Origin of the sequence: Nostoc sp., from assembly GCF_036916575.1 — a bacterium.
In the GTDB taxonomy this organism is placed as follows: Bacteria; Cyanobacteriota; Cyanobacteriia; order Cyanobacteriales; family Nostocaceae; genus Nostoc.
Genome location: NZ_JBALGC010000106.1, coordinates 57,321 through 112,918, shown reverse-complemented (window position 1 = coordinate 112,918; position 55,598 = coordinate 57,321). Strand labels below are relative to the sequence as shown.

General features: G+C 42.0%; 66 protein-coding genes and 5 pseudogenes (2 of these 71 cut by a window edge). 34 read left to right on the top strand and 37 right to left on the bottom strand.

The window, feature by feature from the left end; translation table 11 throughout:
- The 3 genes from tuf to V7L29_RS23380 all read left to right on the top strand — a co-directional run.
- Positions 1-146, top strand: partial view of an elongation factor Tu gene (gene tuf / locus V7L29_RS23390; protein ID WP_334693319.1) — the final stretch only. The gene continues 1,084 nt to the left of window position 1, outside the view; the window shows 146 of its 1,230 coding nt (coding positions 1,085-1,230); its start codon lies off the left edge, out of view; it ends in the stop codon at positions 144-146.
- Positions 147-325: 179 nt separating this feature from the next.
- Positions 326-643, top strand: coding sequence for a 30S ribosomal protein S10 (gene rpsJ / locus V7L29_RS23385; protein ID WP_008232935.1), 318 nt, complete (start codon positions 326-328; stop codon positions 641-643).
- Positions 644-1,070: 427 nt separating this feature from the next.
- Complete coding sequence (locus V7L29_RS23380; RefSeq protein ID WP_334736952.1) at positions 1,071-1,718, top strand: LON peptidase substrate-binding domain-containing protein; 648 nt, start codon at positions 1,071-1,073, stop codon at positions 1,716-1,718.
- Positions 1,719-1,817: 99 nt separating this feature from the next.
- Here V7L29_RS23380 and pheA read toward each other — a convergent pair whose 3' ends face one another.
- The gene (gene pheA, locus V7L29_RS23375) at positions 1,818-2,693 is read right to left on the bottom strand and encodes a prephenate dehydratase (protein ID WP_334736951.1); all 876 of its coding nucleotides are present in this window, start codon (positions 2,691-2,693) and stop codon (positions 1,818-1,820) included.
- A 207-nt stretch (positions 2,694-2,900) separates the two neighbouring features.
- Here pheA and V7L29_RS23370 point away from each other — a divergent pair, with 207 nt between their 5' ends.
- The gene (locus tag V7L29_RS23370) at positions 2,901-3,287 is read left to right on the top strand and encodes a VOC family protein (RefSeq protein ID WP_334736950.1); all 387 of its coding nucleotides are present in this window, start codon (positions 2,901-2,903) and stop codon (positions 3,285-3,287) included.
- 72 nt (positions 3,288-3,359) lie between these two features.
- Positions 3,360-3,947, top strand: coding sequence for a DUF1997 domain-containing protein (locus V7L29_RS23365; RefSeq protein WP_334693323.1), 588 nt, complete (start codon positions 3,360-3,362; stop codon positions 3,945-3,947).
- An 8-nt stretch (positions 3,948-3,955) separates the two neighbouring features.
- On the opposite strand, the gene V7L29_RS23360 is transcribed toward V7L29_RS23365, so the two are convergent.
- The 4 genes from V7L29_RS23360 to V7L29_RS23345 all read right to left on the bottom strand — a co-directional run bounded on the left by V7L29_RS23360 (position 3,956) and on the right by V7L29_RS23345 (position 10,876).
- Entirely contained in the window at positions 3,956-4,612 is a 657-nt protein-coding gene (locus tag V7L29_RS23360) for a ribonuclease HII (protein ID WP_334693324.1), read from the bottom strand.
- A gap of 8 nt (positions 4,613-4,620) precedes the next feature.
- Positions 4,621-6,732 (bottom strand): Rne/Rng family ribonuclease, encoded by a 2,112-nt coding sequence (locus V7L29_RS23355; RefSeq protein ID WP_334736949.1) that lies wholly within the window; start codon positions 6,730-6,732, stop codon positions 4,621-4,623.
- Positions 6,733-7,650: 918 nt separating this feature from the next.
- Positions 7,651-10,398 carry a TIGR03960 family B12-binding radical SAM protein gene (locus V7L29_RS23350; protein WP_334736948.1) on the bottom strand — a complete coding sequence of 916 codons (2,748 nt, stop codon included), beginning with the start codon at positions 10,396-10,398 and terminating at the stop codon, positions 7,651-7,653.
- 148 nt (positions 10,399-10,546) lie between these two features.
- The gene (locus V7L29_RS23345; protein ID WP_334693327.1) at positions 10,547-10,876 is read right to left on the bottom strand and encodes an STAS domain-containing protein; all 330 of its coding nucleotides are present in this window, start codon (positions 10,874-10,876) and stop codon (positions 10,547-10,549) included.
- A 472-nt stretch (positions 10,877-11,348) separates the two neighbouring features.
- On the opposite strand from V7L29_RS23345, the gene V7L29_RS23340 reads away from it, so the two are divergent.
- The gene (locus V7L29_RS23340; RefSeq protein ID WP_334736947.1) at positions 11,349-11,552 is read left to right on the top strand and encodes a hypothetical protein; all 204 of its coding nucleotides are present in this window, start codon (positions 11,349-11,351) and stop codon (positions 11,550-11,552) included.
- Positions 11,553-11,948: 396 nt separating this feature from the next.
- Here the strand turns inward: V7L29_RS23340 and V7L29_RS23335 are convergent, their stop codons facing one another.
- Entirely contained in the window at positions 11,949-12,314 is a 366-nt protein-coding gene (locus V7L29_RS23335; protein WP_334736986.1) for a hypothetical protein, read from the bottom strand.
- Positions 12,315-12,614: 300 nt separating this feature from the next.
- On the opposite strand from V7L29_RS23335, the gene clpS reads away from it, so the two are divergent.
- The 5 genes from clpS (at position 12,615) to V7L29_RS23310 (ending at position 15,542) form a co-directional block, all read left to right on the top strand.
- Positions 12,615-12,896 (top strand): ATP-dependent Clp protease adapter ClpS, encoded by a 282-nt coding sequence (gene clpS, locus V7L29_RS23330; RefSeq protein ID WP_334693329.1) that lies wholly within the window; start codon positions 12,615-12,617, stop codon positions 12,894-12,896.
- A gap of 49 nt (positions 12,897-12,945) precedes the next feature.
- On the top strand, positions 12,946-13,779 hold the full coding sequence (locus tag V7L29_RS23325) for a CPBP family intramembrane glutamic endopeptidase (RefSeq protein ID WP_334736946.1): 834 nt from the start codon (positions 12,946-12,948) through the stop codon (positions 13,777-13,779).
- Positions 13,776-14,720, top strand: a complete 945-nt coding sequence (locus V7L29_RS23320) for a pentapeptide repeat-containing protein (RefSeq protein WP_334736945.1) — start codon at positions 13,776-13,778, stop codon at positions 14,718-14,720. The genes V7L29_RS23325 and V7L29_RS23320 overlap by 4 nt, the downstream gene beginning before the upstream one ends.
- A 310-nt stretch (positions 14,721-15,030) precedes the next feature.
- Entirely contained in the window at positions 15,031-15,231 is a 201-nt protein-coding gene (locus tag V7L29_RS23315; RefSeq protein ID WP_334693332.1) for a hypothetical protein, read from the top strand.
- Entirely contained in the window at positions 15,228-15,542 is a 315-nt protein-coding gene (locus tag V7L29_RS23310) for a hypothetical protein (RefSeq protein WP_334736944.1), read from the top strand. Before V7L29_RS23315 ends, V7L29_RS23310 begins: the two co-directional genes overlap by 4 nt.
- 26 nt (positions 15,543-15,568) lie before the next feature.
- On the opposite strand, the gene V7L29_RS23305 is transcribed toward V7L29_RS23310, so the two are convergent.
- Both V7L29_RS23305 and V7L29_RS23300 read right to left on the bottom strand, forming a co-directional pair.
- Positions 15,569-16,141 (bottom strand): IS630 family transposase, encoded by a 573-nt coding sequence (locus tag V7L29_RS23305; protein WP_334736943.1) that lies wholly within the window; start codon positions 16,139-16,141, stop codon positions 15,569-15,571.
- A complete protein-coding gene (locus V7L29_RS23300; protein ID WP_334736942.1) occupies positions 16,129-16,419 on the bottom strand; it encodes a helix-turn-helix domain-containing protein in 291 nt (96 codons plus the stop codon). Before V7L29_RS23300 ends, V7L29_RS23305 begins: the two co-directional genes overlap by 13 nt.
- Before the next feature lie 202 nt (positions 16,420-16,621).
- Between V7L29_RS23300 and V7L29_RS23295 the strand changes: the two genes are divergently transcribed.
- Positions 16,622-16,861, top strand: coding sequence for an antitoxin (locus tag V7L29_RS23295; protein WP_334693334.1), 240 nt, complete (start codon positions 16,622-16,624; stop codon positions 16,859-16,861).
- A 9-nt stretch (positions 16,862-16,870) separates the two neighbouring features.
- Positions 16,871-17,140, top strand: a complete 270-nt coding sequence (locus V7L29_RS23290) for a PIN domain-containing protein (protein ID WP_334693335.1) — start codon at positions 16,871-16,873, stop codon at positions 17,138-17,140.
- 197 nt (positions 17,141-17,337) lie between these two features.
- Here V7L29_RS23290 and V7L29_RS23285 read toward each other — a convergent pair whose 3' ends face one another.
- The 3 genes from V7L29_RS23285 to V7L29_RS23275 all read right to left on the bottom strand — a co-directional run bounded on the left by V7L29_RS23285 (position 17,338) and on the right by V7L29_RS23275 (position 21,062).
- Positions 17,338-17,976, bottom strand: coding sequence for a pentapeptide repeat-containing protein (locus V7L29_RS23285; protein ID WP_334736941.1), 639 nt, complete (start codon positions 17,974-17,976; stop codon positions 17,338-17,340).
- Entirely contained in the window at positions 17,973-19,370 is a 1,398-nt protein-coding gene (locus V7L29_RS23280) for a DICT sensory domain-containing protein (RefSeq protein WP_334736940.1), read from the bottom strand. Before V7L29_RS23280 ends, V7L29_RS23285 begins: the two co-directional genes overlap by 4 nt.
- Before the next feature lie 102 nt (positions 19,371-19,472).
- Positions 19,473-21,062 (bottom strand): photosystem II high light acclimation radical SAM protein, encoded by a 1,590-nt coding sequence (locus V7L29_RS23275; RefSeq protein WP_334736939.1) that lies wholly within the window; start codon positions 21,060-21,062, stop codon positions 19,473-19,475.
- Between the two features lie 593 nt (positions 21,063-21,655).
- Between V7L29_RS23275 and V7L29_RS23270 the strand changes: the two genes are divergently transcribed.
- From V7L29_RS23270 to V7L29_RS23255, 4 genes are all read left to right on the top strand, one after another.
- Entirely contained in the window at positions 21,656-22,051 is a 396-nt protein-coding gene (locus V7L29_RS23270; RefSeq protein ID WP_334691960.1) for a DUF1830 domain-containing protein, read from the top strand.
- 170 nt (positions 22,052-22,221) lie between these two features.
- Positions 22,222-22,683, top strand: coding sequence for a DUF4079 domain-containing protein (locus tag V7L29_RS23265; protein ID WP_334736938.1), 462 nt, complete (start codon positions 22,222-22,224; stop codon positions 22,681-22,683).
- Between the two features lie 98 nt (positions 22,684-22,781).
- The gene (locus V7L29_RS23260) at positions 22,782-23,348 is read left to right on the top strand and encodes a hypothetical protein (protein WP_334736937.1); all 567 of its coding nucleotides are present in this window, start codon (positions 22,782-22,784) and stop codon (positions 23,346-23,348) included.
- 103 nt (positions 23,349-23,451) lie between these two features.
- Positions 23,452-24,231, top strand: a complete 780-nt coding sequence (locus tag V7L29_RS23255) for an ABC transporter ATP-binding protein (RefSeq protein WP_334691957.1) — start codon at positions 23,452-23,454, stop codon at positions 24,229-24,231.
- A 95-nt stretch (positions 24,232-24,326) separates the two neighbouring features.
- Here the strand turns inward: V7L29_RS23255 and V7L29_RS23250 are convergent, their stop codons facing one another.
- Entirely contained in the window at positions 24,327-25,100 is a 774-nt protein-coding gene (locus V7L29_RS23250) for a response regulator transcription factor (RefSeq protein ID WP_334691956.1), read from the bottom strand.
- A 584-nt stretch (positions 25,101-25,684) separates the two neighbouring features.
- On the opposite strand from V7L29_RS23250, the gene V7L29_RS23245 reads away from it, so the two are divergent.
- A complete protein-coding gene (locus V7L29_RS23245) occupies positions 25,685-25,933 on the top strand; it encodes a DUF6761 family protein (RefSeq protein ID WP_334691955.1) in 249 nt (82 codons plus the stop codon).
- 350 nt (positions 25,934-26,283) lie between these two features.
- On the opposite strand, the gene grxD is transcribed toward V7L29_RS23245, so the two are convergent.
- From grxD to V7L29_RS23210, 7 genes and pseudogenes are all read right to left on the bottom strand, one after another.
- A complete protein-coding gene (grxD, locus tag V7L29_RS23240) occupies positions 26,284-26,607 on the bottom strand; it encodes a Grx4 family monothiol glutaredoxin (protein ID WP_298918833.1) in 324 nt (107 codons plus the stop codon).
- 84 nt (positions 26,608-26,691) lie between these two features.
- Positions 26,692-26,949, bottom strand: coding sequence for a BolA family protein (locus V7L29_RS23235; protein WP_094346138.1), 258 nt, complete (start codon positions 26,947-26,949; stop codon positions 26,692-26,694).
- A 242-nt stretch (positions 26,950-27,191) separates the two neighbouring features.
- Positions 27,192-27,800, bottom strand: a complete 609-nt coding sequence (locus tag V7L29_RS23230; protein WP_334691953.1) for a hypothetical protein — start codon at positions 27,798-27,800, stop codon at positions 27,192-27,194.
- Between the two features lie 747 nt (positions 27,801-28,547).
- Positions 28,548-29,306 carry a lysophospholipid acyltransferase family protein gene (locus V7L29_RS23225; protein WP_334691162.1) on the bottom strand — a complete coding sequence of 253 codons (759 nt, stop codon included), beginning with the start codon at positions 29,304-29,306 and terminating at the stop codon, positions 28,548-28,550.
- Between the two features lie 112 nt (positions 29,307-29,418).
- Positions 29,419-29,904 (bottom strand): tRNA adenosine(34) deaminase TadA, encoded by a 486-nt coding sequence (tadA, locus tag V7L29_RS23220; RefSeq protein WP_334691161.1) that lies wholly within the window; start codon positions 29,902-29,904, stop codon positions 29,419-29,421.
- 276 nt (positions 29,905-30,180) lie between these two features.
- On the bottom strand, positions 30,181-30,495 hold the full coding sequence (gene grxC, locus V7L29_RS23215) for a glutaredoxin 3 (protein WP_334736936.1): 315 nt from the start codon (positions 30,493-30,495) through the stop codon (positions 30,181-30,183).
- 56 nt (positions 30,496-30,551) lie between these two features.
- Positions 30,552-30,875: pseudogene (locus V7L29_RS23210) on the bottom strand (DUF981 family protein); the annotation flags it as partial.
- Between the two features lie 207 nt (positions 30,876-31,082).
- Between V7L29_RS23210 and V7L29_RS23205 the strand changes: the two are divergent.
- Positions 31,083-31,313 (top strand): hypothetical protein, encoded by a 231-nt coding sequence (locus V7L29_RS23205; RefSeq protein ID WP_334736935.1) that lies wholly within the window; start codon positions 31,083-31,085, stop codon positions 31,311-31,313.
- A gap of 121 nt (positions 31,314-31,434) precedes the next feature.
- Here the strand turns inward: V7L29_RS23205 and V7L29_RS23200 are convergent, their stop codons facing one another.
- Both V7L29_RS23200 and V7L29_RS35590 read right to left on the bottom strand, forming a co-directional pair.
- A complete protein-coding gene (locus tag V7L29_RS23200) occupies positions 31,435-31,725 on the bottom strand; it encodes a hypothetical protein (RefSeq protein WP_334736934.1) in 291 nt (96 codons plus the stop codon).
- Positions 31,726-31,752: 27 nt separating this feature from the next.
- Positions 31,753-32,037, bottom strand: coding sequence for a DUF981 family protein (locus V7L29_RS35590; RefSeq protein ID WP_442944243.1), 285 nt, complete (start codon positions 32,035-32,037; stop codon positions 31,753-31,755).
- A 521-nt stretch (positions 32,038-32,558) separates the two neighbouring features.
- Between V7L29_RS35590 and V7L29_RS23190 the strand changes: the two genes are divergently transcribed.
- Positions 32,559-32,789, top strand: coding sequence for a hypothetical protein (locus V7L29_RS23190; protein WP_334736933.1), 231 nt, complete (start codon positions 32,559-32,561; stop codon positions 32,787-32,789).
- Positions 32,790-33,219: 430 nt separating this feature from the next.
- Here the strand turns inward: V7L29_RS23190 and V7L29_RS23185 are convergent, their stop codons facing one another.
- The gene (locus V7L29_RS23185; protein ID WP_334736932.1) at positions 33,220-33,531 is read right to left on the bottom strand and encodes a transposase; all 312 of its coding nucleotides are present in this window, start codon (positions 33,529-33,531) and stop codon (positions 33,220-33,222) included.
- 611 nt (positions 33,532-34,142) lie between these two features.
- Between V7L29_RS23185 and glpX the strand changes: the two genes are divergently transcribed.
- The 4 genes from glpX to V7L29_RS23165 all read left to right on the top strand — a co-directional run bounded on the left by glpX (position 34,143) and on the right by V7L29_RS23165 (position 38,153).
- A complete protein-coding gene (gene glpX, locus V7L29_RS23180) occupies positions 34,143-35,180 on the top strand; it encodes a class II fructose-bisphosphatase (protein WP_334691156.1) in 1,038 nt (345 codons plus the stop codon).
- 240 nt (positions 35,181-35,420) lie between these two features.
- Positions 35,421-36,707: a glutamyl-tRNA reductase gene (locus V7L29_RS23175; RefSeq protein ID WP_334691155.1), complete on the top strand. Its 1,287-nt coding sequence runs from the start codon at positions 35,421-35,423 to the stop codon at positions 36,705-36,707.
- 101 nt (positions 36,708-36,808) lie between these two features.
- Positions 36,809-37,369, top strand: a complete 561-nt coding sequence (locus tag V7L29_RS23170; protein WP_334691154.1) for a DUF2087 domain-containing protein — start codon at positions 36,809-36,811, stop codon at positions 37,367-37,369.
- Between the two features lie 220 nt (positions 37,370-37,589).
- Positions 37,590-38,153 (top strand): DUF3455 domain-containing protein, encoded by a 564-nt coding sequence (locus tag V7L29_RS23165; protein WP_334691153.1) that lies wholly within the window; start codon positions 37,590-37,592, stop codon positions 38,151-38,153.
- On the opposite strand, the pseudogene V7L29_RS23160 reads toward V7L29_RS23165, so the two are convergent.
- Positions 38,122-38,361, bottom strand: a pseudogene (locus tag V7L29_RS23160) (hypothetical protein); the annotation flags it as partial. The gene V7L29_RS23165 and the pseudogene V7L29_RS23160 sit on opposite strands and share 32 nt — an antisense overlap.
- 325 nt (positions 38,362-38,686) lie before the next feature.
- Between V7L29_RS23160 and V7L29_RS23155 the strand changes: the two are divergent.
- Positions 38,687-39,277 (top strand): Uma2 family endonuclease, encoded by a 591-nt coding sequence (locus V7L29_RS23155; protein WP_334691152.1) that lies wholly within the window; start codon positions 38,687-38,689, stop codon positions 39,275-39,277.
- 140 nt (positions 39,278-39,417) lie between these two features.
- Here V7L29_RS23155 and V7L29_RS23150 read toward each other — a convergent pair.
- From V7L29_RS23150 to V7L29_RS23130, 5 genes and pseudogenes are all read right to left on the bottom strand, one after another.
- Positions 39,418-39,672, bottom strand: a pseudogene (locus V7L29_RS23150) (ABC transporter ATP-binding protein); the annotation flags it as partial.
- A gap of 29 nt (positions 39,673-39,701) precedes the next feature.
- Positions 39,702-40,277 (bottom strand): Uma2 family endonuclease, encoded by a 576-nt coding sequence (locus V7L29_RS23145; RefSeq protein WP_334691151.1) that lies wholly within the window; start codon positions 40,275-40,277, stop codon positions 39,702-39,704.
- A 61-nt stretch (positions 40,278-40,338) separates the two neighbouring features.
- Entirely contained in the window at positions 40,339-40,902 is a 564-nt protein-coding gene (locus V7L29_RS23140; RefSeq protein WP_334691150.1) for a YfbM family protein, read from the bottom strand.
- Between the two features lie 132 nt (positions 40,903-41,034).
- Positions 41,035-41,817: an ABC transporter ATP-binding protein gene (locus V7L29_RS23135; RefSeq protein WP_334691149.1), complete on the bottom strand. Its 783-nt coding sequence runs from the start codon at positions 41,815-41,817 to the stop codon at positions 41,035-41,037.
- Positions 41,807-42,940: a branched-chain amino acid ABC transporter permease gene (locus tag V7L29_RS23130; RefSeq protein WP_334691148.1), complete on the bottom strand. Its 1,134-nt coding sequence runs from the start codon at positions 42,938-42,940 to the stop codon at positions 41,807-41,809. Before V7L29_RS23130 ends, V7L29_RS23135 begins: the two co-directional genes overlap by 11 nt.
- Before the next feature lie 235 nt (positions 42,941-43,175).
- Here V7L29_RS23130 and V7L29_RS23125 point away from each other — a divergent pair, with 235 nt between their 5' ends.
- The 5 genes and pseudogenes from V7L29_RS23125 (at position 43,176) to V7L29_RS23105 (ending at position 46,457) form a co-directional block, all read left to right on the top strand.
- A complete protein-coding gene (locus V7L29_RS23125) occupies positions 43,176-43,373 on the top strand; it encodes a hypothetical protein (protein ID WP_334691147.1) in 198 nt (65 codons plus the stop codon).
- Positions 43,374-43,434: 61 nt separating this feature from the next.
- A complete protein-coding gene (locus tag V7L29_RS23120; protein WP_334691146.1) occupies positions 43,435-43,692 on the top strand; it encodes a cytotoxic translational repressor of toxin-antitoxin stability system in 258 nt (85 codons plus the stop codon).
- Positions 43,693-43,803: 111 nt separating this feature from the next.
- Positions 43,804-45,390, top strand: coding sequence for a glucose-6-phosphate isomerase (locus V7L29_RS23115; protein WP_334736931.1), 1,587 nt, complete (start codon positions 43,804-43,806; stop codon positions 45,388-45,390).
- A gap of 391 nt (positions 45,391-45,781) precedes the next feature.
- Positions 45,782-46,098 (top strand): annotated as a pseudogene (locus V7L29_RS23110) (hypothetical protein).
- A gap of 23 nt (positions 46,099-46,121) precedes the next feature.
- Positions 46,122-46,457 carry an aspartyl protease gene (locus V7L29_RS23105; RefSeq protein ID WP_334691144.1) on the top strand — a complete coding sequence of 112 codons (336 nt, stop codon included), beginning with the start codon at positions 46,122-46,124 and terminating at the stop codon, positions 46,455-46,457.
- Between the two features lie 133 nt (positions 46,458-46,590).
- Here the strand turns inward: V7L29_RS23105 and V7L29_RS23100 are convergent, their stop codons facing one another.
- From V7L29_RS23100 to V7L29_RS23090, 3 genes and pseudogenes are all read right to left on the bottom strand, one after another.
- On the bottom strand, positions 46,591-47,436 hold the full coding sequence (locus tag V7L29_RS23100) for a reverse transcriptase domain-containing protein (RefSeq protein WP_334736930.1): 846 nt from the start codon (positions 47,434-47,436) through the stop codon (positions 46,591-46,593).
- A gap of 600 nt (positions 47,437-48,036) precedes the next feature.
- Positions 48,037-49,104, bottom strand: coding sequence for an RNA-binding domain-containing protein (locus V7L29_RS23095; RefSeq protein WP_334736929.1), 1,068 nt, complete (start codon positions 49,102-49,104; stop codon positions 48,037-48,039).
- Between the two features lie 84 nt (positions 49,105-49,188).
- Positions 49,189-49,493: pseudogene (locus V7L29_RS23090) on the bottom strand (hypothetical protein); the annotation flags it as partial.
- Positions 49,494-49,831: 338 nt separating this feature from the next.
- On the opposite strand from V7L29_RS23090, the gene V7L29_RS23085 reads away from it, so the two are divergent.
- A complete protein-coding gene (locus V7L29_RS23085; RefSeq protein WP_334691141.1) occupies positions 49,832-50,329 on the top strand; it encodes a hypothetical protein in 498 nt (165 codons plus the stop codon).
- A gap of 94 nt (positions 50,330-50,423) precedes the next feature.
- Entirely contained in the window at positions 50,424-50,813 is a 390-nt protein-coding gene (locus tag V7L29_RS23080; protein ID WP_334691140.1) for a translation initiation factor, read from the top strand.
- A 114-nt stretch (positions 50,814-50,927) separates the two neighbouring features.
- Here the strand turns inward: V7L29_RS23080 and V7L29_RS23075 are convergent, their stop codons facing one another.
- The 5 genes from V7L29_RS23075 to V7L29_RS23055 all read right to left on the bottom strand — a co-directional run bounded on the left by V7L29_RS23075 (position 50,928) and on the right by V7L29_RS23055 (position 53,563).
- Positions 50,928-51,143: an NAD(P)H-quinone oxidoreductase subunit O gene (locus tag V7L29_RS23075; protein ID WP_334691139.1), complete on the bottom strand. Its 216-nt coding sequence runs from the start codon at positions 51,141-51,143 to the stop codon at positions 50,928-50,930.
- 78 nt (positions 51,144-51,221) lie between these two features.
- Complete coding sequence (locus V7L29_RS23070; RefSeq protein ID WP_334736928.1) at positions 51,222-52,097, bottom strand: DNA-formamidopyrimidine glycosylase; 876 nt, start codon at positions 52,095-52,097, stop codon at positions 51,222-51,224.
- A 253-nt stretch (positions 52,098-52,350) separates the two neighbouring features.
- On the bottom strand, positions 52,351-52,566 hold the full coding sequence (locus tag V7L29_RS23065) for a photosystem I reaction center subunit IV (protein ID WP_334691137.1): 216 nt from the start codon (positions 52,564-52,566) through the stop codon (positions 52,351-52,353).
- 120 nt (positions 52,567-52,686) lie between these two features.
- On the bottom strand, positions 52,687-52,842 hold the full coding sequence (locus V7L29_RS23060) for a hypothetical protein (RefSeq protein ID WP_334736927.1): 156 nt from the start codon (positions 52,840-52,842) through the stop codon (positions 52,687-52,689).
- A gap of 136 nt (positions 52,843-52,978) precedes the next feature.
- On the bottom strand, positions 52,979-53,563 hold the full coding sequence (locus V7L29_RS23055) for a PAP/fibrillin family protein (RefSeq protein ID WP_334736926.1): 585 nt from the start codon (positions 53,561-53,563) through the stop codon (positions 52,979-52,981).
- Positions 53,564-53,805: 242 nt separating this feature from the next.
- On the opposite strand from V7L29_RS23055, the gene V7L29_RS23050 reads away from it, so the two are divergent.
- The gene (locus V7L29_RS23050) at positions 53,806-54,042 is read left to right on the top strand and encodes a DUF3134 domain-containing protein (protein WP_334736925.1); all 237 of its coding nucleotides are present in this window, start codon (positions 53,806-53,808) and stop codon (positions 54,040-54,042) included.
- A 79-nt stretch (positions 54,043-54,121) separates the two neighbouring features.
- Entirely contained in the window at positions 54,122-55,213 is a 1,092-nt protein-coding gene (gene mraY / locus V7L29_RS23045; RefSeq protein WP_334691134.1) for a phospho-N-acetylmuramoyl-pentapeptide-transferase, read from the top strand.
- Positions 55,214-55,406: 193 nt separating this feature from the next.
- Here the strand turns inward: mraY and V7L29_RS23040 are convergent, their stop codons facing one another.
- Positions 55,407-55,598: the end of a diguanylate cyclase gene (locus V7L29_RS23040; RefSeq protein ID WP_334736924.1), read on the bottom strand. 1,560 nt of this gene lie beyond the right edge of the window; 192 of the gene's 1,752 nt are visible here — the last part of the coding sequence; its start codon lies off the right edge, out of view; its stop codon occupies positions 55,407-55,409.

Sequence of the window (55,598 nt, the reverse complement as noted above, 5' to 3'; positions counted from 1 at the left end):
AAGCCGAAATGGTGATGCCAGGTGATCGCATCAAAATGACAGTAGAATTGATCAACGCGATCGCTATTGAACAAGGAATGCGCTTCGCTATCCGCGAAGGTGGTCGCACCATCGGTGCTGGTGTCGTCTCTAAAATTCTCAAGTAGCACCTTTTTGCTCATAACAAAGGAGTAGGGATGGTATAATGCCTCTCTGCTCCTTTCTCTTCCCTCTATAAATAAGGTAATAGGTTACAGGAGACAGGTGATAGTTTTCTGTAACCTATAACTTGTAACCTTTACTTTGTAACTACTCCCCTAATTACGCAGAACCTGGACAATTAAAGATGGCAACTCTACAGCAGCAGAAGATTAGAATTCGCTTACAGGCTTTTGACCGACGCCTATTAGATACATCTTGCGAGAAGATTGTAGACACCGCTAACCGCACCAACGCTACAGCCATAGGCCCAATTCCTTTACCAACAAAACGCCGAATCTATTGTGTGCTGCGATCGCCTCACGTAGATAAAGATTCACGGGAACACTTTGAAACCCGTACTCATCGCCGGATTATTGATATTTACCAGCCCTCTTCTAAGACTATTGATGCTCTAATGAAATTGGATCTACCATCAGGTGTAGATATCGAAGTTAAACTTTGATTAGTCATTAGTACTCAGGCAAAGGACAAAGCGCAAAGTCGAGCCAGTCCGTTGGTGGGGTTCCCCCACTTAAAGGAACTGGCGTTGAGCGGAGGTTTCCAACGCTCTCTACGAGACGCTGCGCGAACGCGGACTCGTTGACGTAGCCTCTCGTAGAGAAGAGGCTGCGCTATCCGTTGGCGCAGCCTGCCGTACTCCTAGGTCGAAGCAAGCTACGCGTATCGTCTCTTAGAGAAGGCATCAGAACTTTGTAAGAGAGGCCATAGGACAAATGACAAATGACATTAGTATGAATATTTAGATAGCCCTGAAGAAATATATCTCAGGGCTTTTATTTAGCTACGAAACAAATGATAGAATGTAGACAAAGTACGGGAAAAGCAGAGAAAAACAAATTTTAAAGATTTAAGTTTATACCAAGGTAACAATGACATCATCTTCTAAAATTGCAGTTCGCGAACTACCGCTGTTCCTGTTACCCGAAGTAGTTCTGTTTCCTACCAGGCCATTGCCTCTGCACATCTTTGAATTTCGCTATCGAATCATGATGAACACGATTTTGGAGAGCGATCGTAGATTCGGTGTTTTGATGGTCGATCCTGTTAAAGGTACAATTGCAAACACTGGTTGCTGTGCGGAAATCGTTCATCACCAGCGGCTGCCAGATGATCGAATCAAGATGTTGACTTTAGGGCAGCAAAGATTTCGTGTATTAGAGTATGTTCGTGAAAAGCCATACCGCGTTGGTTTAGTTGAATGGATTGAAGACCAACCACCGACTAAAGATTTGCGACCTTTGTCTTCTGAGGTAGAACAACTACTGCGAGATGTTGTACGTCTATCAGCTAAATTAACCGAACAAAATATCGAACTGCCAGAAGATTTGCCTGACCTACCAACAGAACTATCTTATTGGGTAGCCAGTAATCTTTACGGTGTCGCCGCAGAGCAGCAATTATTGTTAGAAATGCAAGATACTGCAACTCGTCTAGAGCGAGAAGCAGAAATTTTAACTTCTACTCGCAATCATTTGGCGGCTCGCGCTGTTCTCAAAGACACGTTTAATCAAAAGTGATGAGTGAGGAGTTAAGAAGAAATAACAAAAAATAAAAGATTGACAACTTATAATTTCTAGTCATTAATTGATAATTGATAACTGATAACTCCTAACTTCTTAAGTGAGGGTGCTGATGGGCAAAACATTGTAAGCACCAAGAATTTTTAAAATTTCTGTGTGGATAGTTAATTCTGCTAAAGCAGATTGCATTTGTGCTTCCTTAGCATCTGCTTCTAAATCCATGAAAAACAAGTATTCGCCTAGCGACCGCTTCGTCGGACGAGATTCAATCCGGCTGAGATTAATTCCTAACTGAGCAAATATTTGCAAAGGTTTGACCAATGCTCCGGGTGTGTTGGCAGGCATACTAAAAGCCAGCGATGTGTGACTGGCATTTGTTGTTGATGTCTGGTATCTAGCGTCCGCCTCACCCTGACTTACTACCCAAAAACGAGTAAAGTTTTCTGGATAGTCATTGATGTTACTGGCAAGTATGGGCAGGTTGTAGAGTTGAGCTGCTCTACTAGAAGCGATCGCTGCCGTTGTTGTGTCTTGATCCAATCCCTGTAGCGCTTCGGTTGTGGAATTGCTGGGAATAATCTGTACAGTCGGAAGAAACCGCTCTAACCATCCCTGGCATTGTCCCAAAGCATTCGGGTAAGAGTAAACAGTTTTAATCCTATCTAAGCTAGACGCGCAAGAAATTAACATATGAGCAATGGGTAATACCAAAGCCAACTGAATTTGCAAACTGTCCAACTGCCATAGTGTATCCAGTGTTGTAGTCACACTCCCTTCAATAGAATTTTCCACTGGCACAACAGCCAAGTGAGCTTGACCATCAGCAACGGCGTGCAGTGATTGAGAGATGGTGGGATAAGAGCTTAATATAGCTTCAATTTCCGTACTTTTACTCAACCAGTTGACATAAAAAACAGCTGCTTGTTCTGTGTAAGTGCCGGGAGGCCCTAAATATGCAATCAATATAGTCATGTGTTTATAAATATATCTGTTCAATTTATAGATTATATAGTGAGTAAACCCAGCCTTTCTTTATTGACCGAGATATTCAATTATGTATTAGTTTTTTAGGTAGTGTAATTATACAGTTTATACCTGTACAACAGTGTGGATGGTTGACTAGGTAGAGCAAATGTACTAGCTTAATTTCAGTCGTTGTTTTAGTGAGAAATTAAGATTATGAAGTTCTCCTACACAATTCTTTATGTAAAGGATGTTGCCCAATCGGTCGCTTTTTATGAAAAGGCGTTTGGACTCAAACAGCAGTTTATTCACGAGAGCAAACAATACGCCGAGATGCAAACGGGTGGAACAACTCTCGCTTTCGCCTCAAATGAATTTGCAAAATCTAACCTCCCGCAAGGATTCCAAGAAAACAGTCTGTTAAATCTACCTGCTGGTATTGAGGTTGGTTTTGTAACAGACGATATAGCAGCAGCTTTGTCGCGTGCCATAGAAGCTGGTGCTGTGGTTGTTGTAGATGCCAAAGTTAAGCCTTGGGGACAAACAGTGGCTTATGTCCGTGATTTGGATGGAATTCTTGTTGAAATTGCTAGTCCAATGTAATCTAAATTAAAAAAAATAAACATAATAAATTAATTAATAATAGAAGTATCAAACAATTACTTCCTTCTATTCATGGCTACCAAGTTTACTGCCTCCCAATCAGTGGAAATTGCTGTTCCAGAGCAGCCTATTCCTATTCAGCACTACTTGCGTCAGCCTCAACGTCTGGTTAAGGCTTTGGTTGACAATAGCCGGATTCAGCAGCTTTCTGAGGAGGTATTTCGCTTGAAAATGCGTCCGCTGACTTTTATGTCACTGAGTATTCAACCTACTGTAGACATGAGAGTCTGGGCAGAATCAAATGGAATAATTTATTTGCGATCGCTAGGCTGTGAAATCCTGGGTTTCGAGTATATTAACCAGCGCTTTGCTCTCAATTTAAAAGGGTATTTGTCTCCCAAAGAGTTTAGCACTGGCACTTGTCTTGAAGGAAGAGCTGATTTAGAAGTGCTGGTGGATTTACCTTTGCCATTTTCATTCACTCCTAAGCCGATTTTAGAAGCTACTGGCAATGGTTTGCTCAAAAGCGTGCTGTTGTCGGTCAAGCAACGGTTATTAAATCAACTTTTGGCGGATTATCGCTATTGGGTGATATCACAAACTAAAGATAGAGGACTTGACGGTGACAGTATTGAATTGCCAATCCTGAATGCTGAGTAATTATTTAATCACTCAACACTTATACGTTTGATTTGGCAAGGACGAAAAGACTGACGATGCAAAGGCGAGGGCCCGTATTGTTGCAAAGCAAGCTTATGCCGCTGGCTACCATAACCCTTGTTACACTCCAGGTTATACATAGGGTATTTTAATGCTAGACGCAATACCAGGTCATCACGCCAAACCTTAGCGACAATACTAGCAGAGGCAATAACCAGCGATCGCTCGTCCCCTTTGACTATTGTTTGTTGCGGCAGTAGCAAGTCTTTGATTGACTGATTGCCATCAACCAAGCAGAGTGTAGGCTGTACCTTTAACTTCAGCACAGCCCGCTTCATTGCTAACAACGTTGCTTGCAAAATATTTATCTTGTCAATTTCAGCAGTAGAAGCAAACCCAATTTTCCAATCTAAAGCCAGCCCACAAATTTGCTGCGCTAGCTGAGTTCTACGAGAGCTAGACAACTTTTTACTGTCTTTAATTTTAGCTGCCATCAGTATTGGCAAAGCATGATCTGGTAGGATCACTGCTGCCGCCACCACAGGGCCAAATAGAGCACCTCGCCCTACTTCATCCACACCTGCAACCAACCCTGGAATCCCTGACAAGGTAGAAAACTCCAGCCAACTGGATTTTTCCAAGGGTGCTGGCGACGTTTCTACCATAAGGCAAATTAATTATCCTCGATCGCTGAGGAACGACGGCGACGGCGACGGCTGGCAGTGGCGGCGCTGTTCGCATCACTTTCATCTGCGATCTCGTTGGCGGCTGAGGCTTTCGCAGACAAGCGCCCGGAAGGGTTCGCAGTCAGATGCGATGGTTCAGTTGTCTCTTCTATCAAAGATTTTTGTTCTGGCTCAATAACTTTTGGTGTCGCTATCTTGCTTGCGCTTATTTCAGATGTTGCTTTTTGGGCAATAGTTGATTCTGAGGTTGATTCAGTTGGGGTCATTGGCAGTTGACCAGGCTGAATCACATTAATAATCACAGACTTGGTATTTTTAACCTCTTGCTCTAACTTTACCAAGGGAGATATTCCCATCAAGGCAAACATATCCTGTTCCTGGAGGCTCATTTCTACAGTTCTAATCTCCGGTGGTTCTACCACTGGTTTAACTGGTTCTGCCTTGATAACTTTAGTGCGCTCTACTCTTTCACTCCAACCTGGCTTACCAAGGGTTGGTGAGGGGAGCTCTGGTGTAATTCCTAGTTCTGGTTCCACATCAAGGTCTAAGTCTGGCTCGTTAACAAAAGCTAGTGGATTGGCAACAACTCGAACTTCATCTTTCCCGTTTAACCCATTGATGCCAATTCGACTGCGGCGAGTGCGGGTACGACGCTTATTATCATTAAGTTCTTGATAACTAGGATGATTGATCAGATTTAGGTTACTCAATTCCAAGTCACTATCAAATGCTTCCCCAAATCCATCATAGGTTTCTCGTGGTTCCGGGATGCGGGCAGATGGCTGACGTGGTTCTCGGTGAGGCAGGGATACAAAACGCTCACGCTCTGGTGTCTCTGCTGGTATTGGCAATCGGTTTTCGATTTCTCCAGGTAGACGCACGGTATGTCCTAAACCACCACAGGTGGGGCAAGTTTCACCAAACAATTCGTAAATGTTTTGACCCTGACGCTTGCGGGTCAGTTCTACTAAACCCAGTTCGGTGAGTTGGGCAATCTGGGGACGAGCTTTGTCTGCTTTGAGTGCTTTATTAAAGTGTTCGAGAACTTGCAATTGGTCACGTCGCGATTCCATATCAATAAAATCAACAACGATCACTCCGGCGATATTCCGCAGACGCAACTGGCGAGCAATTTCTGTTGCAGCTTCGCAGTTTGTCCACAAAACTGTTTCTCTAGCTGTTGCCGATCGCGTGAAGGAACCTGAGTTAACATCAATTACGGTTAATGCCTCCGTCGGCTCGATGATGATGTAGCCTCCAGAAGGTAGGTCTACTCTCGGTTTTAGGGCTTCTCGAATCGCGGCACTGATGCGGAAGTACTCTAAAATTGGAGAGCGATCGCGATGATGGTCTATTAACAATCCCTGCGGTGTTTGACCTCCACTCCAATTCTGCAAGTACTGCTTCACGCGCTTCAAACCAGTACTGGAATCCACGACAATCCGATTTACATCCGCGCCGTACATATCCCGCAATACGCGCTGGATAAAGTCATCGTCCCGGTTGAGCAGTGCTGGAGCACGGGTGGAATGCGCTTCCTGCTGAATAGCCTCCCATTGCTTTTGCAGAATCTCCAAATCTTCCATAATCGCTTCTTCTGGTTTGCCTTCGGCTTCGGTACGCACAAGCAAACCCATTCCCGCCGGTTTGACCAAAATCGCCAGCGCCCGCAAGCGATTGCGCTCACTTTCACTTTTAATCCGTCGGGATAAATTTACACCCCTACCATAGGGCATCAGTACTACATAGCGTCCGGGTAAGGTTATATTACCCGTAAGCCTGGGCCCTTTTGTCCCCGTTGGCTCTTTCATTACTTGCACCAAAACTTTCTGCTGTGGTGCTAGTAGTTCTGTAATTGCCGCTGCGGTACGTTTTAGCTTCAATGGCCCTAAGTCGGTGACGTGAATAAAACCGTTGCGCTCTGGGTCACCAATATTGACAAAAGCTGCATCTATCCCAGGCAATACGTTTTCTACTACTCCTAAGTAGATATCACCTATTTGGTGATGACCCGTAGCAACAACGAGTTCCTGTATTTGATCTTCAGAAAAAACCGCAGCAATTTGGTGCTGCTCCGCGATGATAATTTGTTTTGGCATTCAATTTCCTCAAAAACTGGCAGCACCAATAGGTCTGGAGGTTTGTGTTTTCCTTTGTTGTTCCTACAACCCTTAAAAGGCGCTACTGCTAATAAAAATCGCAAACCTGAGCTTCTAAGTTAAATAGCTATTGGTGCTCTTAAGAGCGTTTCCACGGCTGATTATTCCAGAACGGCTGCATATTGTTTAAGCAATTAAATCAACCGTCAGTGGTTGATTCGTGATGCAATACTCTCAATCAAGAGAGTTCTGAGTTGAAAGTTCTCAATCCTGAGTGAGCATTTTAACTCAGGACGCTTTCTTTGAGAGTAACCTACTGAAGTCGTTAACAAAAAGAAACTATTTCTATTTTCCATTCCCCGGATTTATCCTTAGGGTTATACTCAGCAACGCCAGTTGCTACCCTACCTTGAGCCGCTCTAGCCTTAGGTAAGCCGCGTTTTTTGCGTCTCGTGAACGTCTACAAGTTGGCTAACCGAGGGCAGTTGCTACCCTTCTCCTGAGGGAGACGCTACGCGTAGCTTGCTTAAGAGCAGGGGTACGGGAACGCCAAAGGCGAACAACTCTAGAAGAGTAATGCACTAGCTCTTGGGCATTACTGTGGATTAGACATTCAGCAGTTGTTTAAAAAGCATGGATTTAGAGAAGCTAACCGAGCCTGCTGTTAGTTACTGATTCACAAGGTAGCTATAGAGAGAGTGCGTTCTTTAATCTGCCTTTTGTTTATCTGGGATAAAATCTTAGAAGTTGCACTCTAATATGTATGCTTTCGCACCCTAAATATCAGGGTAGTGAACCAGCTAATTCAATGCAGCGCCAGAAAATTTCTCTTCATCCCATTCTAACGCAACCTTGCTAAAAATCAATTCCTACGATATGCCATGTTAGGACAACTACTAACAAGCTGCCCTACAGGGATTATACCCCTAAAATTAGCCGATTGCGGTGGATATGCAGGAGTTGAAATTCTACACTAGCCACTGCCTCTAGCATATACAGGATTTGTTCTGGACGCAACAGCAAACCGTCCTGGCGATAGCTACCTAGATAACGGATCACAGATGATATAGATTCTGCAATGCTTTTGTGGGTTTCTACTAATTCCAGTTCAAATAAGCGATCGCGCAGATTTATTAACTGGCTCTTGCCTGACTTAGTTGTTTGGTCATACCAAAGCTCCTCTTTCGCCTTGATTGTATCAATCCAGTCTTGCCATTGTATAGGTGTTGCTTCTTTAAGTACTGCTACATTAATCAAATACTCTGCGGACTCCAGCAGTTGGGTCGCTGCCTTAGCTTTTAGATCTATCTGCTCTACATTATATATAGGTATGTCTGTGGGCATTTCACGAGCCAACTGTTCTCGAAAAGTATCAACTGCCATTGGCACAGTTAACTCAAAATCCGCAATTTCACCGCTGCTAGTAGCCCCTAAAGCCAAAGCAGTTGCTAGAGAAATTCGCGGCATTGGATGAAACCCACCAGTGAAAGCGATCGGCAAGCCTGCTCGCCGCACAACTCGGTCAAACAAACGGATTAAATCCAGATGGCTCATCAAAGCCATATTACCCTGTTTCCCAAACCAAACTCGCAGTCTTTGTGCCTTAGTTGTGTTAGGGACAAACTCCCCAGCGAATTTTGGGATGCATGGTGGTTCAATCACGACGTTATGCCCAAAGTCGGTGCCACAGACACCACAGTGAGAACAACCTTCAAAAGAGCAGTCAGGTACAATTGCGGCTTCTAGGGCGCGTTGCAAGTCTTCTTTGAGCCACTTTTTGTCAATTCCGGTATCAATATGATCCCAAGGGAGGGGAATATCGAAGGAGTGGGGAGTAGAGACGCGATTAATCGCGTCTGTGCTGGGGAGAGACGCGATTAATCGCGTCTGTACAGGAGTTAGGAATTGGGTATTTTCCGCATCTGCCAATCTCTTCTGCTCTTGTATATGAAACAAATTCCATTCGCCATTTTCTATTTGGCGGTATTTCCAATCTAAATCGGCTTGGGCGATCGCAGACCCCCAAGCACTAAAAGCCTGATCTAAATTTTCATACCAGGAATCCATACCTGCACCCAATTCCCAGGCACGGCGCACTACCTTACCCAAACTGCGATCGCCTCGTCCAACAAAATCTTCCATTGCCGAAATGCGGACATCGGTAAAATTTACCTTCACTCCCTTTATCCGGCGGAATTCTTGCCGCAGCAGGTTTTGTTTACGCTTAAATTCAGCTGTAGAAACTGAGTGCCACTGGAATGGTGTATGGGGCTTGGGCGTAAAGTTAGAAATTGTCAGGTTAAAGTTTAGGGGTTTTCTGCCCTTGCCCCGACATTCTTGCTGTAGCCAGCTTACTGTTTCCGCAATACCCAAAACGTCAGCATCCGTCTCACCTGGCAAGCCAATCATAAAATACAACTTTATTTTATCCCAGCCTTGCTCCCAAGCGGTTTTCACCCCCCGCAATAATTCTTCATTTGTCAAACCCTTATTTACGATATCTCGCATCCGCTGAGTTCCAGCTTCTGGAGCAAAAGTCAGTCCACCTTGCCGCGTACCTCCAAGGATGTTGGCAATATTTTCATCAAATCTGTCTACACGTTGGCTTGGTAGAGTCAGAGAAATGTTTTCATTTTTTAAGCGATTTTTGATTTCCATCCCCACTGCTGGTAAGGACAAATAATCAGAACAACTCAGAGATAGTAGGGAAAACTCATTGTAACCAGTGGCCCGCATACCTTGTTCAATCGCTTCTACCACCTTATCCGGTTTTACATCCCGTGCTGGTCGAGTCAGCATTCCTGGTTGACAGAAGCGACAGCCACGAGTGCAACCCCGCCGAATCTCAATGGTCAAGCGGTCATGCACCGTTTCTACGTAGGGAACTAACCCAATGGAATATGCTGGTATGGGAGTTGCAACCCTTCGCAGAATTCGTTTTGGCACGTCTGAGCGACGAGGATGAACTGAGCCATCCTCTGCCATGTCGTAAAACTGAGGAACATATACTCCTGGTATCTGTGCCAAATCTAGTAACAGATGTTCCCTACTTAAGAGTGCTTGTTTGCCTTCTTCCAACACCAAACCAATTTCTGGCAGCAGTTCTTCTCCATCTCCAAGGGCGATAAAGTCGAAGAAGTCGGCATAAGGCTCAGGATTCGATGTCGCTGTTTGCCCACCAGCAAAAATCAACGGAAACTGGGACTGGGTATCGGTAAATTCTCCCCTGCCCCCCTGCCCCCCTGCCCCTCTGCTCCCCTGCCTCTCTCGCCACGTCAAGGGAATTCCAGCCAAATCCAACATTTCTAGAATATTAGTTGCACCCAGTTCGTAACTGAGGCTAAAGCCTAAAATGTCGAATTCTGTGAGCGATCGCTTTGATTCTACCGCAAACAATGGCGTATTAGTTTCGCGTAGTTTGGCTGCCAGGTCTTGTCCTGGTAAGTAGGCGCGATCGCACAATTGACGCGGTTGGGCATTCAAGATGTTATAGAGGATGATGTGCCCTAAATTGGATGCACCGACTTCATATACTTCTGGGTAGGTTAAGACCCAGCGTATTGCTGCCGTATTCCAAGGTTTGTGTACAGCTAAACGCTCGTTACCCAGGTAACGCGCGGGTTTTAAAATATCCGATGTTATTAATTTTTCAACTGCAACAGCCACTATGCTATATTCTAGCTACCTTAAATTACAGCTACTCAACCCCAACCTTAGCATTGAATTAGGTCTTCTAACATAGTTTCTCGTTGCAACTTACAACTCCTTTACATAAAGTCCACTTCTTACCCAAACTTTGTGCTTTTACATAAAGTTATGTTGCAGTCAACTCGGCCTCATCCTTCAATATTTCAAACACTCGATCAAGTTGTGTTAGTTCAAAAATAATTCTAATTGACGGAGCAACAGCGCAAAGTCGGAAACCCCGTTCTAAACTAAGAGCCAGCTTGTGTGTAGATAACAATGCCATTAACCCCGCGCTATCTAACGATTCTACTCCTGCTAGGTCTACTACCAAGATGGAAATACCATTTTGTGCCAATGCTGTGGTCATATCTCGTTCAAATTCCAAGGCGTTTGCAGCATTCAAACAGCCTTGGGGGCGAATAACTGCAATCTTGGGATAATTAAGCACTGCTTGCATAGTTACATCCTATTGAGAATTGTTGAAGCGTCAAGCTAAGGGATATTTGAACATAAACTCTTTTTTATTGCATCGACCATATGTCTTAAGTCTCTTTGCTAAATCTTTATTGCTTTAGTATCTCTGTTTGAAGATTGTCATAATTCCAGTTGAAAATGTGTTTATGTATACTTTTTTTTTATTCCAATTCAAAAACAATCAACATAGACAGCCCTAGAACAGACAAATCATCAGTAACTATGCTGAGAGAACTTGCTTAGTCTATAACTAAAGCTTAATTTACCTAAGTCTTAACGGTAAGTTAAATCTTCCACTTTAGCGTTGCTGATGGCATACAACAGAGTCATTGCGAATTATCTATTTAACTAACTTAATAGTGATATAGATCACTATTAAGTTAGTATTTGGCTCACTCTTTATACCTAGATATATCTGGGATAATTTAGTATGATATACACTTGGGTTATTACTTATGAGAACTCAGTACGCTATTCGTAAATTGGTAGAAAAAGCTCTTGACATTAAAAAACTAACTCCTGAGATAGAAAATGAAATCAATTCAGAACTGACGGAATTGGGTTACATTTCTGACGTTGATTACGAAGCCCTAGAATTATTAATGGCAGAGATGGATGCTGGTAGAATTCAGTTGGTTCCTAGTTTAGGATATTCCTAATTGCTTAGGCATAGAGGTTTGTTGTTTATATCAAGTGAATTTGATTAAGACTGAAGCAATAAAACTTTAAAATAGGTAAAACAAGTTTTAGTAAAGGCAGAGCTTCTAGATTGACCCTAGCAATCAAGTTACTTGAAAAGTCAATTAATGCAAGGATAATGGAAAAATAGAATAATTCTCGCGTTCTAATTCGGGAGCAACTCTACTAGACGCGCAAGGGACAAACATGCATTAAATAATCGAACGCAAGTCTGATTCAATTCCATTTTCTAAAATTTAAACATCGTAAATTTAGTAAGTTAGTTTTGTTGTTGGTAATACTGTAACGCATGAAAGATGCTGGTATTCGCTATTGCCTATACCTAAAGCTGTGGACTGAGGATGCGGGGAGAAAGACTAATGCCCAATCCCCAATCCCTGTTGATATGCTTGCCACAGTTGGTGAATAAACTGATTGAGTTGCTGCTTGGCTGCTGAGTCAAGTTCAGTTTTTGGTTCTTTTGCTAAAACTTGGCTCAACAAGCTAATTACTTCTGTGTCTAATGCTGGTCGAAATAAATTGGCAGGCCAAAGCAGGTCAGAGGCATCTCGCAAATCGGTAATTAGCGGCGATTCTTGAATCAAAGTAACCATTAATAAAGGACGCACCCAGCACAATTGGCGGGAAACTACAAATTGAATGACTTCTGCATACAGATTCCTGTCGCCATGCTCTAAAGACACAATTTGTCCTGGTTGAAGAAAATCTAGGCTAATGTCCATCATTATCCAGTTTGAGCAGGGGCAAGGATTATCTGGCAACTTCTTTAATCTTAAAAGTGAAAATGCGCTACGTTTAAAGAAAGCTTCTGTAAGATTAGGGTAGCACTCTTATGGCAGCGATGTCTTAGACATCTACTTCACTTGTGGCTACGCAAAACTAATACGACCAATCCCTAGCAGCAAAGGGTTTTCCTAGCATAGTATCTGAGCAGAAATACTATAGAATAGGTAAACGACTGTTGAGCGATCGCAAGACAGAAATTTTGTTGTAGTGAATTAACGAGAAAAGAGCAAAGAGCCGTGTCAGTTGAAACTATTGAAAAGCGTTCTACATCCCGCAAGCTCGCGCCTCGGTATCGCGTTTTGCTCCATAACGACGACTACAACCCTATGGAGCATGTTGTGCAGGCACTAATAGCGACTGTGCCAAGCCTTACCCAACCCCAGGCTGTTAGCATCATGATGGAAGCCCATACTAACGGGCTTGCTTTAGTCATTACTTGTGCTCAGGAACACGCTGAGTTCTATTGCGAAACGTTGAAAAGTCACGGTTTAAGTAGCACGATTGAACCTGACGAATAGTCATTGGTCATTGGTCATTCGTGATTGGTGATTAGTGACTTGCATTGGTATGAAAAAAAACCTTGTCCGTCTAGCTGAACGCCCTGCCCCTATCAGGCTGGGTGCTTTTATTGTGACTTTATTGCTGCTATGGTTGCCCTTAGCTGCACCAATATACTTACTAGTGCATGATTCAAACTTAGAAAGTATATTGACATTGGTATCGTTATATGCAGTATTTATTTTTCTCCTGAGACTATGGAGTAAATATGTCTACCAGCAGCCCCAAATTCTGCGGCATTATGGCTTAGAAATCACGCGGCAAAACGGTGTGGATTTACTGCGTGGCTTGGCTATGGGGATAATTAATATTCTGATACTTTTTGGGGTAGAAAGTTTTTTGGGTTGGTTGGTATGGCAACAACCCAAAGTTTTCTTGCTGAAAGTAATTTTAGAGGGTTTAGTTGTTGGTTTAGGTATTGGTTTTGCTGAGGAATTGTTATTCCGGGGCTGGTTGCTAGATGAATTACAACGAGATTACAGTCCACGTGTGGCACTGTGGACAGATGCAACTGCGTTTGCTACATTGCACTTTATTAAACCCTTGGAGGCAATTATTCATACACTGCCGCAATTTCCAGCTTTAGTACTGCTGGGGTTAACGCAGGTATGGGGAAAGCGTTGGCGGAGGGGACGCTTGGGTTTTCCAATTGGTTTGCATGGTGGTTTAGTTTGGGGTTACTACATTATTAATGTAGGTAAATTAGTGAAATATTCTGGTCAGGTTCCTGATTGGGTAACTGGTGTGAATAATAATCCCCTGCAAGGAGTGATGGGGGTGTTGTTGATGAGTGTACTAGCTTTGTGGATAAGAGGGCGAACTGAGCGCTCGCGTCATATATGAAAATAAAAATATTAATCGTATCAGCTTTATTACTTACTTTTCTTTCTAGTTGTAAAGATTGTCAGGCTAAAAAAACTTCAAATCCTGCTCATGTGAAGCAGTTGCTAGCAATTAAAAAATGCCCCAAGTGTGATTTAGGTGGTGCTGATTTAACAAATGCTGATTTAGCTGGAGCAGATTTAAGAGAAGCTGAACTGAGTAATGCGAAATTAGACAGAGCCAATCTACAAGGGGCTGATTTAACTAAAGCTGAACTAAGATGGCGAGATGATGTTGGCGACAAAGGGAAAATGGGTATATCAGAAATTGGTGATGATTACTGTAATGTTAATTATGAGGCTTCATTAAAAAGAGCTAATTTGAAGGGAGCTAAACTTATTCAAACTGACTTATCAGGTTTGGATTTAAGCGAAGCCAATCTGAGTGATGCTGATTTGACTAATGCAAAACTAAACTCGGCAAAACTCAATAAAGTAAATTTAGAAGAAGCTAATTTAAATAGTGCTTCCTTAGAATCAGCAGAACTATATGATACTAATTTAAAAAAGGCAAATTTACAGGGTGCAAATTTAAGTTTTAGTAGGTTGGGTGATGCAAATCTCAAAGAAGCTAACCTTATAAATACCAATTTAGATCACAGTTCACTTTTAGGTGCAAACTTGCAAGAAACACAGTTGATAAATGCCAATTTGCAAGGAGCTCAACTGAGCGGTTATCTTATAGATACTAATTTAAGTGGAGCTAACCTGAGCAGTGCTTCTTTAACAAGTCTTAATTTACAGAAGGTTATCTACGATTCTCATACTAATTGGCGTAGAGCCTCTTATAACGAGCTTACACAGTTCCCTAATAGATTTAATTCTCTAAAGAAGCAAATGGAATTTGAGAAGCTATTTATTGATAAAGTAAATCTCAAGGAGAAGAATCAGGTTAAACACTAATAGTAAAATCTTAAACCAGGATGTGGTAGGCATTGCCCACCCTACAAATACTAGCTTTTTGAATACGAGAGTAAACTGAGCGATCGCCCTTCTGATAAAATAAGCACTGGCTTATTACACACTCACCATTCGTGGAACCCACAGAAGAGCAATACTTGGTAATAAATGCCCTAGAAGCTCTAAATTTACTTGTTTGAAGATTATATGATGAAGACACAGGGTATTGGCATATTCAAACTCCTAGCACTGTTTTACCCTTGGCAACGATATTACCAAACGGCGAAGTAGTGACCTTCGGATGGGAATAAAAATGATGACGCAATCTAACACCATATCTAACACCATTAAACAGCAACAAGCGCAAAGAATATTAAAACTATTTGCGATCGCCCGTCAGCGATATTTAGATGCAGGAGGAAATCCTCGACGCACCCCAAAGGGACTCAAAGGAAATGATTATACGATGGCGAACACGATATTTTCTTCTCGCATTGTTCACCTGAGACATTGAAAGATAGCGATCGCTTGTACGAGGTTGCATTGGATCTGGCTTCTAAAAAATGTGGTCATCCTATAAGTAGAGAATATCTGATTGTACACACTAAAATTCGTGCTGTTCATGGAGGCGGGGTATCAGCAAGGATTCAGTGGTTCTTATGTTCTCAAGAGCATTCTCCAACGGTTTCTTTTTCAATTCGCAAACTAGAGATGCGAACAGCATGGGAACGGGTACGGCAATTACAGGTAATGATCATCGAACTAGATGCTGAAAATGGTCGAGTTGTTCTAGAGAATTGTGGAAGGTCTGATATTGTAAAGTAATACACTGCGGCGAAATATAGCGTTTCTCAGTTGGGTGCAATATAGTAACAGCAGTGGGTGAACCATCCAATAATGTCTTTTTTAGTTACTGCATTGAGGGCATTTGTGATGGCCTCGTCTAAGTGTTGATATGTTCTAGCAGCTTGCGAACGTAAAAACTCTTTTACCTTCGACCAACAATTCTCGATTGGTGAAAAATCAGGAGAATAAGGTGATAAATATACCAATCTGGCTCCAACTGCTTCGATAGCTTCTCGGATACCTGTTACTTTATGAGAACTGAAGTTATCCATGACAACACAAGCGCCTGGCCAAAGATTTGGGACCAAAACTTGATTCACATAGGTAACAAAAGCAGATGCATTAGTACCGCCAGTAAAAGTCATGGCGGCAATGATGCCTTCAGTTGACATCGCTCCAATCATCGTCACATTTTTCCCTCGACCATCAGGACAATTACCATAAGCACGACTACCTTGAGGCGAACGAGCGAAGCGTCTGGTCATAGCAATATTTATTCCAGCCTCATCGATAAATATTAAATCTGTTAAGTTTACTTCTCCAATGATTGTCCAATACTCTGCCCTCAGTTTTTGCACCCGTTCTGTATACTTTTCGCTCGCATGTAATGTTTTTTTTTGCGTGTCAGATTCAGCTTTTGAGTAATTCTGCCCATTGAGGAACGACTTATCTTTACTTGAGTCTGTTGTTCTAAGCGATCGCACAATTCCACTAAAGTAGCATCATTATTCGACTCTACTAATAACCTTACCAATGCCAGTTGCTCATTATTGAGCTTTGGTATTTGACCTCCACCGTGAGGCTTTGGCTCAACTGTCCCACTGCTACGATATCGTCTGAGTAAACTTTGCAACATTACTCAAGCTGACACTAAATCTTATTGCCAATTGTCGTTGAGAGCCTTCTTTATTGTTATGTGCGTTGATCACTTTTTGGCGCAGATCACAGGAGTAAGGTTTCATTCCATAGGTATTTTGACGTTAATATACTCCATCATCCCATACTGTATTTCACTCAAGCAGGAACCGCTATAATTATAATTTTAAGGAGATTGCTTGATGCCAAACTCATGCCATGTTTACCTCTTACGGGATGGACAACATCAAGTCCTAACCATTCCTCATGAATTTGCTCTATCCAGCACAGAAGTTTTGTTACGCAAAGAAGGTAATCGATTAATCATCGAACCCATTTCTTCCGGTTCTCTACTTTCACTGCTTGCCACTTTGGAAGACATTACAGAAAACTTTCCTAACATAGATGAAGGGTTACTGCCACTTGATGATATTGTGCTTTAATCCTGTCCAATGACCTATCAATACCTACTAGACACCAACATCATTTCAGATTTGGTCAGAGATCCTCAAGGTTTGGTGTTTCAGCGACTCGCAGCCGTAGAGGAAAACTGCATTTGTACCAGCATTATTGTGGTGTGTGAATTGCGATTTGGTGCAGCTAAAAGCGGCTCTCTCCGTCTTCTTCAGCAACTAGAAAGCATTCTTGAAGTGTTACCTATTTTGTCGCTATCGCCTCCCGTGGATCAGCACTATGCGGTAATTCGTACACACCTAGAGTAAACAGGAAGACCCATCGGCCCAAATGACTTACTGATTGCTGCCCATACCCTAGCCCTTAACCTGACGCTTGTTACAGCAAATGTCCGCGAATTTGAGCGCGTACCTGGTTTAAGTGTAGAAAATTGGCTACTTTGAGGGCATACATTGGGGTGGTCTAGTATATTATTTATTGCAGTTTGCATAACATTAACCCATATTCAAAACGCACCCTCCACAACTGTACCCACCAAACACGCCTTATTCAAATTAACGCCGTTCAAATTTGCACCTTCTAACTCTGCACACAACAAATTCGCTCCCGTTAAATTCGCCCCCGCCAAATTCGCCCCCCGCAAGTCAGCTTCTTCAAGATTTGCTTCACTCAACAACGTCCCTTGCAAATCAGCGCGACTCAAATCTGCACCCTTGAGATTTGCCCCAGTCAGGTTTGCACCGCGCAAGTCAGCACCGCGCAAGTCCACACCTTGTAAGTTCACGTTCATCAAATTGGCACCACTCAAGAAAGCACCCGCCAATGACACATCACTGAGTCTCGCTCCCATCAAGTTAGCACCACGCAAATTACTACCCCGCAAGTCAGCACCTGTTAAATCTGCTTGCATCAGATTTGCTCCCATCAAACTCGCTCGCAAGTCAGTTTGTTGAAGGTTTGCTCCCATCAAATTCGCCCCCTCCAAATGCCCACCTTCGAGTTTGGAAACAGCGAAATTAGTGCCGACAAGGGTAGCGCCAGCAAGATTAATCCGGCTTAAATCCAGTCGGGAGAGTTCCTCGTCTTCTAAATTTGCCCCTGGAAGTTGTTTGAGTTTTCCTAATCTAATGGCTTCAATATTCATGTAAAGTAACTACCAATCTCCTCACTTATCTTGCTGTGGCTATCCCATTGGGAATCAAGTATCCAGATGCCGGCGCTGACTTTGGGTGTCATCAAGGGTAAGTCGAGTCCTTGTTGCAAACCCATAACTAATAAAGCTAGGGTATCTACAAGTTTAGGGTCAAAGCGGGTAGATTGTTGCTGTCTGCACTCATCTAAAGCTTGAGTAAGTATCTGTTCCCGGCTTTGATTTAACGATTTTCGCTGATTGAGTCGCCACTGAAAGTCTGCCAATAATGCCAAAATTCTCGACTCTAGGGGTATTTCATCTCCAGCTAAACCTGCTGGTTCCCCTGTGCCATTCCACCACTCGGTTTGGTGAGTGATAATTTGGGCAACTGCTCGTAGTCGTGGCATGGTTCGCAGTACTTGCGCCCCCGGTACTAAGGGACAAGTTAAGGGAGAACTGGGGGCATCTTCTTGGTAGCGTGTGGATATACCGCCAGTGAGAACGCTTTCGGCTTTTTGTAATGGATCTATGCGATGCAACAAACTCGCCAGCCGCAATCTTTTAATCTGCCATGCGGGAAGATCCAAAAGCTGGGCGATCGCCTCGGCAAGTACCACTACTTCCGCAGCTGCCATTTGATTGTTGACATCTGCCATATCCATCAGTTGCGCCATTCGCAAAAAGGCTTGGATTTCGTTAGAAACCAAATTGCGATCTAGGGTTTGTTGCTGAAGGGCTGTGGGGATGGATAAATTATCTTGCCCAGTTTGGAGGTAATCTACTACACGGGAGACAACTGCACCTAAATTTTCGGATCTCGCCATTGACGGTACAATTTGTTGTTTATCGGCTGTGAGTTTTTCTGCCAATTCTGGGTTGTATTTTCTGATGTGAGCGATCGCTATTTCTGCTGTCTCTTGCACTAACTCTGGCTCAAATGTCCACAAACCATAGAATTTTCGCTCTAAGTCTGATGTCGGCACTCCAGCGCTGCCATAATCAAGCTCTGATAATTCTTGACAAATTACCATTGCTGTGTATTTAGGCGATAAAATAATTAAGTGCCACTCCTGCGCTACTGGATCGATTGGATCTAATGCCACTAAGTCTACATTGGGTAAAAGGCTTGTGGGATGTTCAGCGAAGCCAGATTCAGCGGCAGCCATGATGGCAATTTGGCAGCTGCGCTGGGCGATGTCTGCATATCGCCCAGCTTCTTGTAGATACCATTTACCCTGTTGGAAGGCTGTGATAACTAGCGGTGTACCGTCGTCGGTTAAGATATGGTCTTCTAGAGCGTGGCACAGGGCAACTAAGGTATTTTTGTAGTAAACACCGAATCGAATTGGCCTGGTGGTGTAGCGATGGGCTGTTTCTAGCTGTTGTAGGATTGAACCTTCTAACATGGGATTGAGTGAAAATAACCGCAGAGGGGGAGTGAGTAGAGCAGGAGAGCAGGCGAGAGATAAGAAGATGAAATTTGCTCTTGTCTGATTCTGCAAATTTTATCAAACAGCTGCTAACTGTTTATCTTTTATCTCTATTGGTGCAGAAAGTGCTGCTTCTAAGTCGGCACAACCCAGTTTTTCTTCTAAAATTTTCATGACTTCGCGTCCGAAATCGTTGGGGTTTTGTTGCCAAGCTTGCAAGCAGACTTCTCCAAAGAATGAACCAAGGGGTTCGGGATTCCAAAGGAGTTTTTTGGCTGTCCACGGCATCAAACTCATTGGATCATACCCTGGTTTGAGGATGCCTTCTTTGAAAGCGTATTCTTCTAAATGGGTATGGGGTTGTAGTCCAATAAAGAAGATGGCTGGTTCGACTTTATCAGCACTAAAAATCCGTTCTAGTTCGCGGTGGTAGGCGATAGTTTGGCGGATGGTTTCGGGACGTTCGTCAATGACATTAAAGGAGTAATTGACGGAAACTAAGTCCTTGAAACCAGCTGCTTTTAAATCACGGCAGTTTTGCAAGACGGTTCGCAGATTGTACCCCATCCGCATTTTCCGCACAAGTTCTTGAGAACCACTGGTAATCCCAATTTCAAAGTAGTTCATCCCGGTTTTCACCATCAAGTCGCACAACTCTGGTGTCAAATTGTCGGCTCTAATGTAAGCTGCCCAGTGGATGTCTGTCATACCAGAATCGACAATTTTTTGCAAGAGTTCTATGGCATCGTCGATAAATTTTCTCGCTGGGATAAATTGGGCATCGGTAAACCAGAAGTTGCGAATGCCGCAATTATATAATTGTCGCATCTCAGCAACTACTTCATCTGCTGGGTTGATCCGTACTTGTTTGCCTTCGACAACAGTGTAGACGCAATAACAACAGTTGTGAGGACAACCACGTTTAGTTTGTACCCCTATATAAAAATCTTGCTCTTGCAGGTAAAAGTTAAATTCCGGCCAGATGCTTTCGATATAGTCGTAGTTACAAGCTGTTTTTTCGAGTGGGGTGGGTTGTTCGTGAATTAACCGTTTTCGTGGTTGAGTTTCTCCTGCAACGTAACAGCGTTCATCTCGAAAATCTCTGCCACTTAAAAGTTTTTCCAGCAGGGTTTCCCCTTCACCCACAGAAATAATTGTCCCTTGGGGTAAGCTTTTACCCAATTGTTCGTAAAATACGCTGACTGCACCACCACCTACAATTACACGAGCATCAGAATGATATTTTTGGGCACGTTTTAAACCGCGTTTGATTAAGCCTTGATTTCGCCACAACTCTACATAATAAGCGATGAAGATTCGCAAACCGCCCAATCCCCCGCGTAGTTTCAATAGAGGATTCTTAGCGTAGTAAAATTCAAAAGCGTTTTGCAACGGGTTGCCACCACGTCCCCCAACTGGGGCATAAATTTGAATATCCCGCCAAGAAAATACTAGCAGTGTCGGTTTAAATTCATCGATACAGCGATCCAAGGCAAAAGTGTAATCTAAAGGTGGCACTGTTCCCAAATCAAAAATGCGCTGTTCAATATTAGGAAACTGTTTGTGGACGTGATCGCTCAAGTAGACAACCCCAATGGGAAAGATAGGGTTACAAGGAAGGCGAACGTAAAGAATTCGATTTTCCATCATGGGTGTTTTGACTTCCATCTTGCCAATCTTTGGGGAAAGCGAGATAAATTCCAGTTTTAAGGCGTGTTTTTGTTTTGACTGCTCTTAATCTCTTACAATCTTGCTTGACATTGAAGCCGATTGTTGATATATAGGAAACTTTTGTTCACAGATGTAAAAATCAATAAAATTACTTTGCATACCAAATGCATGGCATTTTATCAAGAGAGGCTTTATGAAGACATTTTTCATATAGCTTTACGATAACATTGAGTTTATTCATTAAGCGATGATCCCAGGGTTTTAATCGTGGGATAGATGAAACATAAAAATACACTCCTGAACTAGCCTCAAGCTAAGGGGATCTTCGCTATACCTACCTGATAATTATCTGCCCTAAAGAAGTTAAAGCTTTTTTGCCAGAGATTAAAAAATCAAAGATATTCACATAGTGTAAAATTGTAGAGAAAGCATAAATATTTACAAAATTTTTATAAACTACGATATATCTTTAGATAGAAATAATCTAGAAAGAGTTCAGTTGGTAGTCGGAGCTACAACAACTGGGGATCAGGCAATGCTAGGCTTGACTAGTGTAATGTCAAATTGTGGCGTAAAGCTTCTTAGCAGTTATGGCTCAAATATTAGATCCTCTACCACCTAAGCAATCGGGAAAAATTCTCTGCTGCTACATTAATGCCACGAGCAAAATACAGGTAGCCCGCATCTCCAATATTCCCAACTGGTACTTTGAAAGGGTTGTTTTCCCTGGACAGCGTTTAGTGTTTGAAACTCCGCGAAAAGGTCAACTGGAGATTCATACAGGGATGATGGCAAGTGCAATTTTATCCGATAAGATTCCGTGTGATCGCTTGATGCTCGACGAACCCAGCACTGATGAGTTTGATCCAGACTCATCAGATGGAAAAGACCCTTTTAATACCAAACCAATGTTGCAGCTACTTAATACAAAAACTGAAGATACTAGAAAACCTTTACAAGTGGGTAGTTTCGCTTCTGTTGATTAAAAAAAATAATTTGGCTCAATTTGAGGGTTGCTGAATTCAGCAGCCCTTTTTATTTATCATTTATGGGGCATAGGGCATAAAGTATTGTTATTCTTCCCCTGCTCAAGAACTGCTCAAGAACTGCTCCCCTACTCCTCCATCTCCCTCACTCTCCATCTACAATCATTCTTATGAATCTGCCTTCATTTCTTTGGTTGTGGAAAATAGCCGCCTGGTCGATGGGGTTGTCCCTGCTGGCATATCTGATGTTAGCAGTTACCGGCGTATGGATGTTTCAGGCGAGAACGTCGCAGCAATTCCCTTTTATTATCCCATTTCTGGGCGGAAATAGGGAGGTGCGATCGCTCCACTATACAATGGGCATCAGCATGGTAAGTTTAGTGCTACTATTGCTGGCAATCGGTATTATTGGCACTTTCGGTCACTTTGGTTCCTTAGGTCACTCGTCACACTTAGTTGCTGGATTGATAGTGGTAGCATTAGTTTTACTGTCTGCTTTCAGTGCCACGCAAATCAGTACCAGACGACCTTGGGCTAGACCCTTACACATCGGCGTAAATATAATTTTGTTTGTAGGATTTGCCTGGGTATCCCTTACTGGTTGGATTGTAGTGCAAAAGTATTTACCATGAAGGATAATTTGCCCTTTGAAAGTGAGATAGCTTATGTGCAACAGTCCAGCTAAGACATAGACCTACCCTACAATGAAGAAAAGCATTGTAATTGAGCCGTGACAGCAAACTCAGCCAATATTTCAGCTTCTGTTTTTCGTCTGTCTCCTTTGATTCGGATAACGCTGTTGAGTTTATACATAGCACTCACAGTTCCATTACCCTTCTTATCGCAGGTAACAGCTGCACCCGTACCCCCAGAATTATTGTGGATAGGGATTAGCATCGGCTTAGTTGCCTTGTACGCGGTATTGACTGAACAAGTAATGGTAGATGACCAGGGAATTCAGGTTACTTACCCCGCTTGGGTGCCTCGCTTTTTTCGTAAAGGCTGGTTTTTACCTTGGTCAGAGGTGAAAGAGTTAAAACCCCGCACCACTGGTCAAGGAGGGCTGGTTTATTATTTTCTCAGCCAGGATGAGAAAGCTTATTTACTACCAATGCGTGTAGCCGGGTTTGCCCGTTTTGTGCAAGTTGTGCAAGCAAAGACAGGCATTGATACTACAGATATTCGCCCTTTAGCACAGCCGTGGATGTACTTGATTTTACTGGGATTCACGCTTCTGCTACTATTGGTCGATGGCTGGGCGATCGCCACAGCCTTTACTACTGGACAATTAACTTAGAACTGGGCATTGGGCTTGGGGGATTGGGCATTGATCAAGAATCAATAGTTCTTCTTTTCCCCACCTCCCATGCCTCCCCTGCTCTCCCCACTCCCCACTCACCTTGGATAATGTCATAGCAAAAGCCACTCTTAGGCTAGAGCAAGTTAATCTGTTTACAAAGCTGAAAACCCAACTTCCCGGTAATCAGCAGGGATACCCCATATTACAGGATATTTCTTTGGAGGTATTTCAGGGCGATCGCATTGCTATTTTGGGGCCAGTTGGTGCTGGTAAAACTTCGTTATTACGCCTCCTTAACCGCCTAATTGAACCCACTAGTGGCAAAATCTATCTAGAAAATCAAGAATATCGCCAAATTCCTGTCATCCAGCTACGCCAGATGCTTGTACTTGTATTGCAAGAATCAAAACTGTTGGGAATGACAGTTCAGCAAGCCTTGGCTTATCCTTTAGTTTTGCGTGGTTTGTCCAAACAGATAATTCAGCAACGAGTCAGTCAATGGACAGAACAACTGCACATTCCCAATGAATGGTTAGGGCGAACAGAGGTACAACTTTCTGCTGGACAACGACAACTAATAGCGATCGCTCGTGCCTTAGTCATCCAGCCTAAAATATTATTATTAGACGAGCCAACCTCTGCCCTAGATGCTGGTACAGCTTCTCATCTAATGCAAGTCTTAACCCAGTTGAGTCAAACTCATCAAACCACGATTCTGATGGTAAATCACCAACTGGAACTAGCCCAGATGTTTTGCACTCGGTTATTACACTTACAACAAGGTCATTTATTCGCAAATCAAAGAGTCTCTGAGATAAACTGGGTTGAATTACAAGAAAGCTTGATTAAAGCAGAAGCTCAAGACGATTTTGAATTTTAAATTTTGAATGAGTCAGGTGACAGGAATCACGAGTTGTTTTCTTACTCCCCCTCACCCCATGCCCAATGCTCAATGCCCAATGCCCAATGCCCGATTCACACTTGACTACTACTAAGTGTTGAACGTTGATTACTAAATCTCTCTCTAGCTAACTTTGTTGTTTGTGACTGTGAAATATTGGTATTCAAAATTTCCATGTTAAAACGGTATCCTACATTGCGGATAGTTTGAATCAAGTTGGGTTGCCGGGGATCAAGTTCAACCTTTTTCCGCAGCGACAAAACGTGAGTATCAATGGTACGAGGGTTATCGATAGCGTCAGGCCAAGCACGACGCAACAATTCCGACCTACTCAGAGGCACTCCCCCAGCTTGTGCCAAGACGTACAGCAAACTGAATTCTTGGGGCGTTAAGTCGATGAACTCCCCTTGGAAGCGAACACGGCGCTGAACTAAATCGATTTGCAAAGTGCCATAATCCAAATAAGCTGGTGCAGTAGGTGTGCGCTTCCGGCGAATCAGTGCCTCTACCCGTGCTAAAAACTCTTGCATCCCAAAAGGTTTGCTCAGATAATCATCTGCACCCGCCTTTAAACCTGCGACGATATCACCTTCACTATTACGGGCAGATAGCATTAAGATTAGAGGCTGCTGCTGACGATGCAACCAACGACAAAACTCAATGCCATCACCATCAGGCAGGTCTGCATCTAAGACGACTAGTGTTGGTTGATGGCTTAAAAATACTTCCCTTGCTTGATAAATGCTGGCAGCTTGATGCACACGGTATTCCAGTTGTTGCAAATGCCAACCCAGCAACGACCTCAGATGGGGATTCCCTTCAATGATTTCTATACAAACCGAACCCACGGTGGCAAGATCCCTTAGCGTCGATGACTTTCAAAGTAACAAGCCCATGTCTAAGGTTTTGTAGCCTTTGTTACTTCAGTTGCGATTAGCTTTACATTTCCTCATAAAAAGAGTAGCAATATCTTTAATTTATGCCTTGCCGGAAGGCAATTAGAAATATTATTAAATTTTTATTAAGTTTATCGAAAGTGTTGTTAAACTTATCAAAAGTTCTTTTAGCTTAACATTCTGCTTTGAGATGGGTGTAATCTGGCAAATATCTATAACCTAACCAGCTAACCGTTACTACAACAGCTTTTCAACCTGATGGTAAAAGTAGATTTTATTCGCAAAAATTAATGCCCACATCCATGAACATAACACCAATACAATTGGGCTATTGAGTATGAAAATTATAAAAATAACTTAGCAGATAACTAAAATCGATATTTTCTGGAATAGGATTAAAGTAACTTGTAGCTGCTATGAGGGTAATGCCCAAAGTAGATGTGTTTACTTTGAGTTGATGCCAAAGTGAAATTACACTTCACATTTGAGCGTGAATCATTTACAATTCTCATTCCAAAGAGATTAATACAGCAGTTATGCTCCAAGACACACAAACCATCCGCTATTACCAAAGACTCACCGACGCCTTCGTCGAGTTATGGAATCGCGGTTATCGCACGGATGATATGCGGATGTATTTGGATGGATATCTAGCCGCACTGCGACATGGCAACATCATTGAACCTTTTCTGATTCATCGCTTAGAAGAGGAAGCCAGCCGCTACTTGTACGATGGATCAAATTTTGCAGTGCCGCAACCACAGCCACAACACGATTACTACTAAGTACCATTTACCTAGCCATTGATAGTAACCGTTAATTACCGCAGATGATTATAGCATATTATCTGTATTCGTCAATGGGTTGCTGTGGTGTGAGATTTTGGAGATATTGTATTGAGAAAACGCATCCCCTCAGTTCTATATTGGTCTTGCCAATTCGACTGAGGGGATTTTTGACTAACCCTGAAATCAATTCCAAGACAGGTCAAGTGTTTTTGTGAAAAACCTATTAAAAAACCCTTAAAAGGGGAGAGAAATAGTATCTCCCCTTTCAAGGACATTAAAAACGGCACATTGCCTTGATTGCGAAGCGCAAATTCAGCAGCATATCCTCTGGTTTGCGTAAAGAGATATTACGAGGCCAGTGCTACTTCTACCTTTTCCTGCAATTCACCTTTTTGGTAGAGTTCAATCAAGATGTCAGAACCGCCAAGGAATTCACCATTGATATACACTTGGGGAATTGTCGGCCAGTTAGAGTATTCTTTAATTCCTTGACGGATTTCAGAGTCTGATAAAACATCAACTGTCTCGAAGGGAACTCCCAAGGTATTGAGAATCTGCACAACGTTGTTGGAGAAACCACATTGGGGCATTAACTTGTTTCCCTTCATGAAAACTAAAATCTTGTTCTGTTGTAGCAAGTTATCAATTTTCTCTTTGAGTTCTGGCGTCATGGTATTTGTGTTTCCTATGTTGCATTAATAGAGTGAGGAGTGAAGAGTTAAAAATTCATAACTTCTAACTCATAACTCATAACTTTAGGAACTTGCTGTTGCTTGCCAAGTTTCGGGAGTATATGTTTTTACTGCCAAAGCATGAATCGCTTCAGTTGACATAGCTTGCCCCAAAGCACCATAAACTAACTGGTGCTGTTGCACTAGTCCCTTACCTGCAAAGTGCGATGAAACTACTGTTACCTGATAGTGGTCACCGCCACCAGTCAAGTCTTGCACCTGAACCTGGGCGTCTGGCAGTTCCGCCTTGATCATTGCCTCAACCTGCTGCGGACTAATCATCGCTATTCCTGAAAAAACTTACTTTTCTATTATTAACAGATATAGAGCAAATACCTGTGCCAACTTCAGGTTTTGGCAAGGCTGGGGATAAATGCGTCTCTGAGGTCGATTTTTGAGAGCGCTGGGTCAAAGCTACGGCAGATAGTCCTATCCTAGCACTGGGGCGTTCCAAGGTGCTGCTCAGGGAGAGAAGGATGTGAAAGATGGGGAAGATAAGGAAAAACAGGCAACGCCAATTTAATTTATTTTTTTTGGGATGAGGAAGATGAACCACCACCTTCTCTGGGATAGGGAGAATCTACAAAACCCAATTCAAACAACTGTTTATAAGCTTTCTTGCCTAAATCCCGCGTCGGGTTTTGACTTTTAATTATTTGAATCAACAATGGTACAGCTAATTCTGGCTGATTTTGTGCTCGATGTACCAATGCTAGCTGAAAGGTCGCTTCATCTCGCTTTTGGGCTGTTACTAGAGCTTTTTGACGCTGAGAATCAGAAACTCTATTATCAATTCCCGAAAAGCTAGCGTTTAACTCTTGATAAAAATTAGATAGCTGATTATAAACCTGACGTGCTTCTTGCAGCTTCTTAGCAGCTAAGGGATAGTTTTGAGCAGAAACGGCTTGGTTTGCCTCTTTCATGAGGCGATCGCCGCCTTCAATGCTCAAAAGGCTGTTATTTTGGGTTATGGGATGAAGGTTATTGGGAGCGTTGGGGTCAATCGGTTGTGGTTGGCTGGTAGTGCCTGGTGACTGTGATACCTGAGCATTCACAGGTGATAGCAGGCTGAGGACTGCTATGACTGATAAAACAGTACGGTGCATCAAGGTAACAGCGGCAGCAGTGTTCATGGGATCAATTAGTGCAACGACTATACGGAAAAGTTATGGAAACTTCGGGTATCTTAACTCTGTTTTGGTCTTGGACAAAGCAAAGCTACATCCTAAGTATCTCTGATTTAGACTGAAAATCCGTTTAATCGAGTTCCCAACTGTCCGTCCTTACGGCTACCGACTTTCTTCCCCAATAATTATCTCAAGTTAGGTTGGATATTTGACAGTATAGTTTTCTCAAAGCAAGACTAAAACTCTAGTGAGCCACATCATAAATACTATGCTTCCCAGTCTCAACTAACGTAGACGAGAAAAGAAGTCAGAAGCTTCAGGCTTCCTAAAATCATAACTTCTGCTTAAGAATAGGACGCTGCGCGTAGCTTGCTTAGGGTGGAACGCCTTGTCAGCAAGCATTGCAACTTCGCTTTTTGGATTGAAAATATTTACCACCAAGCAATTGAGTTGTTTGCAGACAGAAATTAACTGTTTTCCCAAAAAAGTGCCAAATCGTCCTCGACTTTTATTTTTGAAAGTAGAGTATACCGCAGTTATTTTTTAGTTTTTGGAGTTTAATATAGCTTGATTTTTTTGAAAAATAAAGTCAACTTTTGACAGAAAGGCAGTAAGTTCAATGGATATTATCGCTGTACTAACTAAAGTAATGAAAGAGCAGCAGAAGACCATAGTAACATTAGTTGAGAAAGTAAAGATGCTAGAAACTAAAAGCACTTAAAAGGGTAAAACTAGAGAGTACGTTTAACGAGATCAAGAATTAGTAATTTCTGCAAATGCGTGATTAGTAATTTTTGTTTCTTGATGGGTTAATTGTTGAAGTGCCTTTGCTAAATCAGTTGTGATGCTTTTAGCATCTTGTTTTATACAGCCACTCATGTAATCCGTTACTCTGATTGGGGAGCCAATGTGAATACTCACATCTGTACCCCAATTTGGATAAGGTTGGCTGTAATTAATGCCTATGGGTATAATTTTCACTCCCAGTCCGGGATAACTAGATTCAGCACTTAAAGCAAGACGAGCAATTCCTGGCTTCAACTGGTGAATTTGACCATCACGAAAAATGTTACCTTCTGGAAAAATCACCAGGGTTTTTTTCTGCTGAAGTAGCTCAACTCCATGTCGCAGCGTGCGGATTGACGGATGCTTAGAATTTACAGGAAACCCCCCCAAACGTCGGACAAACCAGCCTTGCAAACCTTGGCATTCGTCAATAGTTACCATAAACCGCAAGTCTTGTTCTCTCAGACAATCAGCGGTAGCGTAGGGTACGAGCAATGCATCCCAACGCGCCCGATGGGTAGGCGCGAGGATCACAGGCCCAGTTGTGGGGATATTTTTTTGTCCGGTTATGCTAATTTGCCCAAAGAATAATGGTAATAGGCAGTGACGCCCTAATAAATATGCCAGAGGACTTAACCAAGGAGAAACCCTTGAGGTAGTAATATCTACCTGAGGATTTGCTGCTGTGTGCTGGCACGTATCGGATGAAGAGGAAAATTCCATCATGACGAATGCAACTGATTGACGGGTAAAATTTAACGAAAAGCCTGATTAGTTACACCGTAGATTCTCTTGCGTGAGTTGTCTTCTACTAGATGGACAGTTTTACCTCTGTCCGTTAGTTTCCCCTACGCCGCTTAGTAGCAAACCAAGCCTGTAACTGTTGACGACAAGCTGACTCTAGAATGCCTCCGATTACCTGGAGTCGGTGATTAGAAGCAGCGCTATCGGGTATGTTAATAACTGTACGAATTGCGCCAGTTTTTGTATCGTCTACTCCATATACAAGTAGTCCTAGACGCGCTTGTACAATAGCACCTGCACACATTGGGCAAGGTTCGAGAGTTACGTAGAGGGTGCATTCATTAAGATGCCAATTTTCTAAAGTTGTTGCAGCTGTCTTAAGAGCAAGAATTTCCGCATGAGCGGTAGGATCTTTGTCGCGCTCTTTTCTGTTTTCTCCTTGTGCCAGTAATTTGCCAGTTGAATCAATGATAACAGCACCTACAGGGACTTCACCTGCATCACCTGCTGTTTGTGCTAATTTTAGGGCACAACTCATCCATTGTTTATGTATAACATATTCTGTGTACTTAGTTAGCATATTCTTATCAATACGCGATGTACAACTTAATATTCTTACCTCTCTTCAAATCCTCTCCTTTTAAAAGAGAGGCTTTGAATTTTCCCGCTTACGTGGTAAGGGGGAGCAAAACTCCCCTCTTTGCTATGCCGTTAGGCAGACTTACGCCAAGGTCGAGGGGTTGGGGGAGAGGTTCTTTCAAGATTACTGAATTGGTGTTCTAGAAGTCTGACGGTAAAAATCCAAAATTGCCCAACATAATATCACCAAGTCAACCGTTGGGGGTTAATTTGATTTCTAAATAGCGGCTTGGGCTAAAAGGGAATCGAGTTGACTTTGTGTGTCTAGCTGATAGAGGTCATCGCAGCCACCAATGTGCTGGTTATTGATAAAAATTTGCGGTACACTACGGCGTCCGTTAGCGCGTTCTGCCATTTTAGCTCTGGCTGTTTCGTCGCCATCGATTTTATATTCAGTAAAATTTACACCTTTCCACCACAGCAGCATCTTGGCACGGATACAGTAAGGACAAGTTTGCCATGTGTAAAGTTCGACGTTGGCTTTGACTCGCTCTGGATGCCGATTTAAGAGGGGATTAAGAAAGTCCAGCATATTTTTTTAAGCAAGGTTTTAACTATATCTCTAGCCTAGATCATTGCTGGCATTGCCTACTGTCTTGGGACTGGAACCCACTTTTGAAAAATCTCTAAATGATCCCAATAAGCCAAATATCCAGTCAATGCCCAAATTAGAGCAGCTACTATCAGCACAGCTACGCCAATTAACCGCCAAGTTCGGTTGGTTTTCCAATAAAGAGTTGGGGCTGCAAAAATACCACCTAATCCAGTTAAAATAAAGCCGATTCCCGATAAAAGCGGTTGCTTTGTCAAATTCAAGTTGAGGATGCGGATACCCACTACGATCGCAACTGCACCAGCAAAGAAGCCGTAAACTGCGATTGTGAATAAATCCCAACCTTGAGCTAGAGCGATGTCTACGACGGGCTACGCCTACGCAGCTGCCACAAACAAGATTCCAAAAACCTAGCTCACAACAAACAGCGTATTTATTCCGTTCCTATGAGAGTAACGCATCGTAAAAAAGGTGGGGAAAGTAGGATGTTTTGTATGAACCCTTGATTATCCTGTCTCCAGCTAGGTATATTAGTATGCAGTCAATAGCTAGCTAACCGATACGATATGACTAAAAAATACTTCTCAAGGAAAATCAAAGCTCTAACAGTCGACAAACAAGAAAACCTGCAAGCTCCTCTATTCTCGGAATTATCAGACGAAGAGACAGATAGAGTCGTCGGTGGTCTGGGTGATTCAACAGCAACAAATCCTGCTGTAGTGCAACATCTCGAGACTAGATTGACAGCATTGGAAAAAAGAGTTGAGTCAGTACTGAAAAGAAAGAATGGTGGGTAAATTCATAATATCTCACACCCGCACATCAAACCTACAACCTCGATTTGCTTGGACGAATTTCTGTACCAATAAGTGCTAGTTCGGGGCGTGACTCGCTTGGCTCAAATTCAAAAGTTAAAATTCAAAAGTCAAAAAAAAGACTTTTCATTTTGACTTTTGACTTTTGACTTTTGAATTCCCCCAAAGGGGGTTGACCAGCCAGCAGCTTACTACCCCAGTAGGAAAGCTTGGCTGTTTTTAATTTCGGTTTATACCTTTGGCAAAACCCACAATACTTTTTGGCATATTCATCCAATCTTTTGCCCAGTTGTAAAAAAGCTTTTTGCTCTTGCGGGTTAAACTCGCGGTTGTTGCAGCAAGTAGTAACGTGGTAAGAGAATCCTGGTTGAAAATTTCTCGGTTGGTGACTCATAACAATGTCTCTAGCCTAGATCATTGCTTACCGCATTCGGGCTGGAACCCACTTTTGGAAACCCTCTAAATGACTCCAGTAAGCCAAATATCCAGTTAATGCCCAAATTAGAGCGGCTACTATTAGCACTGCTACGCCAATTAGTCGCCAAGTTCGATTGGTTTTCCAATAAAGAGTTGGGGCTGCAAAAATACCACCTAATCCAGTTAAAATAAAGCCGATCCCTGATAAAAACGGTTGCTTTGTCAAATTCAAGTTGAGGATGCGGATACCGACTACGATCGCAACTGCACCCGCAAAAAAGCCGTAAATTGCTATTGTGAATAAATCCCAACCTTGAGCTAGGGCGATGTCTACGACGGGCTACGCCTACGCCGCCGCAACCCAAATTAAGATACTTGTTTCACCGAAGGCAATGTTATAGCTACCAATTACTGGCCAGGTTCAGCTCATGTGTAAACCAGTTGTTAGGGCGATGTCTGGCGACAAGCCGCTTCTCTTCTTGAGGCTGCGCCAACGCGTCTTTGCACCCGTAATTCCAAACCCAGGAATCCACTGTTTTTGATTAGAAATATCTTTCCCCACGATACACATAGTCAGCGAGTAGAAATAATCCAGCTACCATGTTGATTAACATTTGGGTGATGTAGTCGATAAACACGATTCACCTCTTGAAGAGCTTTTCTGGATTGTAGCTCACCAACTCAAGCGTATTAAGATGATTCCCATAGTAGGAAAAGTGGGAAAAGTAGGATGTTTTGTATGAACCCTTGATTATCCTGTCTCTAGCTTGATACATTAAGTATGCAGTCTATTTCACAGTTGCTTTTCTCATGAATAAGCGTCAACATTTCTTGCGGAAAATCAAAGCTCCTCAAGCCGACAAACTTCAAAACCTGCAAGCTCCTCTATTCGAGGAACTATCAGATTCTGAAACCAGCCAAGTAGTAGGGGGCTCCTCTCTAGTAGTTGAATTTCAGCTCTTTACTCCTCAGGATATTCAGGGCTCCGAAGCCTTAGTCTCCTTATCTCAATCAGCAGAAATTCCCAATTTTTCCAATTAAATCGAGCCCGTTCCCATTATCTCACACCCGCACATCAAACCTACAACCTCGAGAAAGCTTGGACGAATTTCTGTACCAAGAAGTGCTAGTTCGGGGCGTGACTCGCTTCGCTCAAATTCAAAATTCAAAAGTCAAAAGTCAAAAGTCAAAAAATAAAAAACTCCGTGGTACAAGAAATACTATGTCCCGATTATAAATCCTCATATTTATTTTTAGGATTATTAATTTTGACTTTTGAATTGATACTTTTGACTTCCCCTTACCCCTCCGGGGAAGCAAGCTACGCGTAGCGTCTCGCAGAGAAGGGGTGTTCCTGGTTGCTTATCTAGATAAAAACAAAGTTTGCTTATTCTAACAGCAAACTCAAATGTTCTATCAGAAATTGGTATGTGATTATTCATATTAAAAACATAATCTAGCAAAAATATCATCACACTACGAGATGAAAGTACCTATTTTTTGACTTTTGATTTTTGAATTCCCCAAAGGGGCTGTACCAGTTCAAGAAATGCATGATTTTGGGCAAGTCTTGATGGGCAACTGGTTCTATGAGATAGTGTACGTGGTTTGACAGAATGTACAAAGCATAAAGCTTAAAACCATATTTGTCCAAAGCCTTCTTGATAGCATACAAAAAGACCTCCCGACATTCTCGCTCTTGCAGGTTAAACTCGCGGTTGTTGCAGCGAGTAGTAACGTGATAAGAGAATCCTGGTTGAAAATTTCTCGGTTGGCGACTCATAACACCATTCTTAAAACTTAATACTACACAACGCCTCTGACAGTCTTTACTTTTTATGTGTATAAAACATCTACAGTGTACACACATCTCTCTACAAAACCAAAATATAGCGGTTTGCAGTTGAGTCGAATACAGACCTAACCCCCAACCCCTACCCTAGCAGGGAAGGGCAGGGTGGTTTCATACGAAAAAAGAAAAATACATAAGTCTTGATTTATTGTTTTGTGACATGGCTTTTTCCCTCTCTCCAAACCTCTCCCCCACGGGGGGAGAGGCTTTGAAACCCAGTTTTAATTTTTCTCTGCTTGTATGAAACCACCCTGCTTCCCTAGCAGGGAAGAGGAGTAAGATTCAAAGCCTCTCTCCTCTTAGGAGAGAGGTTTGGAGAGAGGTCAAAACTGTACTGCACTCAAACGAGAACCGCCATAGTTGTAGATCCTCCTAAATACTCCTTAAATAATGAAAATTATTGAGAATAGTGTCAATAAATCTGGAATTGACACTTCGTTAACATTTGTAATCGAAATTTCGTAACCGCCCTTTGGTAGACTTAAAGACTGAAATAGCCAGATGAAACGACGCAAATTCAAGCAGCTGAGAGGGCAGACTCTGTGGAAAATACACTTGGGTTAGAGATTATTGAAGTAGTAGAGCAAGCGGCGATCGCATCCGCAAAGTGGATGGGTAAAGGCGAGAAAAACACTGCTGACCAGGTAGCAGTGGAAGCTATGCGGGAGCGGATGAATAAAATCTATATGCGGGGTCGCATTGTGATTGGGGAAGGCGAACGCGACGACGCGCCGATGCTATACATCGGGGAAGAAGTTGGTATTTGTACCCAACCAGATGCCAAAAATTTCTGTAACCCTGACGAATTAATCGAAATTGACATCGCCGTTGACCCTTGTGAAGGTACGAACTTGGTAGCATATGGACAACCTGGTTCGATGGCTGTCTTGGCAATTTCTGAGAAGGGGGGATTATTTGCTGCTCCTGACTTTTACATGAAGAAGTTAGCAGCACCTCCCGCGGCTAAAGGCAAGGTAGACATCAACAAGTCAGCAACGGAAAACCTGAAGATTCTCGCTGAGTGTCTAGAGCGCTCTATTGAAGAGCTTGTGATCGTGGTCATGAAGCGCGAACGCCACAACGATTTAATTAAAGAAATCCGTGAGGCTGGAGCTAGAGTACAACTAATTTCAGATGGTGATGTGGGTGCAGCCATAAGCTGTGGTTTTGCTGGAACTAATATCCACGCGCTGATGGGTATCGGTGCGGCTCCTGAAGGTGTAATCTCGGCAGCAGCAATGCGTGCTATGGGTGGACACTTCCAAGGTCAACTGATCTATGATCCTGCAATAGTTAAAACAGGTCTGATTGGAGAAAGCAAAGAAGCTAACCTTGATCGTTTAAAGTCTATGAATATCAATGACCCCGATAAGGTCTATGATGCTCATGAACTGGCATCTGGTCAAACTGTTCTGTTCGCTGCTAGCGGCATTACCAGTGGTAATCTGATGGAAGGTGTGCGTTTCTTTAAGGGCGGAGCCAGAACTCAAAGCTTGGTAATTTCCAACCAGTCGAAAACAGCTCGATTTGTTGATACAATTCACATGTTTGGTGAACCCAAGACTCTCCAACTGAACTAATTTTTAGGGAATGGGGAATGGTAAAAGTAGGGTAAAGCATTTGGAAAAAAATCTTTCGATAAAACGGAAAAATAGTCACCAAAATGCTTTACCCTTACAGTAGTTAGTAGTTAGTAGTTAAGTGATTATTTGTTGTTTGTTGCTGGGAAAAACTACCAACCAATAAACAAAAATTCCCCATTCCCGATTCTCACTCAATACTCTATTTCTAACTACCAACTAGTAACTACGATTTAGCAAATGAATATAGCAGTGGTGGGGTTAAGCCATAAAACAGCCCCAGTAGAAGTCCGGGAAAAACTGAGCATTCCAGAACCACAACTCGAAAGTGCGATCGCTCATCTAACCAGCTATCCTCATATTGAAGAAGTTGCAATTCTTAGCACTTGTAACCGCCTGGAAATCTACATTGTTACCAGTGAAACAGACCAAGGTATCCGAGAAGTAACTCAGTTTCTTGCAGAACACAGCAAATTGCCCGTGCTTTCTCTGCGACAACACTTATTTATGCTGTTACATGATGATGCAGTGATGCATATCATGCGGGTAGCAGGTGGTTTAGATAGTCTGGTACTTGGAGAAGGTCAAATTCTGGCTCAGGTGAAGACTACTCACAAACTGGGGCAGCAATATAACGGTATAAAAACCATTTTGAATCGATTATTTAAACAAGCGCTGACAGCTGGTAAGCGGGTTCGCACTGAAACTAGTATTGGTACTGGCGCTGTCTCTATCAGTTCGGCAGCTGTAGAGTTAGCGCAGATAAAAGTAGCAAATTTAGCTGCTTGCCGAGTCGTAATTCTGGGTGCTGGTAAAATGTCGCGGTTGCTGGTACAACACCTACTTTCTAAGGGTGCTGTACAAATTAGTATTCTAAATCGCTCTCGCGAACGTGCCCAAGAATTAGCAAAGCAGTTCCCTCAACAACTTATTCAAATTCATCCACTATCAGAAATGATGGCAGTAATTGCCGATAGTGATTTAGTGTTTACAAGTACTTCGGCAACAGAGCCGATACTTGACCGTGCCAAGTTGGAAATGGTTTTAGAAGTTCAGCGCTCTCTAATGTTATTTGATATTTCTGTGCCGCGTAATATTCATGCAGATGTGAATGAACTGGCAAATGTGCAGGCGTTTAATGTGGATGATTTGAAAGCAGTAGTAGCGCAAAACTATGAAAGCCGTCGAAAGATTGCACAGGAAGCCGAGCGACTTTTAGAGGAAGAAGTGGAAGCTTTTGATGTTTGGTGGCGCTCTCTTGAAACTGTTACCACTATTAGCTGTCTGCGAAATAAAGTCGAAACTATCCGCGAACAAGAACTAGAAAAAGCTTTATCGAGATTAGGTTCAGAATTTGCTGAAAAACATCAAGAGGTGATTGAAGCTTTAACACGAGGAATTGTTAATAAAATTTTACATGACCCGATGGTGCAGTTGCGATCACAGCAAGATGTTGAAGCTAGACGGCACTGTATGCAAACTCTGCAAATGCTGTTTAACCTGGATGCAGGGGAGCAGTTTAGTTAAACTGAACAACAAGATCCCCTACTTCTCACCAAAAGTTGGGGATCTGAGCTTTTTAATTAGATATACTTCTAATTAGATAGATGTCTAATTAAAAGTTAGTTATGCAACCAGAACAATTTAACATCTTACTGCGCTTTTTCAAGGCATTAGCGGATGATAGCCGATTGAAGATTGTAGGTATTTTGGCGAATCAAGAGTGCAGCGTTGAAGAATTGGCGGTGCTACTGCAACTCAAGGAACCGACGGTATCCCATCATTTAGCGAAACTTAAGGAGCTAAATTTGGTGACAATGCGCCCTGATGGTAATAGCCGTCTGTATCAATTGGATAGCGAGGCTTTGCAAAGCATCAGTAAGGAAATTTTCACGCCTGAGAAAATAGCATCTTTGATTGAGGATGTAGATACTGAAGCTTGGGAAAGCAAAGTATTAAAAAATTATTTTGAGGGCGAATCTCTCAAAGAAATTCCTGCTAGTCGCAAAAAGCGTTTAGTAATTCTCAAGTGGTTAGCAAACCAGTTTGAGGTAGGAGTCAACTACCCTGAGCGCCTGGTAAATGACATTCTCAAACGCTACCATCCTGATTGCGCCACCCTGCGACGGGAGTTGATTGCTTCCCAGTTAATGCAGCGAGAGAATGGGGTTTATTGGCGGACAACATAGATATAAGACTCATATTTGATTTCTAAAATATTCATAATTACAAATTCGTAATTATGACCTCTGAATTAGGAGTAGCTATCTAAACAGTTTATTTAGTTACTCTTTGAAAAATAGCCCAAAGCGTTTTCAAAATTTTAAAAGGTAGTTTGTTAAAATATTTGATAAGTCAGTTTAGCTATCAAATCAATTTTTTTGTGGATTACTCTAAGGATATTAAAGTATGAAAATAAACAACAAGTTTAGATATAGATATTTTGTCCTACTTCCGTTATTGGTGGCACAGGCTAGATTTGCTCAAAACCAACAAAAAGAACTGATATCGCAGCTAAAGGTTCCTGAGAACTTGAAAGTACCAACAGGACAGACACTTGTGCAAAAGGTAAGTGCTAAAGGGACGCAAATTTATCAGTGTCAGGCTAAGGCTGACAATCTCTACGAGTTCGAGTGGACTTTCAAGGCACCACAGGCTGATCTATTCGACAACAAAGGGCAGAAAATCGGCAAGCACTATGCTGGCCCTACTTGGGAAGCAAATGATGGCAGCAAGGTTGTTGGTCAAGTGAAATCGCGTGCCAACTCACCAAATCAGAGTGCCATTCCTTGGTTGCTCCTTGAAGCAAAATCAAATGAGGGTAATGGTATATTCAGCAAAGTGAAATACATCCAACGGGTAAATACTGTAGGAGGTAAAGCGCCTACTACAGGATGTGACATAATTCATAGAAATTCTCAATTATCAGTTAGCTATAGCTCTAACTACTACTTTTATGAAACGGCACCTTAACTGAATATTTATATGTCTTTGAGTAGCCTAAATAAGCTTCCAGAACTTTTGGATTAGTTTGAATTTCTGCTGAGGTACCGTTAGCCAAATTCTGTCCTTCGGCAAGTACCCAAACGCGATCGCACAATGACATAATCACATCCATATTATGTTCAATAATCAAAAAGGTCATGCCATCTTGACGGTTCCAAGCGATAATGCGATCGCAATTGCATGGAATATAGACCTAACAAGAACAGCCCCTTCGCTACAAGATAAGGGGAGTAAGATTCAAAGCCTTGCATCCAAATGAGAAGCGCTATAATCCAATCGCAAATATCATCAATCAACTACAATATTAAATTCGATTTTGACACCAGCCAAATTTCCGAAGATTTGACGCTGTGTGCGACTTTCTCTTAGACCTAAGCCCCAAGCCGTTCCCCACCAAACATAAAACTTGTAGCCGACTAACTTCAGACAGCACTTTAAAATGGTAATATCATCGAAAATTTTAGCCGCACAATAACCACACAATCATAGGTTGTATTTTTATGCAGTTAGAAACACAAAAATTCTATTACACACCTGAAGAGTATTTAGAAATTGAAGAAAAAGCGGAATATAAAAGTGAATACCGGAATGGAGAAATTGTACAGATGACGGGTGGCACTACAAATCATAATAAAATTGCTTTGAATTTAGCTGCATCCTTAAAAATTGCTTTAAGGCGTAAAAATTATGATATTTATATTGGTGATGTGCGTTTGTGGATACCCCGTTATCGGCAGCATACGTATCCTGATGTGATGGTGATTGAGGGACAACCTATTTATACAGGAACCAGCACAACAACGGTTATGAACCCGATGTTAATTGCTGAAGTTTTATCTAAATCGACTAAAAATTATGACCAAGGCGATAAATTTCTTTATTATCGCTCTATTCCAGAATTCAAGGAATATATTTTAATTGACCAATATCAGTATCATGTGATGCAGTATGTAAAAACTGCGGAAAGTCAATGGTCATTTACTGAACTTGAACATGAATTTGCAACTTTATCACTGCAAACAGTTGATTTTCAAATTGAATTGCCTGACCTTTACGAGCAAGTCAATTTTGCAGAAAATAACGAAGAATAAAATTATTTTCTGCACCGAAAGATTGTAGATGTCGTGCCCTTTTATTAGCACGTATTAAGCAATTTAACGTTATAGTGTCTGCTGTTGTTTACTTGAACAAGCAAGTGTGTATCTATTGTGGTTAACTTTTTTTGAGATTGTTATTTGCCTAAATAAGCTTCTAGAACTTTGGGATTAGTTTGAATCTCCGCTGGCGTACCGTCAGCCAAATTTTGCCCTTCGGCAAGCACCCAAACACGATCGCACAATGACATAATCACATCCATATTATGTTCAATAATCAAAAAGGTCATGCCATCTTGACGGTTCCAAGTGATAATGCGATCGCAAATATCATCAATTAGTCTCGGATTCACCCCAGCGGCTGATTTATCCAACAAAATTAGCTTGGAATTGTTTAGCGAGTAGCTACCAAAGTTCTTCACTAAATTTGTGTTTCTTCCTCGGTGAAGATAGGAGGCCACAATTCAGTAACGGGCAATTCCCAACCGGGAAAAAGTTCTGGTATAGTTAAAATCCCACCATTTTCTAAAACTGTCGGTTCTCCTATAGAGCGATAAATTGTAACTGTCTCTTCATCAGGGTCAATCAGAATGCCGACGACCGCTCCTAGTTCTATAAATTTCAGAATTTTAGTTACTATAAGTTTAATTTTATCGCTCTGAGATTTAATTTCTACCACCAAGTCAGGGACAAGTTCTCCAAAGTAACGAGGACTTTGGAGAAGTCGGGAAGCGCGAACAAAGGAAACATCGGGTGCTTTGAGGTTTGTATCTGGCATGATGAAACCGCCTGCGGAGTCAAACACTCTTCCCCAGCGACGAGGACTTACCCAAGCAAAGAGAAAAGCGATGAGACGACTACTGATTTCGCTGGATACAATATCTGACGGGCCCATTATTGAAATTTTCCCATTTTCGAGTTCCAGCTGGTAATCTAAACCTGCTTCGGTAAAAGCAGTTTGAACTTGCTCTAAATCTCTGACTGTCATCATTGACATAAAAAGCTTTTTCCACTGAGATATACAACTCGATTTTAACAAGAGCCAAATTTAAAAAAAATTAATCAGATGACAGCAAAACAATATCACCTTCTTTTGCAGCATTCTGAAAAAACTCTACCAATTTCGGATATAGTTCAAACAAAGACTCTATCTCCTCTTCGTCCCATCCTCCAGGGCTAGGATTTGGGTAAATTTCTGCTGCATTAAATACAGTAGAATTAAATCGACTCTTCAATTCTTCAACAGAGATTTGACTTAAAGCATCGGCAACATCTCGAACCTCTTCAAGTGTGAGATAGCGTACAAATCCGTAACCTGCTTCAAACTGTGTCGGTGTACCTCCCATTACTACATTACAAAGAGGTAGTGATGCTTGAGTATCGCCTAAATTTGACTCTCCAGTGAGAAGAAAATGTAGTGCGTGCCAATCTTTTTCAAGACTAATGTAACGTTCATCGCTTCGTTGCTTTTGTAGTTGGGCAATCATTGCCTGTGGATTACTAAAATTAAAAACTAAATCATCTAAATTAAGCTTAAAGAAAGATGCTGCTGCTTTAGTATCATTCCGAATTTCTGCGAACTTTTGTGGCGTAATGCGTTTATAGCTAGCTGTAATACCCATAATATTTAGTTGAACCTAAATGCTATTAATAGTATTCCCTTTGACTTTGGACAAGGAACGGTATTCATCTACTTTTATTTGTCCAAAGTCAAATCACTAAATACATTGCATAAACAGAAAGTTTATAGCACTTTATTTTCCCAAATAAGCCTCTAGAACTTTGGGATTGGTTTGAATTTCTGCGGGTGTACCGTCAGCCAAATTCTGCCCTTCGGCAAGTACCCAAACACGATCGCACAATGACATAACCACATCCATATTGTGTTCGATAATCAGAAAGGTCATGCCATCTTGACGGTTCCAAGTGATAATGCGATCGCAAATATCATCAATCAGTTTCGGATTCACCCCAGCCGCTGGTTCATCCAACAAAATTAACTTGGGATTAGTCATCAGCGCCCGCCCCATTTCCAACAGCTTACGTTGTCCACCAGACAAGCCACCAGCGTAATCGTGTGCTTTTTTTGCCAAACCCACTGATTCTAATAAAAACATTGCCCGCTCTTGGAGTTCCTTTTCTTCCTTAGCGACAACGTGCGGTTGCAACTGTACTTGCCAAAAATTTTCACCCGTTTGTTTTTGCGCCGCCAGCAGCATATTTTCTAATACCGACAACCGCGAGAGAGTTCGTGCAACCTGAAAAGTACGGATTACTCCCTGCTGGGCGATTTGATATGGTTGCAAATTGTGAATAGGTTCGCCGTCAAAAATCACTCGTCCCTTATCTGGGCGAATGAAGTTTGAGAGTAAGTTAAATAAAGTAGTTTTACCAGCACCATTGGGGCCAATCAAGCCCGTAATGCTGCCTTTAGCAACTTCGATTTTCGCCTCATTAACTGCTTTGACACCACCAAAGCTTTTAGAAAGTCCAGTGGCTACCAAAAGAGGAAGTGGCGATGACTGGTTATTTACCAAGGGTGAGTTCCTCCTTTTTCCCTAAAATACCTTGAGGTCGCCAAATCATCAGTATCATCAAAATTAGTCCGATTACCATGATCCGAAATGCACCCAAACGTGCTTCATCAAGGGAGACTATTCTGGGTAAGACTTCTCGCGTTAGCGCATCATAAGCAAAGAAAATTACCGCACCTAAGATTGTGCCAACATTATTCCCAGAACCACCTAAAATCACCATGATCCAAGTGTCAAAGGTGATCTGGGGTTGGAAATTATCAGGGTAAATGGCGCTGAGTTGCCAAGCGAAAAAACCACCAGCGATACCTGCGATCGCACCTCCAAGCATGAGAGATTGTAATTTATACCAAAAGACATTTTTTCCCAACGCCTTGGGAATTTCTTCATCTTCGCGGATGGCTTTGAGAATTCTACCCCAAGGCGATCGCACCAAAATTTCTAAGCGCCAGTATACAAATGCTAAAACCAGCAGCAACACTAGCATTAAACCTGCTTTTGGGTTGTAATTATACAGTCCAATTACCCCAGAAATATAAATTGCTGCTGCCAAAACTGCTAACACAATTCCCACACCCAAGCGCGACGCAAATTCTTGCTTACTAGTCTTCCTTTGGCCTAAATCAGTAGTCCGAGACATCTGGGTGATCCGAATCCACCGCCACAACGTCAAAAAAGTTACAGCAGCCAGCAGCGTTAACAACCCAATCATCACAAATCTGACAAACAAATTCGGCTCTGTGGATAAGGGTATACGATAACTTTGGACGCCAAATGCCCCAGAAATCCAGGTGTCACCCACAGGTAATTCCTGATTATTTACCACTAGACGAATTAGTTCCCCCGTACCGATGGTAACAATTGCCAGGTAATCTTCCCGCAAGCGCAGAGTCGCAAAACCAATTATCAAACCCAACAAGGCAGCGACAATTGCCCCAGCTACTGCCGATATTAGTAAGGGGACGCCCTTTAAGCTTAACAATACCGTTGTATATGCTCCCAGAGTCATGAAAGCAATATGACCAAAGTTAATTAACCCCGTAAAGCCCCACTGCAAGTTGAGTCCCAGAGCGAATAGAGCGAAAAGTGCTGTAGAAATTGCTAAGAAAATTAGATAGTCAACCATGTTAAGTAGTTATTTGGGCATTGGGCATAGGGAAGAGACAAGAGAGGGAAGACAAGGGAGAGACTTATTCAATAATTCCCGCTTGTTTCCCTTGTCTCCCTCATCTCCCCCTGCCCCCTGCTTTTTCACTAGTGAATCGATGCTCTAGGCAATAAATTTTAGCGTAGCTTGAGCATAGCTAATTTTGTGGGAATACTATTTATTGTTGGTGTTTCCAGTAGGGAATAATTAACGTATGAATTTGTTGCGACTTAGAATGCATCACTTAATCGAGCAGTTAGCCGATGACGATTTACAAGACATTTGGAACGTTCTCGAAGCTTTACATTGTGACTTTTATATGTTGAAAGCTATACAACAAGTCAAGCGATCGCAGCAACCGTGGGATATCTTAACCCATGAAGAAGCGGTAAGACTGTTGATGTTTTTCTGATTCAGCAGCGCTTTCTTTTCTAGTGCCAGTGGCCCTCAAGTTTTGGTTAAGGTAACGCCTAGTGAGTCTGGAAATGCGCTATGCAAGGTCTTTTTTGCTAGACCTGAAGAATTTAGAACCTGCTGCCTACGAACGGGTACACGATTTTGTCTTTATTGAGTTAGCCCAAAAGTGGCAACTGAGTGATTTAAAAGAACTACGACAGGTTGATAGTGAAGGCATTTTTCACCGCTTCACCCTCGATAATTATCTTATTGGTATAGAAATCAGGGGTGAAATTGTGAAATTTCTGCGTGTCATCCCTATGCCAGATGTTTAAAAAGAGGAGTTAAGCGAACACTTAAAACTGTAAACTGTATAAGGCTAGGCAGGGATCGCTATAACCTTACATTAAACTGGTTTTGAAAAACACTTTATTTGAGATTTCCCTATGGATGCTAGGGCACTTTGGCAACGATACCAAAACTGGTTATATTTCCACGAGGGATTGGGACTGTACTTAGACGTGAGTCGAATCCGGTTCGATGATGCCTTCGTGGATTCACTGCGTCCGAAGTTTGACAAGGCGTTTGCGGATATGGCTCAACTGGAGAAGGGTGCGATCGCAAATCCCGACGAGAACCGCATGGTTGGACACTACTGGCTGCGAAATCCTGATTTAGCGCCAACTCCAGAACTTACACAAGAAATTGTCCAAACCCTAGAACAAATCGAAGCCTTTGCGGAAAAAGTCCAAACAGGTGCTATTCATCCTCCTAGAGCAAACCGCTTCACGGATATTATCTCCATTGGAATTGGTGGTTCCGCCCTCGGTCCCCAATTCGTAGGTGAAGCCCTTGCTCCTGATTTCCCGCCCCTGAAACTTCACTTTATCGATAACAACGATCCGGCAGGTATTGATCGCGTTATCAATTATCTACGAAATAGCCTCGCCAGCACTTTGGTATTGGTGATTTCCAAATCTGGGGGAACACCGGAACCTCGCAACGGCATGATTGAAGTTAAAAAAGCCTACGCCGGACACAATTTGGAATTTGCCCAGTATGCGGTAGCTATTACCAGCGTTGATAGCAACCTCGATAAACTGGCCAAAGACGAAGGTTGGCTGGCCAGATTTCCCATGTATGACTGGGTAGGAGGACGCACCTCAGAAATGTCTGCTGTAGGGCTAGTACCAGCCGCATTACAGGGGATTGATGTTCGTGCCATGCTAGAGGGCGCAAAAGAAATGGATGACGCTACCCGCGTCCCAGATGTGAAAAATAATCCAGCAGCCTTACTTGCTTTGTCTTGGTACTTTACGGGCAATGGAAAGGGCGAAAAAGATATGGTTGTCCTACCTTACAAGGACAGCTTATTTTTATTCAGTCGTTATTTGCAACAGCTGGTGATGGAATCCTTGGGCAAGGAAAAAGACTTAGACGGCAACATTGTCCATCAAGGCATCGCCGTTTATGGCAACAAAGGCTCAACCGATCAACACGCTTATGTCCAGCAGTTGCGTGAGGGTGTAGCGAATTTCTTTGCTACCTTCATCGAAGTGTTGGAAGATCGTCAGGGCCCATCCACTGAAATAGATCCGGGAGTTACAACAGGCGATTATCTTTCCGGTTTTCTCCAAGGAACCAGACAAGCGCTTTATGAAAATCACCGCGATTCGATTACAGTTACCATTCCCCAAGTTAACCCCCGAACTGTTGGGGCATTAATTGCCTTGTATGAGCGTGCTGTTGGTTTATATGGTAGTTTGGTCAACGTCAACGCCTACCATCAACCAGGCGTAGAAGCTGGCAAAAAAGCTGCCGCCACCATTCTTGATTTACAAACACGAGTGGTAGCAGTGCTACAAAAAGAAAAAACTCCCCTTTCTCTTGACGAACTCGCTTCTAAGGCAGGCGCATCAGAGCAAGTTGAGGCAATTTACAAGATTTTGCGTCATCTCTATGCCAATCAGCGAGGTGTAGTTTTGCAAGGTGATCTTCACAAACCCGGCAGTTTAACCGTTTCTGCTAGCTGATAGCTCTAGTCTGAATATCACATTTTGTCGAAAGTTGTTGTATCAGCAACAATTTTTTATTGTGGAGCATCCTAGATAGAAGATATACAGCGTATTTCAGGTAAATGAAGTACACGGGTAGGGGCACAACATGTTGTGCCCCTACGATTATCTGTACCTCACCTTGGCGTAGCCCAAGGTAGAGAAGTTGCAATCTGCTGTATCTTCCGTCTAGGATGCTTCACTGTATAATTTGTAATTCGTAATTAGGAGGACTTTTAAAACATCCTCTTAATTACGAATTCCTATGCTCCGCATGGGAATGCTAGCGATTGGGGCGGGCTGTGCGATCGCTTGTAATTGCTTCTCATAAAATAAAATTAAGGCAGCAGCAATAAGTATGATTAATGCTATGACTGAATCAACTGCAAAACAACCTGCACGTCGGGGTAGAATTTTCCAGAACGCACTTTATCACCAGAAGAACTTGCTAGACGCAAAGCTGAAGATGAAGTATTTTATCGGCGCTGTCGGACAATTTTTGAGCGTGTACGTCCAGAATATATCGAAAAAAACTATGGCTGGTATATTGCAGTAGAGCCAGATAGTGGAGATTATTTCATTGATGAAGATATAGAAATAGCTAGCCATAAGGCACGCACTAAGCATCCAAATGCTGTACATTGTATGTTTTGTTTGAATGAGACTGGAGCCACAGGCAGAATATGATTTAGGGTACGTTTGGTAATGAGGTGCAGCTATTTTTTGAAATTGAATTGATTACTGCTGATGGATTAAATCTGTCTGTGAATGCCATGTTAGATACTGGTTTTACAGGCTTTATGGCAATTAGTAAACAAGATTTAGACAGTCTTGATTGGTCTTTTATACGTCAGGAAGAATTGCGAACTGCACAAAGAGAAGCAAGATTTTATATCTATTTGGGTAAGGTGCTGTTGGATCGACGGGAATATGAGATTCCTGTTTATGCAGGGGATGAAATTACAGAAGTTTTGTTAGGTTCAGAGTGGCTAAAAATTCTACCGTTGCTAGTTAATTATCAGGCTGGGATATTAACTTTGGGATAACTGCGTTCGCACTTCAGTTATTTTGAAAGGAACCGCCAAGGCGCAGAGAACGCAGAGGGAAGAAAAGAGATATATTGTACTATCTTTAGTTAATGGGTAAATCGCGGATAAAGTAAAAGTGATAAAGTGATCGCTATTCAACGGCAATACTTTCTTTATCAGCTTCTTTGCTTCTTAGATAATTAAAAATACTGAGTAATTTCTCATATAAAATATCATTTTTACCTCTTACACTTCCTATAAATTCGATTTTTCCCCGCAAAGAATCAAGAAAAGCTGGTATATCCTTTTCTGGCAAAACTGGTTTTTTTGCGTATTTAAATATGTAAGTCTCCACTGTTTCTTCCAAACCATATTTTTCCCAAGCATGAAGAGCACCATAAATATTACGTATATATTTGCGATTAACATTAACAGATTTATTAACAATTAAACCAGTAACCGCCTGTCTCTGTGTTTTATAAGCTAATCTTACTTTTGCATCATTTATCTTAAATCCGTTTTTCTCTATAATTGACTTCAACTCTTTTCCTAAAACCACATCAGGTAATCCTTTCTTATAACTATCAACTAATGCAGATGGCAACTCATCTCGGTTGATAGAAAATGTTATATCATCAGCATATCGAGTGTAAAATAAACCATGTTCTTCAGCGAATCTCTGCAATTCGCTATCCATTTTTGCACAAATAAGATTTGAAATAATTGGTGAGCTTGGCGCTCCTTGAGGCAGCTTATTATTAAAACAGCAAATTTGAGCCAAGATAGTGGCAACTTTTTCATTTACTTCGTAGGGCTTTGCAATAAAAACACCTCTAACTCGACCAAAATTAATTGAATCAAAAAAATCTTTGAGGTCGACATTTAGAATAAATTTCTTTTTAATATGGGACTTAGCATTAGTAACTATACTTCGTTTAGCAGCAAACCCATGAACAGATGCTCTAGGACGATAAATAGTATATAAAACTTGGCTCAATTTCCTCTAAATGATTGCTAATGATTTATTGGGAGAATGAATAGTTCTAGAACCACCAGATTTTTTAGGTACTATATAAGTTTGATATCGTGACTCTTCAGACTTTCTATAAATGTAATAAATTAAGTTGTTGTACGGTACTTGTAGAAGTTGTGCAACATCTTGTGGAGATTCTAATTTTTTAAACTTTTCTAATAGTTCTTCACAACTATCATATAGTAGTAAAGAATGGGAAATATCTTTGCTCACAATTGGTTATATTACTAGCTTAAAAAAATACCTACTATGGACATTCACGCTTAATGCATTGTGTAACACATAATAAACCGTCACACAGCGTAAGGCTAACATAAGAATACACCGTTGCAGTATCGTCAACGGAAATAAATGCCCATAAGCAGGTAATGTGATAGTTATAACATAATATATATATAATTTCTACAATGTCATAAAAACAATGTGGTTTATCTGTTGTTGAATCAGGTAATCAGATAGTAGCCAATCCTAAACATAGTACACAGTATGACAAGGCTAATAAGCAATAGCCTTAAGTTGGCTCTAAAGAACAGTAAAACAAAACGATTGAAATTTTTATTTTTTTTAAGAAATTGTATTAATTCCTATACCTCCTTGAAACATCTTGGAATATGTCTTTTTCTTTTCATATTTTGCAGCTCTATAACTTGGAGATTTTAAAAGAGCGTAATTAAAAAAAATAATAGATTCTTTGTATTTACCTAACTCCCGAAATGCAATACCAATCTGAGTCATAATAGTGTAATCATCTGGATTAAACTTTAGCGCGTCTTGATAACATTTAAGCGCTTCATCAGTTCTTTTTGAAATTAAAAGTATTTCTCCCCGTGCTTTTAAAATATCAGAATTAGGTTTATTAACTTGTAAAGCATCATTAAGAACTAACAATGCACCTTCAAAATCACCAATACTTTTACGTGCAGATGCATAAGCAACTCGTGTTTTGGAACTATCAGGTTTTAGAAGAATTAGCTGCTTATATGTTTCGTCGATTAGCTCTATGTCATTCATAAATTTAGCTATTTCAACTTTTTTTATTAATAATTGAATATTGTTTGGATACTTTAAAAGTTGATTATTAATAGTTTTTAATTCTTTTCTTAAATGCTTTTGGTGGCGATATTTAATCTCTTTTTCAATTTGCTGATTATTTAGTTTTATACAACTTGATGCATTTTTAAAATAATTACTTCCACCGTTTGTTTCATACAGCCAATGTATTCCTCCTGATGTTTTGTAAAGATAATCTTCTTCTACTTGTGAAACTTTTATTTGCACAATGCATAAATCTTCAATTTGCTTGTATTCTGAGTCATGAACAAAATAAATATTAACACCATAAAAAGATGGGGGAATAACTGGATCTATAGTCATTAGTTTATCAGTTATTTTTTTTTGAATTTCATCTCTTTGACTTCGATTAAGAGTAATCCCTTTTATGTTACCAGAATCATTTATACCTAAATAAATATCTCCTTCTACCGAAGCATTGAGAAAGCCTATTATGTATTCCTCTGCATGATCTACAATTTTATTAACAGGCTTTTGAGACTCTACACTCTTAAATTCAACATACTTTCCCTCTTCTCTGTGGAAAATTTCTTCTTGTATGAATTTAATCTGCTGTGTCATATTCAATAATAAATGTAGAGTTAGGCTTAAATTAATATCTGTCTGACTAAAATTTACTGTACTCAGTCAGTATTTTGACATATTCACCAAAGCATTCGCCGCCCAAGTTCCGACAATCGTCCCTCAAACTTAAAATCAAAACTTCTCAAACCCTCACCCAATACCTCTAAACCCTTGCCAGATGTCAGAGAATATCCCTTTTTGGAGATTGCGATCGTACCTTGCTTCTGTAATTCCTCGGATATATCATTATAATCTGCTACGTTATGGCTTTTGGATACAATTCGCTTATTGAGTTGACCTTTCTTAACTTCTTGCTGGATTCCTCCCAAATCCCACAAAGCCAAAAAGAGACGAGTTCTAGTTTGGGCTGTATTTTTGGATGTCATATTGAGTATATTTGTTGACAATACTTATCGTAGTTGCTGTATCTTTTTAATTTATGTACGCATAAAAAATAACCGAGAAATTGCTGAATATTTCGGCGTTTTAGCTAAATTGATTAATCAAAAATCAACAAGATATTTCCTTAGGATGAATGCAGTTTCTCTCAAAGGCAGGATGAAATACTTCAGAAAATCGCTGACCATGACAATGAAACGCTGTAGCTGTGCATTTGTAAATTGAGTGGTATATGTTTTTTCAATTCCAGACGAAATAACAGGAATTCCAACTTTGTTTTTGCAACAGCAAGGCTTTTAGCAAATACAGGTGATGGTGAAATACGATGATCACAATATTTAAAGAACGTAAAATAGTAGTTTCTCGTCTACTTGCGGTGCTGCTTTCGGCATTGCTAACAGTACCGTTGCTGAGTAGCTGCGGAGGCGGTTCCCGAACTGCTTCTGTGCCACCACCTGTTGATGATAGTGTTGGTAGAACAGTGAGCGATCGCAACATAAAAAACCAACCTGAAGCTAAGAAGGGATTGGGTACGGGGCAAAAAGTGGCAATTTTGGCAGGAGCAGCAGCACTTTACTATCTCTACAACCAGCATAAAAATGCTTCACAGGAAGGAGCGCAGGGTAAGTACTATCTTTCCAAGAATGGGCGTGTATACTACCGCGATGCTGAACATCGCGCTCATTGGGTAACTCCACCATCAGAAGGAATTCGAGTGCCGGAATCTCAGGCGCAACAGTATCGGCAATTCCAAGGCTATAATAATAGTTCTTCAGGTCGTGATCTAAGTGGCATAACTTCATCCGCAGCTCCGGCACTTTAGATCAGCGAAGCGTGTGTAAATCTAAAGCGGGTTTCCCGGAGGATAACGCCGATCGCGCACGTCGGAAACACGAACTTAAATCAGGAGACAGATCATGGTAGATGACTTTTTGCGAAAGGCGAAGGATTTCCTTTTGGGGTCGAACAGCGATCAAGCTGAAGATGCTCAATACCGCGATCGCAATGTACGTCCAGCCAGCGAAGACCCCTACGGTGACCCCGCAGATCCAGCATCTTATGGCAACGTGACTCCAGCCAGTCAAGACCCTTACGGCGACCCCGCAGATATCGCATCTTACGGCAATGTTCGCCCAGCGAGTGAAGACCCTTACGGCGACCCCGCAGATATCGCATCTTACGGCAATGTTCGCCCAGCGAGTGAAGACCCTTACGGCGACCCCGCAGACCAAGGGGAGTTTGGTGACGTCCGCCCAGCCAGCGAAGACCCCTACGGCGATCCCGCAGATCAGGATTACCGCCGTTAACGCGAAACTAATATTGTGATGTTGGTTTTTAGAGGGTGAGAAATTTTGGAATAACTAACAAATAAGGCAGCGGGATTTCAACCTACTGCCTTTTGTTTTTGCTGCTATTTCAAGTTATTTAAACTCTTCGAGTTGATCCATACGTAACCAAATATTAGGTGTCGGCACTTTCCCAAACTTAATCAGAGCGTAATCACCTTTGACATCTACAATTTCGCCCTTGGTTTCAAACAAATAAGAAGGAAAACGAGTATCACTGGCTTTTGCCTCCAGACTGTTTTCTAGTTTCTCGCGCACAGCGCGAACCATATCTCCTTTTTTGACTGCCATGAATTCCCCTCTCAAATTTGTAACTTGTTTCATCTGCATTTTAAGAGAGTTTGGAGTTAGAAGTAAAAACTCCTAACTCTAAACTCCAAACTTCCTTGGCCTTTGACACTGGGAGCAAAAGTGACTAGATCGCCCAGCTAACCTAATCCGTTGAATTTCTGTGCCACAAACTCGACAGGGTTCTCCAGCGCGGTTATAAACCCAAGCTACACCACCATAGTTGCCGTTAGTACCTTTAACACTCAAGAAATTACTAAAAGTCGTACCACCAGCCTCTATGCTGGTTTCTAACACTTGAATTATGGCTGTTCGCAAACGCTCAATTTGCTTTAGCTGCAAATCTATACACAAAGTTTCAGGTAAAATTCCACTCTTAAACAGGGCTTCATCAGCATATATGTTACCTAATCCCGCCACCACCGACTGATCCAGTAGCGCAGTCTTAATCGGACGGCGGCGGTTTTGGAGTTTAAGAGCTAGATACTCGCTGGTAAATTCGGCTGAAAATGGGTCTGCTGCCAGTTTTGCCAAACCAGTCATAATACTTTCTACAGCAACACTAGGCGGAACCCACCAGATTTTACCGAAGGTACGCTGATCAACAAAGCGCAATTCCTGCTGATCCCCAAAGAATAATTTGACTCGCGTGTGCTTATGTAATGGTTCATCTCGATGTAGCCATAGTAGTTGACCAGTCATTCGCAGATGAACCCCTAGCCAGCTGGTTGATGAAGGGGAAGAGGAGGATGAGGGAGCGAGTTCGGCAAGGAGATATTTACCACGACGATGCCAAGCGGCGATCGCATTCTTTTTAATTCCATCAACAAACTCACCGATAGAAAACGGGTAGGCGATGGTGCGATCAAGCAACACATCTCCACCCGTAATTTCTTGGTTGAGGGTCAATTGATTTAGACCCCTCCGGACTGTTTCAACTTCAGGCAGTTCAGGCATTCAAACTGATTAAGCAAGCAATTTTGATGTACTTAGGGGGTGAATAAAGAAGAGATAAGGTAGTATTTTAAACACTTGTAAGTGGCTTGTCGTACTACCAAATAGAAACCGTAAATACCCGCAGGGCGGCTTTTAGTAGATTAGGGTAGGCTAGGATGAAGGATAAAAGAACTGAAAGTTTTATACTTCAGCACTTCATACTTAAGACTTCCCTTCATCATCGCATCAAACAACCCCCTTGTAGCTTTGCTGCTTATTTTTTTGGCGGTTTAGCCTTTGGTGCTTCAACCTCTACTAATTCATCTTGGGCAAAGTTGTTGGTATTGATACCAGCGTAATTTACCTTTTCAAAGCGAACAATTACTGGGTATTTGATGCCGCTTTGGTCAATGGAAGCCACAGTTCCTAGATCCTGAAACCAGTAGGATTCAGGGCGGAGAATTCGTACTTTAGAACCACGTTGAACCATGATTATTTTCCCTTTTAGTTATTAATCGCCAATCTAGAGGGCTAATTGATTTCACTCTACAACCTGAAGGTCGCAGCAAGAGTCTTTGTTAAGTTATTTGTCTGAATTGGGCATTAGGCATTAGGCATTGGGGAGCCAGTGCGTTGCGGAGGTTCCCGACGCTCTAAGACTCGCTACCGCTTCTCTACGAGAGGCTACGCGAACGCTACCCGTTGTACCCCTACGGGGAAGCAAGCTAGCAAGAGCGTCTCCGACAGGAGAAGCAGCTGGCATCATTGGGCATGGTTATTCTCATTGTCCCCTTGTCTCCCACCCCCTTAGCACATCCCAAGTGGAAAATTGTATTAGAAACTACTTGACAAGGTACAGTTTATAGCGTACCTTCGTTCGCAAACAGTCTTTTTGCACAAACTTATGTTTTACTCAATACGAACACACTCCCCTCGTTACCTCTGCCGACCCGCAGATCGTTATCTATATAAGTGATATCTAACCAGCCCTGCTGTTTATCACTGTTTATTGCAACATCAATCCCCGGAAATTTTCTACCTGCTTCAATTTGTTGGATAAAAGTTACCGGAGAATTGTATTCTATTAAACGTTGTAAGCCGATAATCGACCGCTCAAATTTAACTTGGACACGCCGATCTGAAACTGGCTCAAATTTAGCAGCAACGCTGACTAATCCTGACAAATAAGGTAAGCCATAAATCTCAGCTATGTTGTAAACGCTGGTAGTCTCTACCCGGATACACTGATAGATTTGACCCAGTTTGCATAAAGGTAAACGATCTAAGTTTAAAAGAGCCTTGCTAGTGGTGTATAGTAATCGCCAATTGCCATTTAGCAAATTATTAGCTTCCACCGGACGTGGTGTAGGATTAAAGTCTTCTAAATTGGCGATCGCTGCTAAGATAGCCTGTTTCTGTGTTTGGGTCGCCAGTAGACCGCGATTTGTACCAGCGATCGCATCTATAAAAGCCGCTTTTGCCATCATCGCCTGTAACCTCAAAAATTACTCACTTTCCATCAGCATAAACAAGATATTCATTACCTATGTGTAGAGCCATAAAAATTACTAATAATCGCTTGACCTAAGCCATACGCCTATTAAATAAAAAATTTCTATCTGAATACGGATTTATCAACTAAAGGGTTGAAAAGATAACTAAATTAATCCGTGTCAAGTGATAGACTCTAAATGTCAACTTAGGTAAACCTTTTCTTGTCCGCCTCGATATGTTGAACTCTCCATTACGTGAAGAACCCCGTAACCAACGAGCCGATATCATCCCCTTAAAGCCAGAGTCCTCTTTGTTGGACTGGTTGCAAAGCAACGGTCGGATCATCGCGCGTGACGTTCACGAACCGGATTTTCAAGATGACGAAGAAGAAATAGACTCCCTAATGGGTGTAGAAGATGGAATTGGCTATGACCTTGATGATGATGACGATATAGGAATCGCTGAGGATTAGCCTTTTCAAGCTGGGGACTTGCTAATATCCTTAGTTACTGGTATTCATTTTGTTAAGTGTGGAGTGAAGGGAAACTTCTGTGGACGCTAAATTATCTCCTGAGCAAGGATTAAATATTTCTGGAATCGCTTTAGCCTCTTTATTAGCTGTAGGGCTAGGTACAACAGCATTTTTCTTGGATTCGATGGCCAACAGGCTACCCTGGCAAAGTATATCGTTAACTCTGCCACTACTGTTATGTGCGCTAGCTTCAGGTGTCGTGGGCTATTGGGTAATACCCCTACTTCAAGCACTCAAAACTGGACAAATAATTCGTGAAGATGGGCCCCAAGCTCATCTCAAAAAGGCAGGCACCCCAACAATGGGAGGTATATTTTTTATACCTGTAGGTGTGATAATTGCCTGCATATTGTCTAACTTTGCTACAGAGGTGCTTGCAGTTTCGGCATTGACAATCAGCTACGGATTGATTGGCTGGCTCGATGATTGGCAAATTCTGCGCCGGAAATCAAATAAAGGTATATCTCCCGGAACGAAACTGGCTTTGCAGGTGAGTTTTGCGGCAGTGTTTTGTCTATGGCTGATGTTTAATCAACCTTCTAATATTACAAATATTGCTTTGCCTTGGGTGAGCTTTACACTACCTTTAGGATTCTTATTTTGGCCTTTAGCAGGTTTTGTGTTAGTTGCAGAAAGTAATGCGACTAATTTAACAGATGGTATTGATGGCTTGGCAGCAGGAACAGTCGCGATCGCACTTTTGGCATTAGGTGCCCTAGTCGCACCTACAGCACCTGGGTTGATGGTTTTCTGTGCTGCTTTAAGTGGTGGGTGCTTAGGTTTCTTAGCCCATAATCGTAACCCAGCCCGCGTTTTCATGGGAGATACCGGTTCTTTAGCACTGGGAGGAGCTTTAGCTGCTGTAGCATTATTGACAAACACCTTAGTAGCTTTGTTCATTCTCAGTGGTATCTTCTTCATAGAAACTCTTTCTGTGATGGCACAGGTAAGTTATTACAAAGCCACCAAAGGCCCTGATGGCAAAGGCAAGCGCCTCTTCAAAATGGCACCCTTACACCATCATTTAGAACTGACTGGCTGGTCAGAATTGCAAGTGGTTGGAGTATTTTATGTCATCGCTGCTATATTGGCTATCATCTGCTTGGCGTAGGCGCAGCCTGCCGCAGGCATCGCTCCATTTTGAATCGGTTGAAAAACTGCTGGAATACAAAATGACAACTCCCACATCTTCAGGGAGTTTTTTTTATATAGTAAATTTATGAGTTTCTGATTTCTATGCTGGAAATGACGCTTGATGCCGACTCAAGGGCTGCCCATTCCATCGTTTGTGGTGCCATGAATTATTAATTATAAGTATTTACATACTCCATAACCCGATTCTTTCCTGTTCGCTTTGCCTCAAGCATCGCTTGATTTGCCCGATTCAGAAAATCCTTAACCGTAATCCCTGGTTCTGATACAGCTATTCCAAAAGAAGCAGTGATGCTTTCGAGGATCTGATCGCCGTCCTTCAATTGCATTTGTTCAACATCTAT

Bases quoted from the DNA above. Each gene is read 5' to 3' on its own strand.
- V7L29_RS23365 (WP_334693323.1), top strand. From the start codon at position 3,360: ATGGCTACCAAGTTTACTGCCTCCCAATCAGTGGAAATTGCTGTTCCA.
- tadA (WP_334691161.1), bottom strand. From the start codon at position 29,904: ATGCTAACTAAGTACACAGAATATGTTATACATAAACAATGGATGAGT.
- V7L29_RS23170 (WP_334691154.1), top strand. From the start codon at position 36,809: ATGCAACCAGAACAATTTAACATCTTACTGCGCTTTTTCAAGGCATTA.
- V7L29_RS23270 (WP_334691960.1), top strand. From the start codon at position 21,656: ATGGCTCAAATATTAGATCCTCTACCACCTAAGCAATCGGGAAAAATT.
- V7L29_RS23335 (WP_334736986.1), bottom strand. From the start codon at position 12,314: ATGGACATTAGCCTAGATTTTCTTCAACCAGGACAAATTGTGTCTTTA.
- V7L29_RS23285 (WP_334736941.1), bottom strand. From the start codon at position 17,976: ATGAATATTGAAGCCATTAGATTAGGAAAACTCAAACAACTTCCAGGG.
- V7L29_RS23065 (WP_334691137.1), bottom strand. From the start codon at position 52,566: ATGGTTCAACGTGGTTCTAAAGTACGAATTCTCCGCCCTGAATCCTAC.
- V7L29_RS23345 (WP_334693327.1), bottom strand. From the start codon at position 10,876: ATGCAAGCAGTGCTTAATTATCCCAAGATTGCAGTTATTCGCCCCCAA.
- V7L29_RS23165 (WP_334691153.1), top strand. From the start codon at position 37,590: ATGAAAATAAACAACAAGTTTAGATATAGATATTTTGTCCTACTTCCG.
- V7L29_RS23125 (WP_334691147.1), top strand. From the start codon at position 43,176: ATGAATTTGTTGCGACTTAGAATGCATCACTTAATCGAGCAGTTAGCC.
- V7L29_RS23145 (WP_334691151.1), bottom strand. From the start codon at position 40,277: ATGTCAATGATGACAGTCAGAGATTTAGAGCAAGTTCAAACTGCTTTT.
- V7L29_RS23190 (WP_334736933.1), top strand. From the start codon at position 32,559: ATGAATAAGCGTCAACATTTCTTGCGGAAAATCAAAGCTCCTCAAGCC.
- V7L29_RS23295 (WP_334693334.1), top strand. From the start codon at position 16,622: ATGCCAAACTCATGCCATGTTTACCTCTTACGGGATGGACAACATCAA.
- V7L29_RS23235 (WP_094346138.1), bottom strand. From the start codon at position 26,949: ATGATTAGTCCGCAGCAGGTTGAGGCAATGATCAAGGCGGAACTGCCA.
- V7L29_RS23205 (WP_334736935.1), top strand. From the start codon at position 31,083: ATGACTAAAAAATACTTCTCAAGGAAAATCAAAGCTCTAACAGTCGAC.
- V7L29_RS23360 (WP_334693324.1), bottom strand. From the start codon at position 4,612: ATGGTAGAAACGTCGCCAGCACCCTTGGAAAAATCCAGTTGGCTGGAG.
- V7L29_RS23355 (WP_334736949.1), bottom strand. From the start codon at position 6,732: ATGCCAAAACAAATTATCATCGCGGAGCAGCACCAAATTGCTGCGGTT.
- V7L29_RS23130 (WP_334691148.1), bottom strand. From the start codon at position 42,940: ATGGTTGACTATCTAATTTTCTTAGCAATTTCTACAGCACTTTTCGCT.
- V7L29_RS23280 (WP_334736940.1), bottom strand. From the start codon at position 19,370: ATGTTAGAAGGTTCAATCCTACAACAGCTAGAAACAGCCCATCGCTAC.
- V7L29_RS23325 (WP_334736946.1), top strand. From the start codon at position 12,946: ATGAAAAAAAACCTTGTCCGTCTAGCTGAACGCCCTGCCCCTATCAGG.
- V7L29_RS23155 (WP_334691152.1), top strand. From the start codon at position 38,687: ATGCAGTTAGAAACACAAAAATTCTATTACACACCTGAAGAGTATTTA.
- rpsJ (WP_008232935.1), top strand. From the start codon at position 326: ATGGCAACTCTACAGCAGCAGAAGATTAGAATTCGCTTACAGGCTTTT.
- V7L29_RS23140 (WP_334691150.1), bottom strand. From the start codon at position 40,902: ATGGGTATTACAGCTAGCTATAAACGCATTACGCCACAAAAGTTCGCA.
- V7L29_RS23315 (WP_334693332.1), top strand. From the start codon at position 15,031: ATGATGACGCAATCTAACACCATATCTAACACCATTAAACAGCAACAA.
- V7L29_RS23380 (WP_334736952.1), top strand. From the start codon at position 1,071: ATGACATCATCTTCTAAAATTGCAGTTCGCGAACTACCGCTGTTCCTG.
- V7L29_RS23230 (WP_334691953.1), bottom strand. From the start codon at position 27,800: ATGAACACTGCTGCCGCTGTTACCTTGATGCACCGTACTGTTTTATCA.
- V7L29_RS23055 (WP_334736926.1), bottom strand. From the start codon at position 53,563: ATGATGGCAAAAGCGGCTTTTATAGATGCGATCGCTGGTACAAATCGC.
- V7L29_RS23085 (WP_334691141.1), top strand. From the start codon at position 49,832: ATGATCACAATATTTAAAGAACGTAAAATAGTAGTTTCTCGTCTACTT.
- V7L29_RS23050 (WP_334736925.1), top strand. From the start codon at position 53,806: ATGTTGAACTCTCCATTACGTGAAGAACCCCGTAACCAACGAGCCGAT.
- V7L29_RS23300 (WP_334736942.1), bottom strand. From the start codon at position 16,419: ATGTTGCAAAGTTTACTCAGACGATATCGTAGCAGTGGGACAGTTGAG.
- V7L29_RS23265 (WP_334736938.1), top strand. From the start codon at position 22,222: ATGAATCTGCCTTCATTTCTTTGGTTGTGGAAAATAGCCGCCTGGTCG.
- pheA (WP_334736951.1), bottom strand. From the start codon at position 2,693: ATGACTATATTGATTGCATATTTAGGGCCTCCCGGCACTTACACAGAA.
- grxD (WP_298918833.1), bottom strand. From the start codon at position 26,607: ATGACGCCAGAACTCAAAGAGAAAATTGATAACTTGCTACAACAGAAC.
- V7L29_RS23200 (WP_334736934.1), bottom strand. From the start codon at position 31,725: ATGAGTCACCAACCGAGAAATTTTCAACCAGGATTCTCTTACCACGTT.
- V7L29_RS23075 (WP_334691139.1), bottom strand. From the start codon at position 51,143: ATGGCAGTCAAAAAAGGAGATATGGTTCGCGCTGTGCGCGAGAAACTA.
- V7L29_RS23095 (WP_334736929.1), bottom strand. From the start codon at position 49,104: ATGACACAGCAGATTAAATTCATACAAGAAGAAATTTTCCACAGAGAA.
- V7L29_RS23290 (WP_334693335.1), top strand. From the start codon at position 16,871: ATGACCTATCAATACCTACTAGACACCAACATCATTTCAGATTTGGTC.
- V7L29_RS23320 (WP_334736945.1), top strand. From the start codon at position 13,776: ATGAAAATAAAAATATTAATCGTATCAGCTTTATTACTTACTTTTCTT.
- V7L29_RS23115 (WP_334736931.1), top strand. From the start codon at position 43,804: ATGGATGCTAGGGCACTTTGGCAACGATACCAAAACTGGTTATATTTC.
- grxC (WP_334736936.1), bottom strand. From the start codon at position 30,495: ATGCTGGACTTTCTTAATCCCCTCTTAAATCGGCATCCAGAGCGAGTC.
- V7L29_RS23275 (WP_334736939.1), bottom strand. From the start codon at position 21,062: ATGGAAGTCAAAACACCCATGATGGAAAATCGAATTCTTTACGTTCGC.
- V7L29_RS23175 (WP_334691155.1), top strand. From the start codon at position 35,421: ATGAATATAGCAGTGGTGGGGTTAAGCCATAAAACAGCCCCAGTAGAA.
- V7L29_RS23080 (WP_334691140.1), top strand. From the start codon at position 50,424: ATGGTAGATGACTTTTTGCGAAAGGCGAAGGATTTCCTTTTGGGGTCG.
- V7L29_RS23370 (WP_334736950.1), top strand. From the start codon at position 2,901: ATGAAGTTCTCCTACACAATTCTTTATGTAAAGGATGTTGCCCAATCG.
- V7L29_RS23185 (WP_334736932.1), bottom strand. From the start codon at position 33,531: ATGAGTCGCCAACCGAGAAATTTTCAACCAGGATTCTCTTATCACGTT.
- V7L29_RS23245 (WP_334691955.1), top strand. From the start codon at position 25,685: ATGCTCCAAGACACACAAACCATCCGCTATTACCAAAGACTCACCGAC.
- V7L29_RS23060 (WP_334736927.1), bottom strand. From the start codon at position 52,842: ATGATGCCAGCTGCTTCTCCTGTCGGAGACGCTCTTGCTAGCTTGCTT.
- V7L29_RS23340 (WP_334736947.1), top strand. From the start codon at position 11,349: ATGAGAACTCAGTACGCTATTCGTAAATTGGTAGAAAAAGCTCTTGAC.
- V7L29_RS23225 (WP_334691162.1), bottom strand. From the start codon at position 29,306: ATGATGGAATTTTCCTCTTCATCCGATACGTGCCAGCACACAGCAGCA.
- V7L29_RS23070 (WP_334736928.1), bottom strand. From the start codon at position 52,097: ATGCCTGAACTGCCTGAAGTTGAAACAGTCCGGAGGGGTCTAAATCAA.